52 protein-coding genes and 1 pseudogene (1 of these 53 running past the window's edge) are annotated in these 57521 nt (G+C 65.3%); 23 read left to right on the top strand and 30 right to left on the bottom strand.

Annotation, left to right across the window (positions count from 1 at the left end; translation table 11 throughout):
- Window positions 1–439, top strand: the 3' portion of a protein-coding gene (locus P8R42_23400; protein ID MDG2307544.1) for an MFS transporter. Its footprint begins 995 nt before the window's first position; the window shows 439 of its 1434 coding nt (coding positions 996–1434); the start codon falls outside the window, past its left edge; it ends in the stop codon at window positions 437–439.
- Here the strand turns inward: P8R42_23400 and P8R42_23395 are convergent.
- On the bottom strand, window positions 377–994 hold the full coding sequence (locus P8R42_23395) for a hypothetical protein (protein ID MDG2307543.1): 618 nt from the start codon (window positions 992–994) through the stop codon (window positions 377–379). The two genes, P8R42_23400 and P8R42_23395, sit on opposite strands and share 63 nt — an antisense overlap.
- 4 nt (window positions 995–998) lie before the next feature.
- Window positions 999–2522, bottom strand: coding sequence for an AMP-binding protein (locus tag P8R42_23390; protein MDG2307542.1), 1524 nt, complete (start codon window positions 2520–2522; stop codon window positions 999–1001).
- A gap of 69 nt (window positions 2523–2591) precedes the next feature.
- Between P8R42_23390 and P8R42_23385 the strand changes: the two genes are divergently transcribed.
- Window positions 2592–3710 (top strand): phosphotransferase family protein, encoded by a 1119-nt coding sequence (locus P8R42_23385; GenBank protein MDG2307541.1) that lies wholly within the window; start codon window positions 2592–2594, stop codon window positions 3708–3710.
- An 84-nt stretch (window positions 3711–3794) separates the two neighbouring features.
- Here the strand turns inward: P8R42_23385 and nrtS are convergent, their stop codons facing one another.
- Entirely contained in the window at window positions 3795–4028 is a 234-nt protein-coding gene (gene nrtS / locus P8R42_23380) for a nitrate/nitrite transporter NrtS (GenBank protein ID MDG2307540.1), read from the bottom strand.
- Window positions 4029–4181: 153 nt separating this feature from the next.
- On the opposite strand from nrtS, the gene P8R42_23375 reads away from it, so the two are divergent.
- Window positions 4182–5738: an amidohydrolase family protein gene (locus P8R42_23375; protein MDG2307539.1), complete on the top strand. Its 1557-nt coding sequence runs from the start codon at window positions 4182–4184 to the stop codon at window positions 5736–5738.
- Window positions 5739–5748: 10 nt separating this feature from the next.
- Here the strand turns inward: P8R42_23375 and P8R42_23370 are convergent, their stop codons facing one another.
- From P8R42_23370 to P8R42_23355, 4 genes are all read right to left on the bottom strand, one after another.
- A complete protein-coding gene (locus P8R42_23370) occupies window positions 5749–7923 on the bottom strand; it encodes a YfhO family protein (protein MDG2307538.1) in 2175 nt (724 codons plus the stop codon).
- Window positions 7924–8021: 98 nt separating this feature from the next.
- On the bottom strand, window positions 8022–10091 hold the full coding sequence (locus P8R42_23365; protein ID MDG2307537.1) for a hypothetical protein: 2070 nt from the start codon (window positions 10089–10091) through the stop codon (window positions 8022–8024).
- A complete protein-coding gene (locus P8R42_23360; protein MDG2307536.1) occupies window positions 10088–10801 on the bottom strand; it encodes a PaaI family thioesterase in 714 nt (237 codons plus the stop codon). Before P8R42_23360 ends, P8R42_23365 begins: the two co-directional genes overlap by 4 nt.
- Before the next feature lie 102 nt (window positions 10802–10903).
- A complete protein-coding gene (locus P8R42_23355; GenBank protein ID MDG2307535.1) occupies window positions 10904–14038 on the bottom strand; it encodes a hypothetical protein in 3135 nt (1044 codons plus the stop codon).
- Window positions 14039–14268: 230 nt separating this feature from the next.
- Here P8R42_23355 and P8R42_23350 point away from each other — a divergent pair, with 230 nt between their 5' ends.
- The 4 genes from P8R42_23350 (at window position 14269) to P8R42_23335 (ending at window position 17084) form a co-directional block, all read left to right on the top strand.
- Window positions 14269–15378 (top strand): cytochrome P450, encoded by a 1110-nt coding sequence (locus P8R42_23350; GenBank protein ID MDG2307534.1) that lies wholly within the window; start codon window positions 14269–14271, stop codon window positions 15376–15378.
- A gap of 12 nt (window positions 15379–15390) precedes the next feature.
- Window positions 15391–16230, top strand: a complete 840-nt coding sequence (locus P8R42_23345) for a glucose 1-dehydrogenase (GenBank protein MDG2307533.1) — start codon at window positions 15391–15393, stop codon at window positions 16228–16230.
- A gap of 264 nt (window positions 16231–16494) precedes the next feature.
- The gene (locus P8R42_23340) at window positions 16495–16857 is read left to right on the top strand and encodes a hypothetical protein (GenBank protein MDG2307532.1); all 363 of its coding nucleotides are present in this window, start codon (window positions 16495–16497) and stop codon (window positions 16855–16857) included.
- A gap of 20 nt (window positions 16858–16877) precedes the next feature.
- On the top strand, window positions 16878–17084 hold the full coding sequence (locus tag P8R42_23335) for an ATP-binding protein (protein MDG2307531.1): 207 nt from the start codon (window positions 16878–16880) through the stop codon (window positions 17082–17084).
- Between the two features lie 4 nt (window positions 17085–17088).
- On the opposite strand, the gene P8R42_23330 is transcribed toward P8R42_23335, so the two are convergent.
- Entirely contained in the window at window positions 17089–18789 is a 1701-nt protein-coding gene (locus tag P8R42_23330; protein ID MDG2307530.1) for a PQQ-dependent sugar dehydrogenase, read from the bottom strand.
- Between the two features lie 416 nt (window positions 18790–19205).
- Between P8R42_23330 and P8R42_23325 the strand changes: the two genes are divergently transcribed.
- Window positions 19206–20849 (top strand): thiamine pyrophosphate-binding protein, encoded by a 1644-nt coding sequence (locus tag P8R42_23325; protein ID MDG2307529.1) that lies wholly within the window; start codon window positions 19206–19208, stop codon window positions 20847–20849.
- Window positions 20850–20885: 36 nt separating this feature from the next.
- On the opposite strand, the gene P8R42_23320 is transcribed toward P8R42_23325, so the two are convergent.
- From P8R42_23320 to P8R42_23305, 4 genes are all read right to left on the bottom strand, one after another.
- Window positions 20886–21161, bottom strand: coding sequence for a hypothetical protein (locus P8R42_23320; GenBank protein MDG2307528.1), 276 nt, complete (start codon window positions 21159–21161; stop codon window positions 20886–20888).
- Window positions 21158–22069: a phytanoyl-CoA dioxygenase family protein gene (locus tag P8R42_23315; protein ID MDG2307527.1), complete on the bottom strand. Its 912-nt coding sequence runs from the start codon at window positions 22067–22069 to the stop codon at window positions 21158–21160. The genes P8R42_23320 and P8R42_23315 overlap by 4 nt, the downstream gene beginning before the upstream one ends.
- Window positions 22066–24099 (bottom strand): sulfatase, encoded by a 2034-nt coding sequence (locus tag P8R42_23310; protein MDG2307526.1) that lies wholly within the window; start codon window positions 24097–24099, stop codon window positions 22066–22068. The genes P8R42_23315 and P8R42_23310 overlap by 4 nt, the downstream gene beginning before the upstream one ends.
- A 181-nt stretch (window positions 24100–24280) precedes the next feature.
- Entirely contained in the window at window positions 24281–25390 is a 1110-nt protein-coding gene (locus P8R42_23305) for an acyl-CoA dehydrogenase family protein (GenBank protein MDG2307525.1), read from the bottom strand.
- 106 nt (window positions 25391–25496) lie between these two features.
- Here P8R42_23305 and P8R42_23300 point away from each other — a divergent pair, with 106 nt between their 5' ends.
- Window positions 25497–26672 carry an alpha/beta hydrolase family protein gene (locus P8R42_23300; GenBank protein ID MDG2307524.1) on the top strand — a complete coding sequence of 392 codons (1176 nt, stop codon included), beginning with the start codon at window positions 25497–25499 and terminating at the stop codon, window positions 26670–26672.
- Window positions 26673–26688: 16 nt separating this feature from the next.
- Here P8R42_23300 and P8R42_23295 read toward each other — a convergent pair whose 3' ends face one another.
- The 6 genes from P8R42_23295 to P8R42_23270 form a co-directional block, all read right to left on the bottom strand.
- Complete coding sequence (locus P8R42_23295) at window positions 26689–28134, bottom strand: wax ester/triacylglycerol synthase family O-acyltransferase (protein ID MDG2307523.1); 1446 nt, start codon at window positions 28132–28134, stop codon at window positions 26689–26691.
- Between the two features lie 108 nt (window positions 28135–28242).
- Window positions 28243–28434, bottom strand: coding sequence for a hypothetical protein (locus P8R42_23290; protein ID MDG2307522.1), 192 nt, complete (start codon window positions 28432–28434; stop codon window positions 28243–28245).
- Window positions 28435–28470: 36 nt separating this feature from the next.
- Window positions 28471–28803 (bottom strand): hypothetical protein, encoded by a 333-nt coding sequence (locus tag P8R42_23285; protein MDG2307521.1) that lies wholly within the window; start codon window positions 28801–28803, stop codon window positions 28471–28473.
- 56 nt (window positions 28804–28859) lie between these two features.
- On the bottom strand, window positions 28860–29699 hold the full coding sequence (locus tag P8R42_23280; GenBank protein MDG2307520.1) for an SDR family NAD(P)-dependent oxidoreductase: 840 nt from the start codon (window positions 29697–29699) through the stop codon (window positions 28860–28862).
- Between the two features lie 10 nt (window positions 29700–29709).
- Window positions 29710–30552 (bottom strand): enoyl-CoA hydratase/isomerase family protein, encoded by an 843-nt coding sequence (locus tag P8R42_23275; protein ID MDG2307519.1) that lies wholly within the window; start codon window positions 30550–30552, stop codon window positions 29710–29712.
- Window positions 30553–30604: 52 nt separating this feature from the next.
- Window positions 30605–31081: a hypothetical protein gene (locus P8R42_23270; protein MDG2307518.1), complete on the bottom strand. Its 477-nt coding sequence runs from the start codon at window positions 31079–31081 to the stop codon at window positions 30605–30607.
- A gap of 192 nt (window positions 31082–31273) precedes the next feature.
- Here P8R42_23270 and P8R42_23265 point away from each other — a divergent pair, with 192 nt between their 5' ends.
- The gene (locus tag P8R42_23265; GenBank protein MDG2307517.1) at window positions 31274–31594 is read left to right on the top strand and encodes a hypothetical protein; all 321 of its coding nucleotides are present in this window, start codon (window positions 31274–31276) and stop codon (window positions 31592–31594) included.
- Window positions 31595–31778: 184 nt separating this feature from the next.
- On the opposite strand, the gene P8R42_23260 is transcribed toward P8R42_23265, so the two are convergent.
- The 8 genes from P8R42_23260 to P8R42_23225 all read right to left on the bottom strand — a co-directional run bounded on the left by P8R42_23260 (window position 31779) and on the right by P8R42_23225 (window position 40080).
- Entirely contained in the window at window positions 31779–33098 is a 1320-nt protein-coding gene (locus tag P8R42_23260; protein ID MDG2307516.1) for an MFS transporter, read from the bottom strand.
- Window positions 33099–34211: a Gfo/Idh/MocA family oxidoreductase gene (locus tag P8R42_23255; protein MDG2307515.1), complete on the bottom strand. Its 1113-nt coding sequence runs from the start codon at window positions 34209–34211 to the stop codon at window positions 33099–33101.
- A 24-nt stretch (window positions 34212–34235) separates the two neighbouring features.
- Window positions 34236–35477, bottom strand: coding sequence for a TIM barrel protein (locus P8R42_23250; protein ID MDG2307514.1), 1242 nt, complete (start codon window positions 35475–35477; stop codon window positions 34236–34238).
- A 24-nt stretch (window positions 35478–35501) separates the two neighbouring features.
- Complete coding sequence (locus P8R42_23245) at window positions 35502–36173, bottom strand: DUF1080 domain-containing protein (protein ID MDG2307513.1); 672 nt, start codon at window positions 36171–36173, stop codon at window positions 35502–35504.
- 4 nt (window positions 36174–36177) lie between these two features.
- Window positions 36178–37014, bottom strand: coding sequence for a MaoC/PaaZ C-terminal domain-containing protein (locus P8R42_23240; protein ID MDG2307512.1), 837 nt, complete (start codon window positions 37012–37014; stop codon window positions 36178–36180).
- 85 nt (window positions 37015–37099) lie between these two features.
- The gene (locus P8R42_23235) at window positions 37100–39289 is read right to left on the bottom strand and encodes a hypothetical protein (protein ID MDG2307511.1); all 2190 of its coding nucleotides are present in this window, start codon (window positions 39287–39289) and stop codon (window positions 37100–37102) included.
- A 111-nt stretch (window positions 39290–39400) separates the two neighbouring features.
- Window positions 39401–39823: a DUF4331 family protein gene (locus tag P8R42_23230; protein ID MDG2307510.1), complete on the bottom strand. Its 423-nt coding sequence runs from the start codon at window positions 39821–39823 to the stop codon at window positions 39401–39403.
- Window positions 39775–40080 (bottom strand): DUF4331 family protein, encoded by a 306-nt coding sequence (locus tag P8R42_23225; protein MDG2307509.1) that lies wholly within the window; start codon window positions 40078–40080, stop codon window positions 39775–39777. Before P8R42_23225 ends, P8R42_23230 begins: the two co-directional genes overlap by 49 nt.
- 497 nt (window positions 40081–40577) lie before the next feature.
- Here P8R42_23225 and P8R42_23220 point away from each other — a divergent pair, with 497 nt between their 5' ends.
- The 8 genes from P8R42_23220 (at window position 40578) to P8R42_23185 (ending at window position 47830) form a co-directional block, all read left to right on the top strand.
- On the top strand, window positions 40578–41021 hold the full coding sequence (locus P8R42_23220; protein MDG2307508.1) for an OB-fold domain-containing protein: 444 nt from the start codon (window positions 40578–40580) through the stop codon (window positions 41019–41021).
- Window positions 41022–41042: 21 nt separating this feature from the next.
- Complete coding sequence (locus P8R42_23215) at window positions 41043–41549, top strand: Zn-ribbon domain-containing OB-fold protein (protein MDG2307507.1); 507 nt, start codon at window positions 41043–41045, stop codon at window positions 41547–41549.
- A complete protein-coding gene (locus P8R42_23210) occupies window positions 41549–42604 on the top strand; it encodes a thiolase domain-containing protein (protein MDG2307506.1) in 1056 nt (351 codons plus the stop codon). The genes P8R42_23215 and P8R42_23210 overlap by 1 nt, the downstream gene beginning before the upstream one ends.
- A 2-nt stretch (window positions 42605–42606) precedes the next feature.
- Window positions 42607–43761: a thiolase domain-containing protein gene (locus P8R42_23205; GenBank protein ID MDG2307505.1), complete on the top strand. Its 1155-nt coding sequence runs from the start codon at window positions 42607–42609 to the stop codon at window positions 43759–43761.
- A gap of 7 nt (window positions 43762–43768) precedes the next feature.
- The gene (locus P8R42_23200; protein MDG2307504.1) at window positions 43769–44950 is read left to right on the top strand and encodes a hypothetical protein; all 1182 of its coding nucleotides are present in this window, start codon (window positions 43769–43771) and stop codon (window positions 44948–44950) included.
- Window positions 44950–46011 carry a sulfotransferase gene (locus P8R42_23195; GenBank protein MDG2307503.1) on the top strand — a complete coding sequence of 354 codons (1062 nt, stop codon included), beginning with the start codon at window positions 44950–44952 and terminating at the stop codon, window positions 46009–46011. The genes P8R42_23200 and P8R42_23195 overlap by 1 nt, the downstream gene beginning before the upstream one ends.
- 124 nt (window positions 46012–46135) lie before the next feature.
- Window positions 46136–46405, top strand: coding sequence for a hypothetical protein (locus tag P8R42_23190; GenBank protein ID MDG2307502.1), 270 nt, complete (start codon window positions 46136–46138; stop codon window positions 46403–46405).
- A 363-nt stretch (window positions 46406–46768) separates the two neighbouring features.
- The gene (locus P8R42_23185; protein ID MDG2307501.1) at window positions 46769–47830 is read left to right on the top strand and encodes a 3-deoxy-7-phosphoheptulonate synthase; all 1062 of its coding nucleotides are present in this window, start codon (window positions 46769–46771) and stop codon (window positions 47828–47830) included.
- Window positions 47831–47834: 4 nt separating this feature from the next.
- Here the strand turns inward: P8R42_23185 and P8R42_23180 are convergent, their stop codons facing one another.
- Window positions 47835–48320: a WbuC family cupin fold metalloprotein gene (locus P8R42_23180; GenBank protein MDG2307500.1), complete on the bottom strand. Its 486-nt coding sequence runs from the start codon at window positions 48318–48320 to the stop codon at window positions 47835–47837.
- Window positions 48321–48410: 90 nt separating this feature from the next.
- Between P8R42_23180 and P8R42_23175 the strand changes: the two genes are divergently transcribed.
- A complete protein-coding gene (locus P8R42_23175; GenBank protein MDG2307499.1) occupies window positions 48411–49268 on the top strand; it encodes a ThuA domain-containing protein in 858 nt (285 codons plus the stop codon).
- Window positions 49269–49283: 15 nt separating this feature from the next.
- On the opposite strand, the gene P8R42_23170 is transcribed toward P8R42_23175, so the two are convergent.
- Entirely contained in the window at window positions 49284–49454 is a 171-nt protein-coding gene (locus tag P8R42_23170; protein MDG2307498.1) for a hypothetical protein, read from the bottom strand.
- Window positions 49455–49558: 104 nt separating this feature from the next.
- Between P8R42_23170 and P8R42_23165 the strand changes: the two genes are divergently transcribed.
- The gene (locus P8R42_23165) at window positions 49559–50479 is read left to right on the top strand and encodes a ribokinase (protein MDG2307497.1); all 921 of its coding nucleotides are present in this window, start codon (window positions 49559–49561) and stop codon (window positions 50477–50479) included.
- A gap of 98 nt (window positions 50480–50577) precedes the next feature.
- Here P8R42_23165 and P8R42_23160 read toward each other — a convergent pair whose 3' ends face one another.
- Window positions 50578–52902: a TonB-dependent receptor gene (locus P8R42_23160; GenBank protein MDG2307496.1), complete on the bottom strand. Its 2325-nt coding sequence runs from the start codon at window positions 52900–52902 to the stop codon at window positions 50578–50580.
- 76 nt (window positions 52903–52978) lie between these two features.
- On the bottom strand, window positions 52979–55027 hold the full coding sequence (locus P8R42_23155) for a hypothetical protein (protein ID MDG2307495.1): 2049 nt from the start codon (window positions 55025–55027) through the stop codon (window positions 52979–52981).
- 260 nt (window positions 55028–55287) lie between these two features.
- Between P8R42_23155 and P8R42_23150 the strand changes: the two are divergent.
- From P8R42_23150 to P8R42_23140, 3 genes and pseudogenes are all read left to right on the top strand, one after another.
- Window positions 55288–56157, top strand: a pseudogene (locus tag P8R42_23150) (TonB-dependent receptor plug domain-containing protein).
- Window positions 56158–56166: 9 nt separating this feature from the next.
- Entirely contained in the window at window positions 56167–56859 is a 693-nt protein-coding gene (locus P8R42_23145; protein ID MDG2307494.1) for a TonB-dependent receptor, read from the top strand.
- A gap of 34 nt (window positions 56860–56893) precedes the next feature.
- Window positions 56894–57424: a TonB-dependent receptor gene (locus tag P8R42_23140; protein MDG2307493.1), complete on the top strand. Its 531-nt coding sequence runs from the start codon at window positions 56894–56896 to the stop codon at window positions 57422–57424.
- Window positions 57425–57521: the final 97 nt, after the last annotated feature.

Below are 57521 nucleotides of genomic sequence, written 5' to 3'. Positions count from 1 at the left end.
GACCTTCAGTCTGACCGTGGGTTCGCCCATCGGAGGGCGCCTCGGTACGAACCTGGGAGAACGTCGAGCCGCGCTCATCGGTTGTGCGGTGATGGTGGCGGGGCTCCTGCTGATCTCGTTCGGTGCCGCGCAGGTTTGGCTGCCCGTGATGGCGGTGGGGCTCGTGCTTCAGGGGCTCGGGCATGGCTTCGCGCAGCCGCCGCTGACAGCCGCGGCGGTGGGCGCGGTTCCCGATCAGGATCTCGGCATCGCCGCCGCGACCAACCGTCTCACGTCACAAGTCGGTGTCGCGTTCGGCATCACGGCGCTCACGATGGTGTACGGCGGTATCAATGAACCCCAGTCGTTCGCGAATGCCTTTCTGCTTGGTGCGGGCCTAGCGGTCGTTTCGTTCATCCTCGCGCTCTGGATGCGCGAGCCCGCGGTCTCCGCGACGTAGGGCACCCTCGGGGGCGTGGCGGAGTCTCCAGGCTTGCAGCAGGCGAGCTGCGGTTCGCCGGAGCCAGCCGATCTCGGTCGAGTCGATGAGCGCTCCGTTCTGGAACACGTCGATGCGGGTGCCGTGGACGCGTTGCTCGATGCCGTCCGCGAGGAGGATCCGGAAGGGGCGATCGGGCTCCGCGGCCCGGTCGGCGTCGCTCACGCGAACATGGGCAGAAGGTCGGTACTCCTGGGCGATCTCGCGCAAGCGCTCGGAGCGTTCGAAGGCACCAGGGCTCTCTTCGTGAATCTCGAGCCAGAGGCGGTCGCCGCGCAAGGTGATGTCGAGCACGGCGCCGAGCCGATCTGGGCGATCGTCGTCCCCGAGCGAGCCGAGGAGCCAGGCGCACTTGTAGGTTCTGCAGATGCTCGGCCGAGTCGCGTAGATCGAGCAGCCGTCGCCGTCGGCTCGGAGCTTCTCGCACGAAACGCGCGCCGGTTTCTCGAGTTCGTCGACGCGCAACACCGTGCAGCACAGGTCGCACGATCCGCAGGATCGGCCAGTGTCGGGCATACTCTCAGCCTTCCTCTGACGCGAAGGCTGCGGCGTTCTCTGTTCGGAGCACCGCCTTCTGGACCTTCCCCATTGCGTTTCGGGGAAGGGAATCCACGAAGAAGATCCGCTTAGGGTGTTTGAATCGGGCGAGGCGGCCTTCCATTCCGGCCAGGAGCTGCGCCGCACCGGGTTTCGTCGCGCCGCAGACGACAAAGGCACTCACGGCTTCGCCGAAGTCGGGATGGGGAAGCCCGACGACGGCCGATTCGACGACGCCCGGAAGCTCGTCCAGGCAGAGCTCGATCTCTTTCGGATACACGTTGTACCCGCAGCTGATGATCATGTCGCTCGAGCGCCCGACGAGCGCGATGCGTCCGTCTGCGGCCTGTGTTCCGAGGTCGCCCGTGCGGAAGAAGCCGTCGTCGCGCATCTCGGCCTTGGTCTTTTCCGGGTTGTTCCAGTAACCGGCGAATACTCCGGGACCTCGGACCTCCACGCTCCCCGTCTCTCCCGGTGCGCTGGGGCGCCCATCATCGCGGACGACGCGCGTTTCCACGCCGGGGAGCGGGAAGCCCACGGTCCCCCCGATTCGCGCTCCGTCGAGCGGGTTCGATGTGAGGATCCCGGTTTCGGTCATTCCGTACCGTTCCAGGACGGTGTGACCGGTGCGCTCGACGAACGCTCGGAAGACGGTTTCGGGCAGGGGGGCCGAGCCGGAGATGAAGAGTCGGATGCCGGTGCATTCCTCGCGATCGAAGGCGGGCTCTGCCAGGAGTCGGCTGTAGAACGTCGGGACGCCCATCATGACGGACGATCGAGCGAGGGCCGCGCGCACGGCCGTTGGTTCGAATCGAGGAAGAAATTCGACCGCGGAGCCGCCGAGCATCGCGCAATGCAGAGCCACGAACAGGCCGTGAACATGGAAGACCGGCAACGCGTGAAGCAACACGTCCTCGGGTTGCCAGCCCCACGTCTCGTAGAGTGCGCGCGCGTTCGTGGCGAGATTCTCGTGGGTGATCATCGCGCCTTTCGGCTTGCCGGTCGTTCCCGACGTGTAGAGCATCGCCGCGAGGTCGGATGTCGTGCGTGGCACGACGTCGTCGAAGGGGCTGCCGTGTTCGGCCTCTCGGAGGAGAGTGCCGCCTCCATCGGAGTCCAGCGTGAGGACGGTGCGCACATCGTGTGCCGTCGCAACGGAGGCGAGCCGTGCCTCATTCGCGGGCCGACAGACGAAGGTGGTCGGTGCAGCGTCTCCCAGATAGTACCCGATCTCGTCCGCAGTATACGCGACGTTCAGGGGCATGTAGACGGCGCCGATTCGCAGGCAGGCCAGATAGGTGGCGATCGCATCGGGGGACTTGTCGACCTGGATGACGACCCGATCGCCGACGGTGGCCCCGGCCCGCCGGAGAGCGCCGGCCAACCGGCCGCTCCGTGCCACGACGTCGCGGTACGACCAGGCGGGGCCCGATTGCGGTCGCAGGAATGGCTCGTCGAGCCGTGGCTCGAAGCCTGCGTACAGCGTCTCGAAGAGGTTGTCGCTCATGGGATTTCCGGCGCCCGGCGCATCCTAGAGTGGGTCGCACGCCCGGAGGGGATTCGCTACTTTTGCGCCATGAGCGAGACCGTAGCCCCCAACCCGAAGCGATCGAGTCGAGACCCTGAAGAGCTGCGTGCACGGATGGAGCGATGGCTTGCGGGACAGCTGCCGGATGGGGCGGCCCCGCGTGTTCCGGGAGTGACGAGCCCGTCGTCCAACGGCATGTCGAGTGAGACTCTTCTGTTCGACGCGAATTGGACCGAAGGGGGTGCCGAGCGCAGTGGCAAGTTCGTGGCGCGGGTCGAGCCGGATCCGAGCGACGTTCCAGTCTTCCGGAAGTATGATCTCGACCTGCAGTTTCGCCTGATGCAGCTCGTGGGCCAGAATACCAAGGTCCCGGTCCCGAATGCGCGTTGGATCGAGCGCGGGTCGGAAGCGCTGGGTGCGCGGTTCTTCGTCATGGATCGGGTTTCGGGGCGCGTTCCACCGGACGTAATGCCCTACAACATGGACAGCTGGTTGCTCGCCGCGACGCCGGTAGAGCAGAAGCAGCTCGAAGATCACTCGGTGGGCATTCTCGCCGAGCTCCACTCGCTGGACGTCTCGTCGCTGGACGTTTCGTTCCTCGAACTCGACGTTCCCGGTGACACGCCTCTGCGGCGCCATGTCGAGGATTGGCGACAGTACTACGACTGGGCCCGCGGGGATCGTCGACACCCGATCCTCGATCGCGGCTTTGCTTGGTTGGAAGAGCACTGGCCCGCCGACGAGGGGGAGACGGTAGTGAACTGGGGTGACTCCCGAATCGGCAACATCATGTACGATGGCTTCGAGCCGAGTGCCGTTCTCGATTGGGAGATGGGCGGTGTCGCACCGCGCGAGCTCGACGTTTCCTGGATGATCTTTCTGCACGCGTTCTTCGAGGACATCGCGAAGGGTGCAGGACTAGCCGGTATGCCGGACTTTCTGCGTCGCGAGAACGTTGCCGCAGCGTACGAGGCGAAGACCGGCCACGAAGTGAGGAACCTCGAATTCTTCGAGATGTACGCGGCGATCCGGCACGGCATCATCATGGCCCGCATTTTCGCGCGCCAGGTGCATTTCGGTGAAGCGGTGTGGGGGGAGGATATCGACGCCCCGATCATGCACCGCGGTCTGATCGAGAAGATGCTCGACGGGAGTTACTGGGAATGAACTCCATCGCGCCACTGCTCCCCGCCGACGAGACGTTCACCCTGCGACCGGACCTGGGCCTGGCTGACGAATTCTGAATGTAGGTCACGAGTTGTCCGCGCGGATCGCGCCGACGCTCGAGTACGTCGAGACGCAATATGGCACGAGGATAGTCAGGCTCATTTTGAAGAGCCGGACCCCGTCGACGTCGCCGGCGACGAGGCGGTCGCCGTGGTTGATGGCGATCAGGATCGGTCCGACGACGAGAGCCAGCGCGAGCGCGCGGCGGACCACCGACCGCTCGCTCGCCAGCTGCAGGAACGACGGCTCGGTACGCATGGATCCGCTTCCTAGCAGGAAATGATGCAGTGCGCGTGCGGGCTTTCAAGTCGGGCTCGAGCCGGATGCGCGATTCTTCGAACCCTTCATCCAAACTCGGTTTCTCCTCTCCCGATCAGTTGATAGCTTAGGCTCGACTCTGGAGGTGTGTGAATGAAGAACCGTTTCCCGTGGCTCAAGATGGGCAAGAAGACGGATCCCGAGATCCCGCTCGAGCCTCCAATTCTTCTCGGCAACAAGTCGAACGGGGAGTTTTTCCTCGACCAGACAGCACGGGATCGGAAGATCCGTAATGAGATCCTGCGGATCGCCTCGGAGCAGGCATCCCGCCACGGGATGGATCGCCGCGAGTTCCTGGCGAGCTCGATGGGCATGGCCGCGTCGCTTTATGTGGTGAACCTGGCGTCCGGGTGTGGCGGCAGTGGCAGCGGTCCGACGAGCAACGGCGGCGGCGGATTCGAAGTGCCGGAGCCGCCGGCGATGGATTGCGATGAAGCTACGGAGCTTCTGTCGGGCAACGAGTTCATCCTCGACCTCCAGACGCACCACATCGAGGACGAGGAGACGTGGCGTGACCGCCACCCGGGAGGTCAGTACACCGGTGAAGGCTTCGCGAGCTTCATCACCTTCTGGAACTGCGATCTCTCGCCGCGGTCGGCGTGTATCGGGCCGCAGACGTACGTTGAGAAGATCTTCCTCGATAGCGACACGACTGTCGCGGTTCTCTCCGGCTTTCCGTCCCCGATGTGTGACGACGGCACGATGTGCACCAACCTGAACAGCAATGACGCGATGGCGTACTGGCGCGACCTGATCAATGGCGTCGCAGGAAGCCAGCGTATGGTGCAGCACTGTCAGGTCTCCCCGAACGACCGGTGGGAGGCGCAGTCGGCGATGATGGAGCGCATTCGCGCCGAGCACGGCAACCACGGGTGGAAGGTTTATCCGCCATGGGGAACCGAGGGCTCGGGCTGGTGGCTCGATGACCCGTTGATCGGCGATCCCTTCATCGAGAAGGCCAAGGCGCTCGGCGAGCCGCTGATCTGTGTCCACAAGGGTTTCCCGCTTCCGGGCTTCGACCGCGTCCATACCGACCCGAAGGACGTGGGCCCGGCTGCCCTGAAGCACCCCGACGTGAACTTCGTGATCTATCACTCGGCCTACGAGTCCTCGAACTTGGAACTCGGGTACGACCGGGACGGCGTCGGGGTCGATCGACTCGTGAAGACCGTTCTCGACAACGACCTGAAAGGAAAGAACGTCTACGCCGAGATGGGTAGCGCCTGGCTCCTCGCGAGTGGGAACTCGGTTGGCGCGCAGCATTACGTCGGCAAGCTCCTCAAGTATCTCGGCGAGGATAACCTCCTGTGGGGATCGGAGTGTGTGTGGTTCGGTTCGCCGCAGCGGCAGATCGAGGCGTTCCGCGCGCTCCAGATTTCAGAGGAGTTCCAGGAAGAGTTTGGGTACCCGGCTCTCACGCAGGAGATCAAAGAGAAGGTGCTCGGGCTGAACGCCGCCCGTATCTACGGCATCGATCCCGACGAGGTGCGCTGTACGCTCGATACGAACCAGCTTCAGCTCGCCAAGAACGAGCTCGATGCGACGTTCGGCGGCCGCCGGTGGGCCTTCGAGCAGCCCGGTGGTCCTCGCTCCCGTCGTGAGTTCTTGAGTCTCACGCGCTGGCGCGACTTCCTCGGCGTCCCTGCCTGAAGCGACGTTTCTACCGGCCCCGCGGCGTGCGAACGTGGATCCGTTCGCGCGCCGTGGCGATCGGTACGTTCACGCCCTTCTGCACGAGCCGAACCTCCAGCGTCCAGTCTCCCGGCGGTCCCTTCGGTGGCGTGAGCATCAGTGCACCGTCGACTTCACCGCCGGCGGGAACGTCGCTCAGAAGACGGAACATCGGGACCGGAACCTGCGCGACGGCGGGGGCGCCGGTTTTGGGGATCCACCGGTAGTCGAGGCCCACGAGTCCGTTCTCGAGTAGGCCGAGTGCCGGCCACACGCAGTCGCTGTCGTTCGCGATTCGGACCGGAATGTGGCGCGCGAGCGGGAAGGGTGGGATTCGTTCTGGGGTGTCGACCGTGAGGATTCTCCCGCTGCGACACTCTTCGGGCAGCGCTTCGAGGCTCGTGCCGCCCAGGGAGCTGCTGATCTCTCCGGCCATGCGGGCCCGTACCTCTTGTCTCCAATCGGTGACGCGCTCGCGAGTCACCGCGTAGAGTTCGTCGGAGTCGAAGCGAGCGACGAGCTGCAGTCCGTCGGGTGCCTCGGTCGGCCAGCGGGCGGCTTCGAGCGGGGTGAGTTCGTTTCGATGGAGGATGACCCAACGCAGGTCACTCGTCTCGACCAGCAGCGCGAGCGCCGCAGGAGCGGGGAGTTCCCGAATCGCTGCGGAGTAGAACCCGGCAGACGGAGGCGGGTACGCGGTATAGCCGTTCAACAGCGGGCGCCAATGGATGGAACTCGCGACCATGTATCTGCTGTTGCGCAAGTTGCCGACGACGTCTTGCTCGGTCGATTGGCCGGGGATCTCGAGGACCGCGCCCGGTTCTGGCTCCTCGGCGAGCCATCGGTACACGTCGCTCGTCGAATCGTCGAGATGCGCCGACATCGCTGAGTGCGGACTCGGCGCGGCTCCGACCACGGCGAGCACGGTGAGGGCAGCGGCGGCGCCCGCGGTCCGGCTCGTCGGTTGATTCCGGCTGAACATCGCGAAGGCGAGACCCGCGAGCGCGGAGAGTGCGGTTGCGATGACCAGAAGGAAGCGAACGGGGACGCGGATGGATGAGAAGCCGGGAAGAATCTCGTAGAGCGCGATGTAGGGGAGGGGCAGAAGGCCCCCGCCGGGCAACGGGAGGTACGGTCCGGCAGCGAGGACGGCGGTGACGGCGATCAGGATCCAGAGCGCCGTGCGGGGGTTTTGCGCGCGAGCGGGCCCGAGAGGCTCGTTGCGCGCACCGCGGTTCCACACCCGCCGCGCGAGGTCGAGACTCACCAGCAAGACCGCCACGATTCCGGTCCACCAAACGAACTCCGTCGAAATGTATCGCCAGGGGGCCCACGCGGCGTTCTGGATGAAGAGAAGGTCGTGCTCGGGGATCATGCCGTCGCTCCGACCACGCAGGTACGGCAGGGCCGCCGGGATCAGCGCGATCGCTGCTGCGATCATTGCTGCCGCGAGGCGGGCAGTCGGCGCGATCCACGCAGTGACGCTCACGCTTGCGGGGATCGTGCGCGCGAGGATGTACACGGGGCAAAGGATGAACGCGAAGAACCCGATGTAGACGCAGCAGAGGGCTTGGAGGACGAGCGCGGAGGCGAACGCGGCGAGCCAACGTCGGCGCCCATCTTCGAGGTTGAGATCGATTGCCAGCAATGCGAGCGGCAAGAACGCCATCCCGAGGTACTGCGGCTGCGGCACGGTCTCCACACGGAACTGAGTGAAGGTGAAAGCTGCACCCGCCACGAGCGCGGCCCAGTTGTCCTTCGTGTGGTGCCGGACGTACATGAACATCCCGAGCCCGGACAGCGCGACGCTCTCGAGCACGTATGCCTTCAGCATCGTGACGGCGTTCCCGGTGAAGGCGAGTACCGGCCCTGTGAACGGCACATGCGCGAGCATGTTCTCCGAGCCGGCGATCGTGTTCAGGGCTGGGTGGAAGATGTTCCCGTCGAGCAGCTGTGCGGGGTCAAAGAACACCGCATGAGCGACCCATGCGAGGATCCAGATGTTCAGGTTCAGGTCGGCATCGACGAGAGAGCCTATCGGACCCTCAGTGTGGGGGACGAGATCGGGGCCGAGGAACCAGGGGCGAAAGGCCCATGGGACGGCGATCGCGTAGACAAGCAGGGCGCCGGCGGCCGGAGCGATGCGGCGTGCGCGCGCGATCATTGGCACGAAAGTATCAGCTGAACCCGGTTGGGCCAATGTGGAGCCCGGCCGAGTGGGGGGCCTGCGTCGCGGCTTGCCCGGGCGTCCGGCCTGGTGGGCTATGGTACGACGACGTCGCGGGTCGCGACGACACGAGATGGGTCGGAGGCTGCTGTGAGTGTGACGTGATACGTCCCGGGCTCACGCGGCGTTCGGGATCGGGCATCGACGCGCATGATGCTGTTCGGGCCGAGGGCGATCGGCCACAGGACGCGCACCTGCTCGGCTTCCCCTACCGCGTGACCGTCGCGGTGCCACTGGGCGAGGGCGTCACTCGGGGTGAGAGGCGGCGGGTGGCGAAACGTCTCAGGGCCGGGGTTGTGGAAGACGAAGGGGATGATCAGCGCGCCGTCCTCGGCCGGCTCGAGCTTGGCCGGAGGTCCGAGCGCCCGCCCGCTGAGGCGGGAGAGATCGTCGTGGACCGCGGCCTGTGGTTTCAGGCGATACGCTGCAAGTCCGGTGCTCTCGGCTCGCAGAGGCATGACTTGGCGAATGCCGGGATCGTTCTTCATTCGGGCATTCCAGCGAACGAGGTGGGGCGGCCACCATGAGTCGCTGTGCGACAGGACGGTGCTGAATCCGAGCGCGGCGAGAGCTTCGGCGGCGCTCGCGTTGGGGAGTGCATCGCTCAGCTGAAACACTTGCGACGCCATCGGCGTATCGAACGAGTTGTAGCAACTCGACGACGGCCGGGGTGACCAGCTCTGCAGCAGAAGGTTCCGGCTGAGCGCCATGCGAGCAAATGCGTTCGATGGCGGCGCCATGGGCACGTCGAGCACGCGGCCCTCGGTCTCCGAGCGAATGAGCGCAATATCGTCCTCCGCGGGGCGCGCATCCCACGCCGCGAGGTCGAGCGGTGTCCCGAAGCTCCAGAGCGAGACCGGGTGGGCGAAGCGTTCCGTGAGGATGAGGAGGGACAACACGGCCACGGCGCCGACCATCATCGGTGCGCGCATTCGTTCGACGAGACTCAGAACGCCGTAGCCCGCGAGAAGCGAGACGCACGCCCAAAGGCCGATCGTCACCGCGAAGAGCCCTCGAACCGCGTCGAGGCCGGGCACCACGCGCGAGAGCAAGGCCATGAGTCCGGGGATCGCGGCGCCGGTGCCGGGAATCGGGATCTCACTGATCGACGCCCAGACGACCGCCACTCCGGCGATGAAGATGGGGACGCGCGGATCTTCTCCAGAGACATCACGCCGTCTCCGCACGCGGTCGGCCAGAGCAATCGCGACCAGCACGGCCGCTACGACGCCGATGAAGTACGGCGTGCCGGGGCCGTACGTCGCAAGCGGGATCAGCACCGTCGGGCGGCCGGAGAGCACGTCCCACGTCTCCCGCGTTTCGAAGTAGGGACCGAGTACGAGCCACGCGACGCTGAGCGCGAACGCGAGGCCCGTTCCGAGAGGCAGGAGGATGCGCGGCAGCCGGGCTCGGTACCGGATGGCGAGGTGGAGCCCGTAGATGCCTGCGACGATCGAGCACGCGAGCAGGACGTAGATGGTCTCGAGGGCCTCGAGGGCCAGCAGGAGCCCGATCCCCGCGGCGCTCAGCCACCTGCGATCCGTCGTGAAGAGGCGGTGAAGGAGGAGAAGGAGGAGTGGGAGCCAAAACTCGGCGTGGAGGAACGGGTGGCCGCCGTCGATGATCCGAACGGGGGACAGTTGGAACAGGAGGCCCGCCGCGAACGACGCGCCGGGGTGTCGCGTGAAGTGGTGCGCGAGCAGGTACATCGCGATGCCGGGCAACCACAGGGTGAGCACCAGCAGCAGATTGTACGCGAGGATCGGATCGCCCGTGAGCAACCAAGGCAGAACCATCTGGAAGCCCTCGCCGAACATGTGCTCGCCAAGGGTGAAGGACCGCGGGAACGGGTAACACTGGCCTTCCCCGAGGAGGTTCGATGGCTCGGTCAGAAGCACGTCCGCGTTGCGCGTGATGACGGAGACCACCATCGATTGATCGAAGTGGCCCATCTGCCGACTGCTCGCATCGATTCCGGAGTTGAAGGGCAGCCGGACGGTCGGGTCGGGAAGGACGTTTCGCAGGGTGAACAGGGCGGTGACTAGGTACAGCAGCGCCGCCAAAGCAAAGGAGACGCGAGCGCCGCGCGACCAGGGCTCGGTCATGCGTCGTCGGGCGCCTTACGACCTGCCCTTGCGCGTACGAGCTCTTCGTAGCGGCCCGGCCGGAGCGATACAAAGATCGCGTTGGCATCGGCGCACAAGCGATCGCCCGCGTGCAGAGTGCCGTTGCAGATCACCTTGCGTCCGTTGACGCTCTCGATCCACGCTTCAAAGCGAAGCGCCGTGTGGATGGGCGTCGGGGAGCGGTACACGGTGGTCAGCGTTCCGGTCATACCGGGCTGGCCGCTGAACGTCTGTGCGTAGCCGAGGATCTCGTCGAATGCGGCCGCGACGCATCCACCGTGGACGCATCCGGGGGCGCCCTCGTACGCCGAGCCGAACGTGACCGAGGCGAAGACGCGCTCGTCGCGCGACTCCATCGAGATCGGCGGGGCGAGGGGATTAGAGAGCCCGATGAGTGGGCTGAAGTCGAAATGCCCGCCGCCGTCCTGCTGATCGGGGGAGGCCACCGCGGTCTCGCCGAAGCCCTCGTAGCGGTTGCGGCGTGGGTGGGTTTGCAGGCGTTCGCCGTACTCCTCCAGGCGTTCCGCGGCGACCTGAAGCTCGGCTTCGGGGGCGTCGCTGATCGTGAGGCGCTCGATCACTGTCCGCATCGCGGCGGCGAGGCGTCGGCGGACCTGCCAGATGCCGGTGCCGGTGAAGTCTTTGGCTTCCCAGCGGGGGCGATACCGGTCGCGATCGTCGTCGGCCATTCCCAGTAGGCGTAACCTCTCGGGCGTTTTGGTGCGAGCGCACCGTAGAACGTCGATACCCGGGAGCGAGAGCGGCGGTCGGCCGCTCCCGATCCCGGGAGATCAGTCGTTCAGGCGCAGCACCTGGGCGATGTCGCCGGTGCCGAACGAACCGCCGATGTTCTCGTCGAGATTCGCAAACGTCGTGACCAGTCGGCCACCCGAGCCCGTGTTCCAATTCGAGCAGTTGAGGTTCGTGCCGCCGAGGCTGACCGTGTAGGGGTTCGCACTCGGGCACCCGGTACCGAAGAGGCTCCCGGAGCACTGTCGGCGATCACTGATGGTGGTTGTCGCCTGGCCCGTGACCAGCGCCACGCTTTCCTCGGGGGCTGAGTTCCACGCGGAGTCACTCACGCCCGGGCAGATTGAGGAGCCGTTCACGCGCAGGCGCTTCGCCTTCACGTAGAGGATCGCCGCGCCCGCACCGTCGTCGCCGGCTCCGGCCGGGACTGTCACCCAGGCACTACTGAAGTCCGGTGCGGGAGGTGCCGAGGTGTTGTTGCTGTCGACGTCGAGTGTGATGTCGGCGTTCGATCCGCCGTCACAGTCGACGAAGCTCGTTGTGGCCGCGTCATCTTCGAAGCGCCAGCAGGCGACGCAGTTGCCGCCGCAATTCGGAGTCTGGGTGTCGAGGTTGGCACCGAGCACGGCGGCCGAGGTGAGAGTCAGCGTCGCCTTGCCGTCGATGTCGGGAATGCCGGCGTTGATGGCCAGAAGCCCGGAGCTGAAGTTGCCCTGCGAACCGTTGCAGACCGTCCCGGGGATGCCACTGGTCGGGTTGCCGTGCGTCTTGAGGAACGATCCGTTCGACGAGTCGCTCGGGCAGTAGCCGCCTTGGCCGGTCGCTACGGTGAAGCTGAGGGTGCCGAGCGGTGCCGGAGGCGTCGGGGTCGGGGAGTTAGTCGGTTGCGGGGTCGGCGTCGGGGGGACACCGAGGAACGTGCACTCGGCGATCACATCGACGAAGTGTCCGTCGTTCGCCGCCGTGCGGCCTCCTACGCCCGGGTAGTCGTCCGCATCGGTGCAGCTGCTGATGCCGTTGGGAGCGAGGTTGGAGTCCAGTCCGAGGCGCACTGCGCACTCGGAGCCGGTGTCGGTCGTGTTTCCGTTGCTGGAGCAGCTCGCCGCCCAGGTGAACGTCAAGCTGTGTGAGATCGCGGCGCCGGTGCCGTTGCCGATGATGACGGCGCTCGAGGCGTCCGCCATCGTCGAGTTAGCGTCCGGTGCACTCGTGAGGCCGCCGAGGGAGGCGAGGCTCAGGTTGCCGGAGTCGAGCATGCCACCGGACTGCGAGCCGGCGATGATGCCGACGCTGGCGGTGGAGTTGCCCGTGTCTCCGAAGAACGGCAGATCGCAGCCGTCGAGGTTGTCGCGGTTGATCGTGAGGGCGCCCGCGGCTGACGTGTCCACCCGGATCTCATACGTCGAACCAGCCGGGCAGGTGAGGTCGAAGTCGATCGTGTAGTCGGTGGAGGCGTCGCTCTGAATGCCACCGCCGCCGGTCAGGACGGCTTCGCAATCGGTCGCGACGCTTTGCTGGAGTCGGGTGGAGAACGTGCCGGCGCCCTGCGCGAGGATCGCCGCAGACGTCTTCACCTGCTCGTAGCAGTTGCCGAAGGCCTGGTAGTTCGGGCCGTAGTTCGGCGTACTGTCCGTAATCGTGAGCCCATCGACGGTCGCCGGAATCGTGGTGGCCGTCGGCATGGGGGTCGGGGTTGGTTCTGGCGTCGGCGTCGGCGTCGGGTCGGGCGTCGGATCCGGGGTCGGCGTCGGGTCGGGCGTCGGGGTCGGCGTGGGGTCTGGGGTCGGGGTTGGGGTCGGGCCGCCGCCGGGGGTCGGGGTTGGGGTCGGGCCACCCGGCAGATCGGTCGGCTCGAGTTCGAGGCGGAAGACCTGCGAGACGTCCACGACCTGGCTCACGACCGGTGCGAGGAAGTCCATCGCGTAGAGCGGCGCAGAGAGGCTGGACGTCGGTCCACTGGTCGCTCCCCAGGTTCCGCAGGTCAGCGGAATGCCGCCGAGAGAGACGGCATTCGTCGCTACGCCGGGGGCGCCGTTGATCCAATCATCGGTGATCGTGCTGGTCGCCTGTCCGCTCGTGAACGCGGTCGCGATGGAAGGCGTACCGAGGTAGCTCAGCGACGAGCAGTCAGCGTCGTTCTGAGAGTCGATCGCGAACTGCATGAGAACGCGGACGAGTGCTTCGCCCGACGGGCTTGCCGCAGCTCCGCCTGGAACGGTGAGGGCCGCGGGGTCGGCCGCGCCGGCTCCGTTCGAATCGATGCTGAGATCGACCGTGGCGTCCGTTCCGCCGTCGCAATCGATCCAGCCGGTGTTGGCCGGATCCTGTTCGATCTTCACGCAGATCGTGCCGGTGGTGCCGAGGCCCTGCGCGATGTCGAGGAAGTTGGCGCCGAGGTACGCGGGGCCGACGAACTCGAGCGGCGCGACGCCGCTGCCGTTCTCGGTGCCCTTGGCGAGCTGAATTGGGCTTGGGCCGAAGGCTCCATTCGTTGCATTGCCGAAGAGACTGGCGCCGGTGAAGTCGAACACGCGCAGCCAGGTCGACGCGCCGTCGTCCACGGGAAGAAGATCGCCCGGACCCGGCACGACGTTGTAGGCGGCACACGTAAGGCCTGCGGGGCAGGTCGTTTCTTCGGGGATGCAAGCGACGGAGCCCTTGTTGGCCTGGACCTTCGTCGGTTGGTTCTTTTTGAAGCTCTCGAACCTGCCGCAGTACGCGTCGGTCCCCGTGTCGAGGGTCATCTCGACGTAGGTCGGAACGTCGAGCGGTCCGATGAGGGCGGGGTACTGAGCGCCCTTCAGCTTCACGACCATCTTCGTGTTGCCATAGAGGATGGTCTTCACCCCGCCCGAGGCCGCGAGGCTATCCTTGTACTTGTAGCCGGAGTTGGTCGCCGTCCAGTTGCCGCAGGGTAGGTCGATCGTGCCGGAGTCGTATCCGTTGCTCGCCGTGATCCGCAGGGTCGGCGTCGTGGTCGGGCATTCGATCGGCACCGTGACCGGCGAGATCGCATTGTCCTTAACGAACTTGATGGTCGCCTTGTTCTTCGCTGCGATCGGCGTCGAACGGAAAACGGCGGCACGTCCGCCCGTCATCGTGATCGTTGCCGCGGAGGCGGCGCTAGCGGTCAGGAGGAGGGCTGTCGTTAGCAGCGAAAGTCGTTGCAGAAGCATCGTAAGGCCTCGTAGCTTTGGGTTTTTTGGGATCCAAACGAGCGTTTGTTCGTCTCTGGCCAGGCTACGGGTCGGGTCGATAGTTGTCTAGAGACAAATCGCTGGCATCCGCTCTCACGGGGCGGGGGCCCCCGGTGGGGGGGGGGCGATGGCCACGCCCGCAGGGGGCGCCGGGGCCCGTGTCGACGCCCCTCGGCGGGTGGCCTAGACTCCTCACCTGAGAGGGACCAATGAAGCGTGTCGACGAGCTGCCCTTCCTGAACTTCCTGTCTCCGGAGTTCCAGGCGGATCCCGCCCCGATCTTGGGCGAGCTGCGGTCGCACGCCCCGACGCTGCAGACGGCCATCGGGGGCCTGGTCATCGACCACGGCACTGTGGAGGCTCTGCTCGCTCTCGACGGCGCCGACCATGTGCGGCGCCGCAAGCTCGGCAGTCGCGCCTTCACGCCGCGAGCGGTAGAGAGACTCCGTCGCGCGATGCGTTCCCTCACCGAAGAACTTATCGATGGCTTCGCAGGTCGCGGTTCGTGCGAGTTCATGGCGGAGTTCGCGAACCACCACCCCGTACAGGTCATCTGCGAGATGCTGGGTGTTCCTTCCGGAGACCACGACGATTTCGCGCGCTGGAACGATCAGATTACTTGGGTGTTGTCGTTCGAGCTCGCGAACCGACTGGACGAAGTCCGCCAGGGCTTCGAGGGCCTGTCGAGCTACATCGACGATCTGATTGTCGAGCGAAGTGTACAGCCTCGGGACGATCTGCTGAGCGCACTGATTCTCGCAGAGGATGGCGGTGACCGACTGGGTCCGATCGAGTTGCGAAGCATGATCGCCGGCTTGCTCTTCGCGGGGTACGACACGACGCGTAATCAACTGGGGATCAGTCTCGCGCTCTTCGCGGAGTACCCCGAGCAGTGGGCGCGGCTCGCCGCGGAACCCGAATTGGCGTCCCGCGTTGTGGAAGAGAGCCTACGGTTCCTCGGCGCGATAGCCGTGGCGCCACGTATGGCGGCAGAGGACATGGAGATCGCCGGGTACCACATCCCCAAACGAACCCTGGTGTCGCTCGGGACGGCCGCGGCCAACCACGATCCGGCCGTCTACGAGGAGCCGCAGATGTTCGACATTTCCGTGGAGCGCGAGCCACAGCTCACGTTCGGGGGCGGACCGCACTACTGCCTTGGTGCGAGCCTCGCCCGAGCCGAGATGCAGGAGGCTCTACCGATTTTCGCGCGGCGGATGCCGGATGCGAAGGTCGGGCCGGATGTCGCGTGGCGCCCGCGTACGGGGGTCTTCGGTCCAGTGACGCTGCCGCTCTCCTTTACGCCGAAGTGGGATTGAGGTGGTGCGGTCGTGAATCCAGGCAGCATCCTATTGACCGGAAAGGTGGCGATCGTCACCGGAGGCGGCGCGGGGATCGGTCGGGGAATCGCCCAGGGCTTCGCATCGTTCGGCGCGCAGGTGGTGCTGTTCGAGCGCGATCCCGCGCGGGCAGAAGAGACGGCCGCCGAGATCGGCGCGACCGGAGCGGAAGTCCTGGCGCTCACGGTCGACGTGCGCGAGGGAGAGGCTGTCGAGGAGGCTGTCGCTGCGGCGTGTGAGCGCTTCGGGCATGTCGACATCCTGGTGAATAACGCCGGAGGCGTGTTCGCGGCTCCGTTTCTCGAGACCACGGAGAAGGGCTGGGACGCCCTTCATCGCGCGAACTTGAAACACATCTACCACTGCACCCGGCATGTCGGCCGCGCAATGGTCGAGCGGGGCGCCGGTGGGAGCATCATCAACGTCGTCTCGATCGAGGGTGTCCGTGCCGCTCCCCTGTATGCGACCTACGCTGCGGCGAAGGCTGGCGCGATCAACTTCACCAAGACGCTGGCCCTGGAACTCGCTCCCCACGGCATTCGGGTGAACGCGCTCGCGCCGGACATCTGCCTCACCGAGGGGTTGAAGGCTCTGATGACGCAAGAGGCAATCCAGCGCGCGACCCGCACCGTACCGCTCGGTCGGCTGGGCGATCCGTCCGATCTCGCTGGAGCTGCTGTTTTCCTCGCCTCCGAGATGTCTAGATACTTGACCGGAGAAACCCTGCACGTCGACGGAGGCACCCACGCGGCGGCCGGCTGGTATCACCATCCGGATTCCGGGGAGTACGTCTACGGGCCGCCGAGCACAGAGAAGGACCCGTCGAAATGAACGAAGCGCTTGAGGAGGGTTTGACCCCCGGTCTGCAATCCTAGAGACGGCTCGGGGGAGGGGTGGCGGAAACTCTTCGTCGACGAGTGGAGGCGCCGCCCCAATTTTTGACAGACCGGCGCACCACTGTTCTCGCCCGGCTTCGACTCACGGCGGTGTGCGCGGCCGCAGCGAGCACCACCGCGATGGTCCTCAGTTCGGTGCTCGAGCCAGGCTTCAGTGGCAGCTGGTTCCTCAGTGTTTTCCTCCAGCTTGCAGCCTGCAGTGCCGCATATTGGTTGGCCGGAGGCGCTGTCGGCTGCGTTCCGTCTGCTCCTGGCTGCGTTCATGCCGTTCACAGTCGAGCTCGTCCCGGCGAAGTTCGAGATATTTGTCGGTTGGTTGATCATCGTCGTGATCGCCGGAGCGCTCTTCTTTCCGAGGGGCGTTCGACCGCAGATCGCGATTTCCATGGGGCTACTCGCATGGCTCCTGACGACGGGTGGTGTGAAGCCCCTGTTGATCGCACCGATGACGCAAGATGGAGAGTTGCTTGGCTCTCTCAGCTTCTCACGCTCCTCGGGCGCCCCGGCCTTTGAGATTGAGCAGCCCCCTTCACGTGACTCTGGGCGCTGTCACGCCCCGTAGGTGTCGACCTGGCCTGGCGGGTGGAGGCGAGCGAGTCGATATTTCTGACGGATCGCTGCAAGCTCAAGTTCCTCGTGAAGAACCTGGTCACGAATGCGCTGAAGTTCACGGCAGAGGGTGGTGTTCAAGTGACCGCGGGTCGAACCGCAGAGTGGTACGAGGTCTCCGCCCGGGACACCGGCGCCGGCACGCCGGTTCTTGGAGGCGCGGCACGGTTGTCGTCTTGAAGGGTCAGGGCGTCTTTGCCTTGAAGACCTTCGCATCGTTCCGGACGGTGGTGCTCGGAGCGAAGTTGGCGCCCCAGCAGTTGGCGTTCGCCGAGTTGTGCACACGAACGGAGACGTCGTCCGTTTGTGAAAGAGGCAGGCTTGGGAGTTGAAGGTTGTTGCCTTTGCCCTTCCACTGCACCCGCGTGCGAGGCAGCGCCGCGTCGCCGCGAAGGAGGATGCGGGTCGCGCCGTCCTGTGCACCCGACGAATCGCCGAACTTGTACCCGGTCGATCCGGTCGTCTGCCAGCCGGCCCCACCCGCGACGCCGGCTTCCGCGATGAGACTCGAGGACGGACCGGCGTAGAGGCACCAGAGGTAGTTGGTGTTGCCCGTCGGCGTGCCGAACCCGGCTTGCGCTTCCGCGGGTCCGCGCACGGATTTCCAGACGACCTTGTCTTTGATGCTGGTGCCGGACGGCGGTGTATCGCGAATCGAGAGCACCGACTTCCCAGGGAGGTTACACGTCGGGTCTGGCGACGTCGGGCACCCGGTGACCGGAGGTGTGGGGTCGTCGAGCCGGAAGATCGTGTTGCCGTTTGCGAGGTAGAGCTCGCCGTCCTGGTCTTCGCCGAATGTCCGCGGGTTTCCGGGGACGTTGGTCGTATAGGTCGTATGCGTGTAGCCGCCGCCGTTGTCGCGCAGGCTGTACATGTCGCCGGTGCACCAGTCGGCGAAGAAGTACTCTCCGACGAATCCGGGGTGGGCGCTTCCTCGGTAGATGTAGCCGCCCGTGACGGAGCAGCGGCCGCCGCTGCGATCGTAGTCGTGGACGGGGTCGGTGTCGTTCGTGGCGGGGCATGTGGCGGTGGTCGTGCAGCTGGAAATCGAGGAGTTCTGGAAGCCCTCCATGCAATCCCAGCCGTAGTTCTCGCCGCCGGAGCTCCCGCCAGGCTGAACGTCGATCTCTTCGCGCGCGTTCTGGCCGACATCACCGATCCACATGTCGTGGGGGGCCTGCCGGTCGAAGGCGAAGCGCCACGGGTTGCGGAGGCCCTGGGCCCAGATCTCGTCGAGCACGCCACCGACGCCGACGAAGGGGTTGCTCGGCGGGATGGCGTACGGGCTGCCACCGTCGACGTCGATGCGCAGCATCTTGCCGAGGAATGTGGTCGGGTCCTGTGCGTCGTCGTTCGGATCGCAGCCGGAGCCGCCGTCACCGAATCCGATGTAGAGGTAACCGTCAGTCGGCCCGAAGTTCAGATCGCCGCCATTGTGGTTCGAGAACGTCTGATTCTGCGTCAGGGTCGTGGAGGCGCTTCCCGCGTCCGCAATGTCGGGGTCGACGGAGACCGTGTAGCGCGCCACGACGGTGTTGCCTCCGAGGTTGGTGTAGTTGACGTAGAAGTAGCCGTTCACGGCGTAGTTCGGATGGAAGGCTAGGCCGAGCAGTCCTCGCTCGAAGCCGCTCGACACGAGGGCGCTCAGATCGAGGAACAAAATTCCGTTGACCGACCCGTTGCTCTGCACGATTCGAATCTGCCCGGACTGCTGCGTGACGAACAGTCGGCTGTCTCCGGCGTGGGCGATGTCGGTGATCTGCGAGAGGCCCGTGGCGAAGGTCGTGTAGGTGATGTCCTGCGCGCGGGTCACTGTGGGTGTGATGAGCAAGAACGAATAGGCGGCTGTCATGGCGCCGAGCCGGTAAATCAAGGTTGAACGCATCCTCGTAGTCCCCTCTCCAGGTGGATTCCGTAGTGAAGTTTAGAGCCAACAGCTTTCCCAAATCCAGAGCGATTTTGCAGCAGGGGCCGGGCGGGCCGATGCTTGCCCGGGTTCCGGGCCGGTGGCCGCAGGGCCTGCCATGCGGTTCGGCCGCCGGGGAGCGACCGGGTGGCTAGCGCCGCGGTTGGATGCGCGCGTTCGCTCGGCCCCGGCGGGTCATGTAGCCGTCGAACACGAGCAACACGGCGCAGGCCACGCAGTCGAGAATGAAGTTGGGACTCGGCATGATTCAGACTCGGCGCCATCACCGGACCTCGAACCGGTTGCCGTCAAGGGGCGAATCCCGCCCGCCGGGTGGGCGTCTTCCCCCGCCGAAGATCGCTTGCTACCCGCACCCGTAAAGGAGTGACGAATTCATGACGACTCACGGTGGAAAGCTCGCCGCGCGCGCGCTGAAAGAGGCAGGAGTAGAGGTCATCTTCACGCTGAGTGGAGGCCATGTCATGGCCATCTACGACGGCTGCCTCGACGAAGGAATCAAGGTTATCGACGTGCGCCATGAGCAGGCGGCCGTCCATGCCGCAGATGCGTGGAGTCGGGTGAATCCGGGCAAGATCGGGGTTGCGGTTCTCACGGCCGGGCCGGGCGTGACCGACGGTGTCACCGGGGTGGCCAACGCATGGCGGGCGAACAGCCCGATCCTCGTGATCGGTGGGCAGGGGCCCTTCGCGAACCTTCGCCGCGGCTCGCTGCAGGAGATGGATCACGTCTCCCTCATGAAGCCGATCACGAAATGGGCGGATGCTTGCTACGACACGAAGCGCATCCCCGAGTACATTTCGATCGCGATTCGCCATGCGACGTCCGGGATGCCCGGCCCCGCGTTCCTCGAGATCCCGATGGACGTCTTCAGCGGCATGGCCGAAGGCGAGGTCGAGATGCCGAAGATCAGCACGGAGCGTCCGAAGGTCGCTCCCCCGGCGACGGACGTCGAGAAGGCCGCAGGCATCATCGCCGCTGCAAAGCAGCCGGTTCTGCTCGCAGGTACGAGCATCAAGTGGTGCCAGGCCGCGAAGGATCTCAACGAGTTCATCAACCACGTCGACATGCCGTCCTTCGTTAACGGAATGGGGCGCGGGCAGATCCCGTACGATTCGCCCAACCTGTTCTCGCAGGTCCGCAAAGACGCGATGACCCGGTGCGACGTCTTCCTCCTGGCCGGCTCCGTTTTCGATTTCCGGCTTCGGTTCGGCCAGACCATTCCGGCCGACGCGAAGATCGTACAGTTCGAAGTTGACGGTACCTTGGTCGGGCACAACCGGTCGGCCGACGCGGCGTTGGTCGGTGATCTGGGTGTCTCACTCCAGATGCTTCGCGAGAAGGTCGCCGAGAAGTCGCCCGGCCTGAAGTTCACCGGTTGGAGAGACTCGCTTCGCGAGAACGAGACCGCTCTCTCCGCGGCGTTCGAGTCACAGCTCAACTCGAAAGAGGTTCCGATCGATCCCCTCCGCCTGTGCAAGGAGATCCGAGACTTCGTCGACAGCGACACGATCCTGATCGGCGACGGTGGCGACATCGTCGCGCAGGCATCGAAGGTTGTTCCCGTGATGCGTGAAGGCGCCTGGATGGATCCGGGTCCTCTCGGAACGCTGGGTGTCGGGATGCCGTTCGCTCTCTCGGCGCAGCTCGCGAACCCCGGCAAGAAGGTCCTGATCATCTACGGCGACGGCTCCTTCGGCTTCAACGGGATGGAGTACGACACCGCGGTGCGGCACAACCTGCCGATCGTCGGAATCGTCGGCAACGACGCGGCGTGGGGGCAGATGCTCCGCCCGCAGGTGGCCTTGTTCGGCAGCGAGCGGAAGGTCGCTACGCTGCTCAACTACACCCGCTACGACAAGATCGTCGAAGCGATGGGTGGTCACGGTGAGTACGTCGAGGAGCCGGATCAGATCCGCCCGGCCCTCGAGCGTGCCTTCGCCTCCGGGAAGCCGGCTCTGGTGAACGTGAAGATCCGCCAGGATGTCGACACCGGCATGAAGGGTAGCACCTACGTCTGACTCGACCTGGCGCCGAGGGGCTTCCCCTCGGCGCCGTCAGTCGATATCGATCCGTCGCTCGAACACGAACTCGTGCTGTAGAAACGAGGTCGTGTGCTCGACGCCCGGGTAGGGTGGAATGAGCTGCGAGGATTGCATTAGGCACCACCCGTCCTCCATCGCGGCGACGCCGCTCGCGTAGGGAGGCTCCTCGGAGGGGAGTGCAGGGCCCTGGCCTCGGGTGCCGTCGTGAAATGCCCAGCCGAGGGCGCGCCCGTCGAGCGACGACGTGTCCAGCCAGAGATACAGAACCTGCTGGCGAACCGCGCTCACGAGCCCTGTTCCAGGCGCCGGTGTCGGTCGATGCGCGTCAGGTAGTAGTCGACGTCGAAGGTTTCGTCGCCGGTCAGGTAGCGCCAGAGCTGTGTGCGTTGGACTTGCTCGAGTCGGTAGTCGGCGTTGTCGCACCAGGGCTCGACATGGCGAAGTTGTTTCGCAACCGAGTCGTCGGCGAAGCGGGCGAAGATGTGATCGTCCGGTCCGTTTTGAAGGGCTTTGAGATCGTCCGTGTTCCAGAGCCGTCGTTGCGGCTCGGTCGCGTTGAGGCGAATCTTGTACATCCACCGCCGTCGATCCGAGGCGTTCGGCTGCCCCGCGTGCCACAGGCCTTGATGAAACACGACGATCGTCCCGGCGGGACAGCTGACGTGCTTCTCTCCCAGCAGATGTTGGTAGCGCCCGACCTGCAGCTCGTTCACCCGCCGGAGGTGGGTTCCGGGCACGAAGCGGGTCCCGCCTTCGCCCGGGCCGAGTTCCTGCGGAAAATAGAAGAGCTGAACGTCGAAGGCGAAGCTCGTGGGGTCCAGGATGGCGTCGGCGTGCAGATGTTGCTCCCACAGGTCGCGGGGCTCTCGGAGGTGGACGAAGTCGTGGTCGAACACCGGCTCCCGGCCTACGAGGGACTGGATGATCCCGCGGATGCGGGGGAGGCGTAGGATCTCTCCGATGACCGAAGGGGGCGGGTAGCACTGCGAGAGCGGGGTGCCGGTCGCGGGTGGCTTCGTCGGCGCGCCGGGTACCCATCGGTCGCGCGTGAGGGCGTCGAGTTCGTCGATCACGCGCTCGTTCAGCACCGCAGGGATGAGCGCGTCGAAGCGCAGAAAACCGCGCGCGACGAATCGAGCCATGTCCCTCGTCGTGAGGAGATCGGTTTCCTTGGGGGCGGTCGTCAGGGCGGTCACTCCACGTACCCGAGCGCTTCGAGTTTCTGGCGAGTCGGCTCGTCGAGGACCCGCGCCGGTGCGGGCTCTTCGTCGTCTTGCGGTAGGTCGTCTAGGGCGAGGTATGCATCGATGAGGACCTGACCCTCCGCGCTGAGGTTTTCGTTCTGCAGGGGCGTCTTCTCGCCGGGATCGGCGGTGAGGTCGAATACGAGAAGCCCCTCCTCGTTGCTTCGCCAGATCCACTTGTGGTTCTTCGTGCGCGCCGTGACATGGCGCGTGTTTCTGACTGGTGCTTCGGCGAAGCGCACCTCGCTTCCCGGGAGTGGGTCGCCGTTCATCGCCGGGATCAAGCTGCGCCCCGGAATTCGAGGGGGCGGCGAAATTGCCGCGAACTCCAGGATGGTTGGCGTCACGTCGATGAGGGACACTTGCTCGTCGACGACTTGGCCGGCGGTCGTCCCAGCGGCATTCCAGAAGAGGAGAGGGATTCGCAAGACTTCGTCGTAGACGGACTTCGCGTGGCCGAGCCCGCCGTGTTCCCCGAACTCTTCACCGTGGTCGGACGTGATGACGACCATTGTGTCGTCGAGGACGTCCAGTCGACGGAGCTCCGAGAAGAGGTGTTCCAGAGCGCCGTCGATGTAGTGGATCTCGGCCTCGTAGCGACGTCGGGTTTGTTCCCAGGGCAGCTCGTTCTCGCGGAGGCCGTCCACGTCGATCTCGGGAACGTCGGCGAGCGCTTCCGGCTTGGGTGCGTAGGGTGTGTGGGCTTCGTAGGTGTGGAGGAACAGGAAGAAGCGCTCGCCCCGGTGGGCTTCGAGCCACGCGACCCCGTCTGCGAAGGTTCGATCGATCGAGCCCGTGTGTCTCAGGCTGTCCTTGTTCTCTCGGTAGGAGTCGAAACCGCGGGCGAATCCGGAGCCGGCGAGGATCATTGCGTTTTCGGTCACGGCACCGGTCGAGTATCCGGCCTTCGCGAGGGCTTCGGGCAAAGTTCGAATCGAAGCGTCCAGGTGGTGGGTGGCGTACCGCACCTTGTGGGTCGCGGGGTACGTGCCCGTGAAGAGACTCATGTGCGCCGCCGAGGTCGAGCTGAAGGTGGAGACGGCGTTGCGGAAGACGACGCCCTCACCAGACAGTCGATCGAACCAGGGGGTCAGCCGCGCGCCGCGGGTGACTGCGCCGATCGAGTCGGCACGCACCGTGTCGAGGGAAATCAGAAGCACGTTGCGTCTCTCATTCCGGGGACGCGCCGCGAGGACCTCGGGGGCCCCCCAGAGGGGGAATGCAGCGGACAACCCGGGAGTGTCGGGGTGTGCGTTTGCGCGGGTGATGAAATGGAAGCGCACCTCGCGCCCTCCAAGCTCGCTCAGGTCCACGCGTCGGTTGTGCCACTTCCCGCCTTCGTCCGCTGGGAGGTTTTCACGGAAGACTTCTTTCACCGTGTCTTCGAAGTGGGCTTCGATCACGAACTCGGTACTCCCGACGTCGAGTTTGGCGGCGAGGGGGGAAACGGCTAGGCCGACGGTTAGTTCGGCTGCAATGGGAATGGTCACCGGGCTCCTCTGGAACTCGCGCACCGTCGGTTCCAGGACCTGCACGCGAAGCCGCCAGGGAGAAGCCTTCGCGAGGCGCTTTGAATCGAACGGCCAGCTCAGCGTGATCTGCGGGCGCGTCTTGGCGATGACTCGTGGGTCGAGGTCGATCTGCGCCTGGCCCCGGCCGAGCCGGGTGATGGGCATGGCGACGATGGCCTTGTCGCGGAGGTGCGCCGGCGTCTTGCTCACGAGCTTTAAGCGCTGCCCGCTCTTCTTTCCCTTTCCGACCGTAGGCTGGAGGAGGAAGAACGGTGGGCAGCCGAGGCTCGGTCGGAACTCATTCCCGGCCGCGCAGCGTGGCGGGCTCAGGCTTGCCTCGGTTGCGAGGCGGAAGATGGGCTCGAGCAGGGTCTTCTGCGGTGGCTCGGAGCACGCGCTGACGAGCGCGGCGAGGACGCCGAAGCAGCACGCGGCGCGGAACGCGAAGGGGTGATTCCGGGTTACCCTCACCGGCTTGGACCTAGCACGGAGGCCGGACACGGTCGACGATGGGAGAGCGGTGGTCGTGCGCGGACTCACCCGGCGGGCGATGCCGAAATGAGGCTTGAACCCGGCAAGGCGTTCGGGCTGGCGGCTGCGATGTCTCGCAGGCAAGAGCGCGGAGTTGCGAGGAGTCCGTTGCGTGGCGCGACTAGGCGAGGAGGTCTCGCGCCATGTCGGCCGTGGCGGCCGGGCTGGCGAAGAAATGCTGCGTGCCGGCGTGAATGTCGCGGAAGCACCGCTGGAGCGGCCCGGCGCGCAGCCCGCTCGTGCCGGCGAGGAGGTACGCCTGTCGGATGACGTCGGCCGCTTCGTGGGTCACGAAGACGGTAGCCTGGCGGGCCAGGTTCATCTCGACCGGGTTGGGTATGCCGGTCTCCCGGACCGTGTGCTCCATCTTCCCGAAGACATCGTACGACCACGAGCTGCACGCCCGATAGCGTGACTCGAGGGTGCCGAGCGAGTCGAGGAACAGGTCGCTGTCCCGCAGCGCGGCAGTGGCTCCCATCCGCTGTTTCGTGCGAGCGATGTCGATCAGCTCGTCGAGCGCGCGGCGCGCGACGCCGAGCGCGAACCCTACGTGTCCGACGGCCGTGAGCGGGAGCACGCCGAGCTCGTAGGTCTTGCCCCCGCGGCGGCGCGTCGGGCCGAAGAACGGGAAGGTGGCGCCCCGTGGAACCCGCACGTCCTTTACCTCGTAGTCGAAGCTCGAGGTGCTCTGCAGGCCGAGGACGTCCCAATTGCCCTGCACGTCTGCGCATTCGCGGGGGAACACCATGAAGCGGAGCTCGGGATCGCCCTCGGCCGGCGTCACGAAGACGCCGGCGCCGACCCAGTTCGCGTGCGAGATCCCGCTGCCGAATTGATACTTGCCCGAGATGACGAAGTCGTCGCCGTCGGGCACTCCGGTTCCGTTGGGTGCGAATTGGCCGGCGCCGATGGGCATGCCGGCGCCGAACATCTGGTCGACGAAGTCCTGGTCGCAGTAGGCGCCGAAGTACGAGACGAGAACCGCGCCCGCCATCACGGACCAGCCCACCGATCCATCCGCGCGCGCGAGTTCTGCGAAGACCTCGATCGCCTCGGGGATAGAGAGCTCCTCGCCCCCGACCTCGCGAGGGGCGGATACCCCGTAGAGGCCGGCGGCTTTCACCGCCTCTACGGTTTCCTGGGCAATCGCGGCCGCATCTGGGGCAGCCTCCACGTTGCGATTGATGAGAGAGAACAGGTCCCGGGCAGCTTGGAGCTTCGGATTCGGCACCAATGCGAGCTAACAAAGCAGCGACGGATCTCTTGCATGCACTGCGTCATATGGCGTAGCAACGACGCGGTGCTCCAAATCGGGGCGCCAAAAGGGAGAGCCGAGTTTGGATCTACTGCGTTTCGTCAGTGCATCGGGTCAGCCGGTCGCCTCTTTCGTCTCCGAAACCTGGGCGGCCTACACGGGTGCTTCCCAGTGGACCGACGTTCCTCCGGTCGAAGCGTCGATGAGGCTGATCGGCGAGTCGGTCATGGATCAGACGTTCGGGGTCCTCGTGAACCTCCTCATCGGAGTCCCGGCGCCCGAGCAGATCCGAAAGGCGAACGAAGACGTCGTCCGGATGCAGGCCTTCCTGTCGGAGGGAGGCTGGCTCCAGAGCCCTCTGGGGTACCATCAGCGCCCGGCCGCGCCGCGGGAGTGGACGCTGCGCGACGAGACCGCTTGGTACGGCGCCACCCGTCAGCCCTACCAGCACCTCGAATTCGACAGTGGCTTCCAGACCCGCCCCGGCGAGCCCGGCGGTGAGGAGTGGGTCGCCAAGGAGCACAACCAACGACAGCACGCGTACGTTCTCGAGCACGAGGGCGAACCGCGGCCCTGGCTCGTCTGCGTGCACGGGTTCACGATGGGCACGCCGATGGTCAACTTCATCGGATTCGACGTGCGGCGTTTGCACCACGAGCTCGGGCTGAATCTGATCTTCCCGTGTCTTCCGTTGCACGGGCCGCGCAGCAGCACGACGATGAGTGGCGGTGAGCTGCTTCAGCCCGACTACCTGAACGTCGTCCACACGTTTTCGCAGGCGATCTGGGACGTGCGGCGCACGATCAGCTGGGTCCGCGAGCGTGGTGCACCGAAGATCGGCATTTACGGAATCTCGCTCGGTGGCCACAACGCGTCGATGGTGTCGGCGATGGAGCCTGACCTGGATTGCGTCATCGCCGGGATCCCCGCCGTGGACTTCTCGAGTCTTGCCCGCGACAACGAGCCTTACATCATCCGGCGATACACCGACGAGTTCTCCGTTCCCTGGGACCTCGTTCGATCGATTTCCCACGTCGTCTCGCCGCTGTCGTTCACGCCGCTGGCGCCGCGCAACCGACGGTTCATCTATGCGGGTACGGCGGACCGTGTCGCGCGCCCTGTCCACGCGCGCGCTCTCTGGCGCCACTGGGACCGGCCGAAGATCCATTGGTTCGCCGGTGGGCACGTTCTCGCGATCGCAAACCCCGCCGCGCGCGCTTTCGTCGAGCAGTCCCTGCGCGACACTCAGATGGTCTGAGCGCTAGTGCGGTGCACTAGGACGTCGCTTCGAAGAGCGGCGTGACCGATGCGAGTCTCGTGATCGAATCGCGAAGCTCGATGAACGCCTCCTGGACGCATCGGGCTAGGTGCTGCAGGTCGGGCAGCAGATCGACGTCGCCGTTCACGCCCCAGAAGATCTTGCCGTCGTAGCTCATCACGGCGATCCCGAGACCGTGTCCGTTGCGCAACGGGACCATGCCGTAGGTTTCCAGGAGGCGGGCGCCCTGGAAGTACAGTGGACCCTGTGGGCCGGGCACGTTCGTCACCGTGAGATTGACCGGTGTGTGGCTCGCGAGAGCTCGAGCCCCGAGGCAGAGGATTCGCGCGGACAGCCAGGTCTTTTCGTCGGCGATCGATCGCGCGGGGAGGGCGCCGTCGGTTTCGCGGAGCGTACGGGTGCGGTCGCGGATCATTTCAAAACGGGTTTTCTCGTTCTTCTCCCAAATAGGTAGATCGACGACCCACTCCACCACGTTGGATTTCTCCGGCGCGGCGTCTTCACCGGTATCGAGGCTCACCGGGGTCGAAACGCGAAGGTCGAGCGCGGCGGGGCTCACGAGCCTCGAGCCGAGGAACTTTCGCACGCCCGCGGCAACGGTTGCGAGGATTACGTCGTGGACGGTCCCGTCGAGTGCTCCGGCGATCGCTCGCGCGTCCGCGAGCGGGGTGTCGAACAGGGCGGATTGGCGATGAGGGCCGATTCGCCCGTTGAATGGCGTCTCGACCGGCGGGCGAAGGGAGTAGCCGAGCAGGGCCGCGAGCGAGCGGGTTCCGCTTCGGACCTCGTACATCAGGCGATCGAGATCGCTCACCATGTGGACCAGGCGATCGAGAGCTTGTCGTGGGAGGCGGACCTGCTGGATGATCTCGTCCATGACGAGTTCTCGCGCCGACGGGCGCGGCCGCGGCACATACGGGACCGGCTCGGGGAGCGGCTCTTCGACGTTCGGCGACAGAATTGCCTGCAGCAGGTCGGAGCCCGCGGCGTCGTCGAGCATCGAGAGGTGGGTCTTCAGGAGCAGTGCGAAGCGATCATCGGCCAATCCCTCCAGTACCCAGCATTCCCACAGCGGGCGCGATCGATTCAGCGGCTGAACCTTGATGCGTGCAATCGTGTTCTCGAGCTGCTCGAGGCTGCCGGGGCGGGGAAGGCTGGAGTGCCGCAGGTGATAGTTCAGCCGGAAGTCGCGGTCGTCCACCCACACCGGGTGATTCTCGAAGGGGACCCAGGCGAGCTTCTGCCGGAAACGGGGGGCCTGGTGGAGACGGGCCTCGATGGCGCTGCGGATGGCGACGTAGTCGACACCGCCGCCCGGCTTCGTGAGAGGGCCGGGCTCGAACACCAGAATCGACGTGGTGTGGCCGTGGATTCGCGGCGTTTCGCGTTCAAGAAAGGACGCGCTCTCGGGGCTCATGCGTTCGTAGCTGTAGGACGGCATCTGCTTCCTCTGGCCGACAGCGTACCGAATGCGGGATCGAACGCACGTCCGAAGACCGCCGCGGGGCTCTCGCGCGGCTAGGAGCGTGACCCCTCTTGGGGCCGGCTCCTAGTTCGTCTCGGGAGCGAGCGCGGCGAGCATCTCGCGAGAGAGAACCCGGCGCGTTCGCGGGACCGAAAATCCCTCGTGCCGATGGAGCTCTTCCCACTGGTTCCAAGTCGTGAGGACTGAGATCTCTTGCCCGCGTTCGCGGCGCGCCGAGGATGTCAGAGCCGCGAGCTCTCTGTCGAACAACGCCATGATCTTCTTGTGTCCGTGCCGGCGCTGTTGGTCCCGTTAACGCTCCAGCTTCTCAGACGCCGCACCGTACCGCTGCAGAGCTCGCCGGACGGCGGCGGTGCCTTCGTAGATCCGTGCGCAGCCTCTCAGGAACGAGTCGGCTCGCTTCGGGGTCTGCTTGGCCGTGGGCAGCAGGATACCGATCTCCAGGCACTGGCCCAGGCCGTCGAGGATGGCTTGATGCGTGCGTTGCGCGCGCGCGTGCCGACCATCGCGGGCCGGAGCCGGATTGGTCGCTTGGGTTGGCCATCCGGGGTGGGTGCGTTCGGCGCTGGTTTGGGCGCCGGCAGGGGTAAACGAAATGGCAGTCCCATCTCCGGGTCCCCTCATCTGCTATATTAATTCGTCGGTCTCGGGCCCATACTTTAGCCCTAATTAACTACTTGTCATGGTTGTCCCTTGGCATCGTCGACGACCGCGTCCCCGACCACCATTCGTGCGGTGTACTCGAAGTTTTCGCCGTCGTGAACGCCGAAACCCCCGTCGACGTTGAGCATTTCTCCGGTGATCCACCCGGCATGCTCAGAGGCCAGAAATCCGACCGCCTGGGCGATGTCGAGGGGTTGCCCGGCGCGCCCGAGCCACGTGCTGTCGAGGCAGTTCCGGACCATCTCGTCGCTGAAGGCCGCCCGCGCCGACTCGGTGTCGACGTACCCGGGCCGAACTCCGTTCACGCGGATTCCGAACGACGCCAGCTCACGCGCCGCGCAGCGAACCAACGCATCGACGCCGGCCTTCGATACCGGGTACGGCGCCATGAACATCGGGGCTCGACACGCCTCAATCGTCGAGATGGCGATGATCGTGCCGCCGCCGTGGCCGCGCATCACCTGCGCCGCGTGTTTGATGCAGAAGGCCGTGCCCATCACGTTTACGCGAAACGGAAGCAGCCAGCCTTCGGCGTCGAGCGAGAGGATGGGGGCCGGGTAGCCGGTGCCCGCGTTTGAAACGACGATGTCGAGGTTCCCGTCCGCGGCGGCGGCGTCGACGGCGCCCCGGACCTGCTCTTCGTCGGTCACGTCGCACAGCACGGCCTCGAGGCGAGCCCCTTGGGCTCTTGCCTCCTCGAGTTCCGCGATCGCGGCATCGAGTGCGGCGGAATCGGGACCGGCGATTGTGACGTGGGCGCCGGTCCCGAGCAGGAACTTGGCGCAGCCCTTGCCGATACCGGTGGCTCCGCCGGTGACCAGCGCGCTCTTGTTCGTGAAGTCGTGTGTAGTGCTCATGAATTCTCTCCTACTTTCCTTCGAAGCGCGCTTTGCGCTTTTCGCCGCCCGCGGCGTAGCCTTCGAGCAGGTCCTCGGAGACAAAGCACGTCGAGGTGCTCATCGCCTCGAACTTGAGCGCGTCATTGAGTCCTCGTTTGCTCCACATGTTGATCGTGCGCTTCGTCCCCTGCACGGCTAGGGGGGCGTTCTCGGCGATCTCGTGCGCCAACTCGAGCGCGCGGTCGCGGAGCTCGTCCGCGGGATGAACCTCTTGCACGAGCCCGATCTCGAGCGCCTTTCGCGCGTCGAACCGCCGGCCCGTCAGGGTAATCCACTTCGCCCACCCGGGGCCGACCTCTTCGCAAAGGCGCATGTCGAGACCGCCGTCGATTGCGACGCCGATTTTGACTTCGGGCGCACAGAAGACCGCGTTTTCGGAGGCGACGCGGATGTCGCCGAGGAGGGAGATTTCCATCCCGGCGCCGAAGCAGTAGCCGTGTAGCGCGAAGATCGTCGGCTGGGGAACGTCTTCGATCGCCTGCGTGCGGCGGTGCGACATGCGAAACCGCTCGTAGTAGTTCCGGACCTGCTCCGCGGGCGAGCGGCCCACGATGCGATCCTGCACGTTGCTCTTCAGGTCGAGGCCCGCGCAGAAGGCCCGGCCGTTCCCGCGTACGACGATGGCTCGGACCTCAGGGTCGCTCGATGCCTCGTTGATTCGCTCTGCGAATACGCCGCCGAGCTCCCATCCATAGGCGTTCAGACGATCCGGACGGTTCAAAGACACGATCGCGACGGGTCCGTCGCGCTCCAGCGTCACCCAGTTGGCGGACATGGGCTCGTCGTAGCGGCCGCGGGGCGGCTTCTCCATCCCGAGCCTCGTGTAGCAGCGTTCGGGGATATCGGCCGCATCTTTGTAGAGATTAGGTGCGGCACGGCTCTTCGCCGAGCCGCTCGGATGGATCGACGATGAACAGCGGGGCGCCCGTATCCCGGATCGAGGCTTTCTCCATCACCGGTTCGTGGCAGCAGTACGCCGGCAGTTCCGGGGGGTCGTAGGTGAGAGGACGCGGTCCTTGCACTGGAAGGTCGGCGCTGTCGCCCTCGTAGCGCCCGGCCTGCAGAAGGCGGCCTGCGCTCGGGCAGACAGAGCAGAGGAATGTGAGTTTTTCGTCATCCTCCTGCAGTTCGAACGGCTGTAGGTGGACGCGTGTGAAATGCATCAACATCTCGGCGCGCTCGCGGAACCCGGCATCGCCGAGCATGCCGCTCTGCATCACCTTGCCGAGCGCCCCGGCTCGATCGCCGGTGGCTAATGCATCGGCGAGTGCATCGACCGAGCGTGTGGCTGCGATGGCGAGTTCGTCCTCGGTAAAGACCCGGTTGGATGACTTTGGCATGAGCCTCGGCATATCCGGATGGCGACCGCTGTTACGAGAGAAGAAGGTCCATGTTCGAGTTGACGGGAAGAGTCGCGCTGGTGACCGGTGCGGGACGGGGTATCGGGACGCGGCCGTCGAAGGCTGTCGGGGCGGTCTGCGAGCGTTGAATGTCCGAGTGCAGGTCGAGGATTCCTCGTTCACGGTGGTCGGTTGGTCGGCAACAACATGATGGGCTTGATGCGCGGGTGTGCCGTGCTGCTGACGGGGTGGCACGTACAATCCAATCATTGCACCTGGCTCGGTGCGGGGGCAGCGGGGTTCTGGATCGGGAGCCCGGGTGTTGTGGACGGTTGCACGGGGCACACCCTGCTGTCCGGCAACACCATTCACACCTCGAAGCCGACGGCCTCCCTCGTTCGTTTCGGCGGGGCGGGGTCTGCCATGGCCTGCGCGGCGGTCGGGATCGAGGGGAATCTTCTGATGGGATGGGGGGGCTCCCGTCGACATCTTCAGTACGGCTTCCCCGGGTGAGGACCTTCCTCGCCTGCGGAACATCCGCGTTACGAACAACTCTGTGGGGCTCGCCGGCGCGTCGCGCCCGCTGGTGGCCTTCTCGCCGGACTTGTCCGCAGAGGAGCGGTCCGAGGTGGAGATCCGCGATAACGGAACCTCGGACAAGTACGGCCCCCAGTAGTCGCGCGTCGAGGGGCGTCGGCTAGCGGCCTTCGTCTTCGAGCTTCTCGGGGTGGTAGCCGCCGTGTGCGCGGTCGTAGATCCAGATGGCGCCGAACACGAAAATCAGGATCGCCGGTAGGATTGCGTTCGTCTCGAACGAGACCAGTGCGGCCTGACTCAGAACCTCTTGCAGCTCATCACCCTGGAGTGCGGCGAAGGTATCGTCGGAACCTGCGAGGTCCACCTTGGCTCGGTCGAAGATCGCGCCGAGTGCCGGCAGTACGAACTGAATTGCCATCGCGCCCGCGACGCCCATCAATCCGATGAAGAGTTCGCCGCCGCGCGGGTAACGCTCGGACACGTTTGCCAGCATCGTCGGCCAGAGAAAGCACACGCCGAGGCCCCAGACCGTGGCGGCTAGGAGTCCCATCACGGGAGAGGTCGCGCGTGGCAGGAGCATCAGTCCGAGCGCCGAGAGCGCCACCGACCAGGTGAGCAGGGCGATCGGTGAACCGAGGCGATGGACGACCGTTCCGGCGAAGTGTCGGAACACGAACATCATCAGGCTCACGTAGACGAGCAGCCAGATGCCGCGCATGCCCACCGTCCGCGTGAGCGTGAAGTCGATCCACTGACCGGGGGCGAGTTCGGATGCGGCGGTCAGGAACATGCACGCCAACCACACGAGGAACATCGGACGCCGGGGAATCTCTCGCCACATGTCGGCCCAAGCGACGCCGCGAGCGGCCCGTTCGGTCCGAGGGAACGGCGTGCCGATGCAGAGGACGCCGACGACGATTGCCGGGATTACGACGAGAGCGAACTGCATTCGCCAGCCGATGGCGCCGAAGGCGCCTCCCGTGACTCCCCCGACGAGGACACCGGCCGGCCACCAGGCGTGCAAGACGTTGAGTCGGTGTGTTTTGTCCTCGGGGTACAGCGCCGTGATGAGCGGGTTCGTGGCCGCTTCGACGAAACCCCAGCCCAGTCCCGAGAGCAGGTAGCCGAGCCACAGGAACGTGTAGCTGCCGCTCTCCCCGCCGAGGCGGTCGGAGAATACGGCGACAAGGGTGCCGGTCGTGAAGGAGAGGCTCGCGAGAATCAGGGAGCGGCCCATCCCGAGCCGATCGAGGAAGACGCTGCCGAGGAACAGGGTGATCGCGAAGCCCGTGAACGCGATGCCGAGGACCTGCCCGGTGAGCATGCCCGAGTTGGCGGGGTCGATCTTGGAAAGGACTTCGGTTTCGATGCCGCCGGCGATCGCCCCGCGGAGCGAGAAGCTGAGGCCGGCGGTGAAGAGGGCGGCCGAGCTAAGGAAGAAGATCTTCGACGCGGGAAAACTGGTTTCGGACGACGTCATCTAGACGGACTCCCACCGGCGAGATGCCGCCGACCGTTCGATGGCATCGAGCGCGCGTTGATTGGCGACGCCGTCTTCGAAGTTAGGCGTGACCGGGGACTTGCCGCAGGCCGCGCCGAGGAAGTCGAGCACCGTGTGCGTGAAGGTGTGCTCGTATCCCAGGACGTGTCCGGGTGGCCACCACGCTTCGACGTAGGGGTGGGACGCGTCGGTCGCGAGTATCGTGCGGAACCCGCTGTCGGGGCCGTTCTCCTCGTAGACCTCGAGCTCGTTCATGCGCTCGAGGTCGAAGGCGAGGCTGCCCTTGCTGCCGTTGATCTCGAAGCGGTTGTAGTTCTTGCGGCCCGGCGCGAAGCGCGTGCCCTCGATGCTGCCGATGGCACCGTTTTGGAAGCGAACTAGGGCGAGCGCCGCATCGTCCACGTCGACCTTGCCCGTGCCACCGCCTTCGGGAAGCGGTCGTTCGTCGATGAAGGTCTCGAGGAGTCCGCTCACCTCAGTGATCTCGCCGACGAGATGGCGTGCGAGATCCAACGAGTGAGAGCCGATGTCGCCGAGTGCGCCGCTGCCCGCTTTTGCCTTCTCGAGTCGCCACACGCGTGGGAACTTGGGATCGACGATCCAGTCTTGGAGGTACGTGCCGCGGTAGTGGTGGATTTTGCCGACCCGACCGTCGTCGATGAGACGCTTGGCGAGCGCGACGGCAGGCGCGCGTCGGTAGTTGTGACAGAGCATGTGCGGCACGCCTGCCTTCTTCACGGCGGCGAGCATCCTCTCCGCCTCCTCGAGGGTGTTGGCGAGCGGCTTCTCGCATAGGATTGCCTTGCCGGCCTCGGCGGCGGCGATGGCGATCGGCATGTGCGAGTCGCCTGGGGTGCAGATGTCGATCGCGTCGATGTCCGGGCGAGAGACGACTTCCTCCCACGAAGTGGCGGACTCTTCCCAGCCGAGCTTGGCTGCGGCTGCGTTCACGCCGCCCTTGTCCCGGCCGCACACCACCTTCATGACGGGCTGTGCGGGCACGTCGAAGAATCGGCCGACCTGACGCCAGGCATTCGAATGCGTGCGGCCCATGAACTGGTAGCCGATCATCGCGATGTTGAGGGACTTCATCGAGTTGCGCTCCTGCTCAGGGGTTCAGGTGTAGTAGGCGCGTCGGCCCACGCCTTGTACGGGGATGTCTTGCGCGGCGAGAACCTCGTTCTGCAGCGAGAACATGCACGCGGCGGCCTCGTCGATGTGGCGGGTGAAGGCGATCGAGCCTTGCAGGATCGGTTTCAGGCTCTCGCGGTCCTGCACGCGTGCGGCGCCGTACTCGTGCTCGACGATCAGGGGCGTATCGAGAACGTCGATCTCGAGGAGTTCGCGCGCGGCGAGTTGGTGGTCGAGCCAATCGACCGTGCGGTTCTGGAGATAGGCAAGGGGGTCGTGGCGGGCGGTGCCCGGGAGTTCGTGCTCGCAGATACTGAGTTGTTTCTTCCACGCGTTGCCGTGATCGGCGGGGTTCTCCGACGGCTTGCCGTTCACGTAGTCGCCGCGGTCGATCGTTTGGCCGCCGTAGCCCCAGGCCGCGAGCCCTTTGGGGTCGATTACCTGGCCCTTCACGTGGAAGCCCGCGACGAGGAAGGCGTATCCCTCGTCCTTCAGGTACTGGAAGATCGACCGGGTATCCTGGCCCATCAAGATCGCATGCGACGGGTCGTAGTGGATCCGGAGTTGATCGCCGACGCCGTGTTTCTCGCATATTTTGTGCAGGGCGATCCACGTGCCCGGCGTGTAGCCGATGTTGTTGTGGAACGAATCGTCGAGCGTCCAGCCGGGCATCGGGCACTGTTCGATCCGGTATTCGAGTTCGCGGCTCTTCGCTTCCTTGAGGAGCGGGATGAACCCCTGCTCGAATTCGTCGAGGTTCTCCTGGACCGTTTTGTTTTGATTCCTACCGACGAATCCGCAGACCGCGCGTGAGCCGAGGAGCGCCGCCGCGTCAAAGACCCGCACCATGAAGTCATGCTTCTTCTTCCGAACCGCTGCGTCAGCGTGCAGCATGTTGTCGAAATAGCCGAGGTCTGCGACCCCGACACCCGTCGACTTTACCGAGGCGAGCACACGATCCGCCCGCTTCGGATCGAAGGGCGCCCGGAGGTCGAGCGTGTTCGCGACCGGGTCCATCATCGCTTCCGCCGGCACGTCGGACTCATCCGGGTGCAGTGCCGCCGCCAGCTGAATCTCGTCCGCCCCGAGCTCCGCCGCAAACTCGAGCCACTCTTCGATGGCCCGATCCGGATCAGGGTCGCGCACTTCGCGCGGCGTCAACTCCTGCAACGCCGCCGTAAGCACACCAATCGGCATGAACTCCGGCTCGAACGCACGAACAGACATGAATCACCTCCAGGGGGACGTTGGTTAGTCTCGCTGATTTTGTTTAGTCGCGGCCGAAGCCGTGGTGAACCGGTGGGCGCCCCGCGTATACCGCGTGCGGCGACTAAACAAAATCAGCGAGACTAACCAACGTCCCCACTCTGGGGGAACGTCCCCACTCTGGGGGAGGAGTTCGAGGCGGCGGAAGAAGACTTCGGCGCCTTCGGATTGGAGTTGGATGGAGCCTCGGGTGAGGGGGGTTTCGTGGCCGTCGACTTGGTGGCGGAGGCCCCACTTGGTCGGAATCGTGGCCTCGATGCCGTCCACGGAGGTGAAGTCGCCGGTGCGGCCCTCCATGACCTCGAACTCGGCCGAGCGCATCCAGTAGCTCCAGAACGCGCCGTCGGGACCGACGGAATGATAGAGGACGCCGGTATTGCGCGGGGCGTCGGCGCGCAGGCCATGGCGGTCCTCGCCCCACTTGTACTCGAGGCGTAGGTGGTAGTCCTCGAACTCGTTCCGGGTGACGAGGGCTCCCCAGATTTCGCCGGAGATCCGGATTGCCGGCTCACCGTCCTCTTCGACGACGGTGTACACGCCGTTGGGGTCTTCGCCGCGTCCGTTGAACAGGGACTGCGCCGGGTCGGTGACGGCCGTACCGGCGACCCCGACGAGTGTCAGGGTCGCCGCTGCGAGGAGCAGGCCGGAAGACGACATCGCCCTACTTGAACGTCATCTTGCCTTGATCGAGGACGACCTCGCCGGCCGGGTTCTTCGTCTGAAACGTGCACTCGTTGCCGTCGACCCACATGGAAATCGTGAGGGCTTCGCCGGGATAGACCGGCTTCGAGAAGCGGCCGTCCATCGCGGTGAAGCGGCTCGGGTCACCATCGCACAACGATTGGAGGAGGGCGCGCCCGGTGAAGCCGTACGTGCACAACCCGTGCAGGATCGGTCGATCGAAACCGCCCATCGCCGCGAACGAGGGATCCGAGTGAAGCGGATTGCGATCGCCCGAGAGGCGGTAGAGCAGCGCTTGGTCGCCTGTCGTCTGATAGGTGGTCTGATGGTCGGGAGTGCGCGTCGGCATATCGGTGTTCGCCGAGGGGCCGCGCTCGCCGCCGAAGCCGCCTTCACCACGAATGAACGCCGACATTCGCGTCTTCATCAGCGGTTTCTTGGTCGCGACGTCGACCGCTTCGCACGTCATCTCGACGACGGCGCCCTTCCCCTTGTCCCAGATCGCGGTGATCTTGCCGGTGTTCTCGACCTCACCTTGCGCCGGGATCTCGTCGTACAGCTCGATCCCCTGCTCGCCGTGGACGAGCATTGCCATGTTAAACGTCCCGATCTTGTCGAACGGGAGACCGCCGGTGCCGGCGATGACTGCGAAGGTAGGCAGGACGCGCTGAGGAGTGTCCGCGGTGTTCTCGGTCGTGAACGGAAGTTCCTGCGTGCCGGCACCGACGCCGACGGAGTAGAGCAGGGTGTCCTTCGAACTCCACTTGTGGCGGGTGGGGGCTCCTTCGGCTCCTACGGCACTGGGATCGATTGGCATGGTGTGTCCTTTCTTTCGCCGCCGGAACGGCGGCAGCGATGAACGAGGTACAATCGCGACCCAGGGCACGCAAGATCGTGCGGGGCTACCGGTTGAGCTGGGCGGTCGAGACGTCTGCGCCCGTGAGGACGATGCGGGGGGCCTCGAAACCGAGGTGGTCGAGCGGGAGACCCGTCGGACGCTCGGTCCGGGCGGTCAAGACGAGGGTTCCGGGCTCGTCTCCGCCGACCGCGAGATCGAGGTCGATCCAGGACCGATCGGCTTCCCGTCGCTGCGGGTCCAGAATGCGGTGCCACAGCACGTGCTCACCCGAGGAATCCACTCGGCGGACCGAGACTTCGACCGCACCGAAATCGAATGCGCTCCATCGATCGGGATTGACGCCGACCCGCGTGCGCAGATGTCCTTCGCCGGCTGCGAGTGGAAACGCGAGACGCGTCATTCCGCCGTTCTCCGGAGCGCGCAGGGCGAGGACGGGGTCGATGTACGGCCACGCCATGGTCGCGACGTGGCGCGCGCGCGCGGCTCCATCGACCGTTCGCTCTCCGTCGCTGGGCAGAGCAATGCTGACGCGCGCCTCGGGCAGCTCGGCCAGGAGGTCGTTCCGCACGTCCTCCGGCGCCGCTTCGCGCCGCTCGAGCGCGCCGAAGATGCACCGGTGATGGTGGCAGCTGAAGACCTCACCCACCGCGTAGTGGCTCACGAGGTACGCATGCAGCTCCGGCGCGTAGTCGGCGAAGCGCGGCTGCGAGTTCAGCTCGACGAACGAGACGACGATGTACTTCGGCTCTTCTGATTCGAGCGCGCGGATTACTTCTTGGTCACGCCCCTCGAACGCACTCACCGGCTCGATCGTTCGGTAACGTCCGATGCCGGGGCGTCCGAGGACGAAGTTGACGGACGGGTGGTACGGGTAGACGGGCACGGCGGCCCCCGCAGGGAGATTCGCGTCGAGGTGCGAGGCGAGGTCCGCGAACGTCTGGGCTTCGCTCGCTTCGACGCGGAGAGGGGCACGCGCGAACGGCAGAGGCGTGTCGTACTTCTGCGCGAGTCCGTACCAAAGGTAGGCGCCCGAAAGCCCGATGGTTCCGATGAGCGCCGCCGCGCCGAACGTGGCGACGGTGCGTCGAACGCCGTCGGTCTCCGCGATACGGGCGACGCGGAACAGGAGCAGCAACAGGGTCGGGAACGCCGCGACGACGAAGTGTGCCCAGTCGCGTGGCTTGTTGAACGAGGCCAGCAGTGCCGCAGCGAAGACCGTGAGAGCGAGCTCTTCGTGCCACGGGCCGCCGGCGTCGCGCCGTCGCCACAGCGACCACGCGGATGCGGCGATGATCCCGTAGGGCGCGACGTAGAGCGACTTCAGCAGGAGGTCGAGCAGGATCGTGTTCTGGAAGACGGCGCTCCCGAGCAGCTGGAAGTGAAGGTCGACGAGCAAGGTGGGGAAGTAGCTGAAGGCCTGGGGCCCGTGGAGTTGCGGGCTTTGGGAAAAGAGCGGCCAGAGATCGAGGAAGGGAACGTAGTCGCTCGCCCCTGGACGCCAGATCGGTTGGAGCACGAGTGGCGCCAGCACGGTCTGCTGCACGAAGTCCGTGATACCGCCGGCGCTGGCGAGGAGAAGGATCGGGGGGAGGACCGCGCACACGATGCCGGTGTTCAGAGCGAGCATAGACTTGAGCCGCTCGCTCCACGCGCCGCCGGCGCTCGAGGAGAGCAGCAGCAACAGGTTTATGCCGATTGTGACCGCGCCGCCGTAGTCCTGCTTGAAGAGGATGGCTACGCCGAGGACGAGGCCGGCTCCGAAGAGTCGTCCGCGCGAGATCCGCAGCAGCCCCGGCACCAAGACGATCATCGCGACGAGCAGTGAGGTCAACGCGAGCGTCGAGTAGTGGAGCATCTGCCACTGCGGAAACGCCCACGGGCGTTGCGCGAGGCAGAGGGCGACGGCAGCGAGCGCCCACCCGGGGCGGACGACGGTGCGAGCGAGCACGTAGACGGACGTGGTCGCGACGGCGAACACTCCGACGGCGGCGTACCGGGCGACGAGAGCGCTCGGTTCTCCGAGTGCGAACAGAAACGACGTGAAGTAGAACGAGCCCGGAAACGCGACGTGCGCGACGTCGCGGTACAGCACGCTTCCCTGCCGGAGTTCGTCGGCGATCTGGTAGAGGAATCCCTCGTCGAACAACGGCAGCCACCGGTCGTAGATGGGCCACTGCACTACGACCGCGGCTACGAACACGAAGAGCAGCCGCGCGATCTCCTCGCGCTTCACCCCCCGAGTTTCCGCTGCGAGGCCTGTATGTGCAACGCAATTCGGCCGCCCCTCGCGCAACGAGGGGCGGCCGTCGGTTCTCCGCCTATGGGCTCTGCGCCGTGGAGCGCCCTAGGGGCACGTTCTCGTGCAGCCGATCTCGCTGGGGTCCACGTGGCGACTATCGACGCCGCAGTGGGCGTAGCCGACATACGGGAAGGTCTCGAGGTGGGGCGCGTCGTTGGCATTCACGCCGTCGTCGATCTGGTTGTGGGCAAAGCCGTCGAAGGGTGGGCCGGCGAGCACGCCCGCGATGGCCCGGCTCGCGATGTCGGTCACGTCGTCGGAGACTCGGAGCCCGTTGGGGTTGCCCGGGCGGTCACCGGCCAAGAGGCCCAGCCGGCTGCGATCCGCTTCTGCGGTTGGCGGAGCGCCGGTGTTGAGGGGCAGGAGGTCGGCCACTGGACCCGGCGGGGTCCCCTCTGCGGCGATCGGCGGGGCGTAGTTCACCAGCGGGAGCAGGTCGAGCCGCGGCGGCTCGGCGACTGGCAGCACGCCCCGCGCGAGGGGTCGTTCGCCGCGTGTGTCATTCGGTCCTGCGTGAGCATCCGGATCGGAACTTCAATGACGATCGCGTTTACGTCGAAGCCGGAACCGTCGTCCGCCGCGAAGTTCGTTTGGTCATCGGCGTCTTGTGCGTCGTCCGGTACTCCGGGGACACTGGTGTCGAACGCCCCCGGTGGGAAGTTCAGCGAATCGAACGCGGCACCAAGATCGATCCAAAACGGATCTTCGACGGTGCCGGCGAACACACGAACACCGTTGTCGAGATGGTAGATCCCCTGGTCCGCCAGGTCGGGTTAATTCGGCATAGTACGCGGGCCGACGTTGCTCGGAACGGCGAAGAGAGTCTCGCCGTTGCCGAGTTCCAGGGGTCTCGGGGGGCGCCGTTCCGCTGCAGGTTCACCGGGAAGGACTGCCGCAAGCTGAAGCCTTCCGAGCCGGGCCCATCGAGCGCCGTGATTGGCGCTTCCCGATGGTTGGCGCCGAAGGCGGTCGCAGCGAAAGCCAAGACGCAGAGCGACGTGATGATGGAAATGCGCTTGATGGGATCCTCCCGGGTTTTTGGGTGGGCCGCCCTTCTCCAGGGCGGATCTACCAGGGGGTTCGGCCCTGCCGCCCGGGTGGACTTCTCCTCCGTCCCAAAAAATTGGGGCCCCGTGACGTGGACACCGCTCGGGGCGCATGTTTGATTTCCCGCACCATCGGAAATCGCCCCGATTTTCGAGTGAAAAAGCGAGGTCGCGCGATGAACTCCACTGAGGAATCCCTCAGCGCTCCGCACATTCTGGATTACACGTACAAGCGCTCTCTTGGCGCGGTCCTGTCGAAGTTCTTCACGGGCCTACGAGACAAGAAGCTCTTCGGCGTGAAACGGAAGGACGGTTCCGTCCTCTTTCCGCCCAAGGAGTACGATCCCGATACGAGCGAATCGATCGATGAACTCGTTCCGGTGAAGGACACCGGGGTCGTCACGAGCTGGGCCTGGGTGGCGGTGCCGCGAAAGCAGCAGCCGCTCGACAAGCCCTTCGCGTACGCACTCATCCAGCTGGATGGCGCCGATACGTCCTTCCTGCACGCTGTCGACGGTGGCAGCGAAGGGGCGATGAAGACCGGCATGCGGGTGAAAGCCCGTTGGGCCGACGAGACCATCGGTTCCATCAAGGACATTGCCTGCTTCGAGCCGGCCTGAGCCGCGCGGAGATATCGACTCATGAGTGACGAAGCCAAAGACGAAGTTGTCAAGGTCATCCGCACGCCCGTTCAGCTCGAGTACAGCTATTCGGCCGGCCGGTCCGCCTCGCGGTTTTTGCGTTCGATCAAGCAAGGGAAGTTGATCGGTCAGAAGTGCCCGGTCGATGGGCGCGTGTACTTCCCGAGCCGCGGCTCGTGTCCGCAGCACGGTGTGCCGATTGAGGGCGACCCCGTCGAGTTGGCGGACATCGGAACCCTCGTGACGTTCTCGATCGTCCGCATCCCGGCTGACACGGTGCCCCTCGACATCCCGTTCGTGACGATCCAGGTCCTGCTCGACGGTGCCGACACGATCCTCATGCATCTGCTGAGCAACTGCGATCTCGAGAAGGTGCACATGGGAATGCGGTTGAAGGCGGTCTGGAAGCCCAAGGAAGAGTGGGAGGAGTCGGTGGCGAACATCATCTACTTCGAGCCGCTCGACGAGCCGGACGCCGACTACGATTCCTACAAGGAGCACATCTGATGCGTGACGTTGCCGTCGTCGCGTTCACCCAGTCGCAGTCGAAGCGACGCGAGGTGAACCTGAACGACACCGAGATCGTGATCCCGGTGATCGATGAGCTCAAGAAGAGCAAGAACCTCAAGAACGAGGACATGGACTTCGTCTGCTCCGGCTCGAGTGACTATCTCGCCGGCGCGCCCTTCGCTTTCGTGATGGGTCTCGATGCGGTCGGCGCGTGGCCTCCGGTCTGCGAGAGCCACGTGGAGATGGACGGTGCCTGGGCGTTGTACGAGGCCTGGGTCAAGATTCAGATGGGCTACGCCGAAGTGGCGTTGGTCTACGGCTTCGGCAAGCCGTCGATGGGCGATCTTCCGCTCACCATGGCGCTGCAGCTCGATCCCTATACCCAGACGCCGCTGTGGCCGGATGCCGTCAGCATGGCCGCGCTTCAGGCTCGCATCTGTCTCGAGGGCGGCGTTCTCACGGATCGCGAGATGGCCGAGTGCGCAAGCCGCGACCGGCGTAACGCGAAGGACAATCCCTACGCGCAGGTCAAAGGCGATTTTACACCGGAGCAGATCCTCGCGGATCCGTACCTGGTGAACCCGTTGCGGAAACACGATTGCTCGCCGATTTCCGACGGCGCGTCTGCGGTCCTGCTCGTCGCGGGCGACCGAGCGAAAGACTACTGCGATCGGCCTGCCTGGATCAAAGGCATCGAGCACATCTGCGAGCCCCTCGATCTGAACGTGCGCGATCTGACCCGGTCGCGTTCGACTGAGATCGCTGCGGAGAAGGCATGTGTTGGCAAGGCCAAGGTGGACGTGGCGGAGCTTTCCGCGCCCTTCTCACACCAGGAAGTCCTCGTGGAGCGTGCGCTCGGCCTCCGCGCCGACACGAACATCAACCCGTCAGGCGGCGCCATGGCAGGGAACCCGATGATGGCCGTCGGGCTTTCGCGCATCGGCGAAGCGGCCAAGCGCATCTGGGACGGCAGCGCCGGCCGCGCGGTGGCACACGCTACCTCGGGGCCCTGCTTGCAGCAAAATCTCGTGTGCGTTTTGGAGGGGAACTAATCATGGCCGAGCTCACCGCTGTCGTCGGAATCGGACAGACCAACCACGCGGCGAAGCGCATCGACGTTTCGCAGGCCGGCCTCATTCGGGAGGCCGCGGAGCGCGCCCTCGAAGACGCCCAGTGCACCTGGAAGGACATCGACGCCGTCGTGATCGGGAAGGCTCCCGACATGTTCGAAGGCATTATGATGCCCGAGCTCTTCCTCAACGATGCGATCGGCGGAGCGTACAAGCCGATGCTTCGTGTTCACACCGCCGGAAGCGTCGGTGGCTCGACCGGCGTCGTCGCCGCGAGCCTCGTGCAGGCCGGGATTCACGACCGGGTTCTCTGCGTCGCGTATGAGAAGCAGTCGGAGTCGAATGCGACCTGGGCGCTCACGATCTCGATGCCGTTCGCGGTCGCGACCGTAGTCGGCGCGGGCGGCTACTTCGCCCCGCTTATTCGTGGGTACATCGCCCGCTCCGATTGCCCCGAAGACGTGGGTATCAAGGTTGCGGTGAAGGACCGCCTGAACGCGCTGAAAAATCCCTACGCGCACCTGCACATGGAAGACATTACCGAGGACATGGTGCGCGAGTCGCCCATGCTCTGGGACCCGATCCGCTACCTCGAGACGTGCCCCTCGTCGGACGGCGCCTGCGCGATGGTCTTGACGAACGAGAAGCTCGCTGGAAGCTGCAAGAAGCCGGCGTGGATCCACGCGACCGAGATGCGCAGTGAGCCCACCATGTTCTCCGGACGCGATCAGGTCATGCCGCAGGCCTCGCTGGACAACGCGGCCTCCCTCTACAAGAAGGCGGGCATCACCAATCCCCGCAAAGAGATCGATTGCGCCGAGATCTACGTCCCGTTCGCCTGGTACGAGCCGATGTGGATGGAAGGCATGCTCATCTCCGAGCGGAACAAGGGTTGGGAGATGACTCTCAGCGGAGCCACCGCGCTCGACGGCGACTTCCCGGTGAACATGTCGGGCGGCGTGCTGTCCTCGAATCCGATCGGCGCATCGGGTCTCCTGCGGTTCGCCGAGGCGGCGCTGCAGGTGCGCAGCATGGCGGGCGAGCACCAGGTCGACGGTGCGAAGAAGGCACTGGGCCACGCCTACGGTGGCGGCTCGCAGTACTTCTCGACCTGGATCGTCGGCAGCGAGAAGCCGTAGAGGTCCGATGGCCGATCGCGTCTTTTCCGGTGAGATCTGGCGCGAGTTCATAGCCGCGCTGGAAGGGTTGGGATCGCTTGTCCTGGCCGACGACGTTCCCGCTCGTCCGCAAGACCGGGCCGAAGGGTGGCGCTATCTTTTACGCTTCCTCGGCTCGGGGATCCGGGTGGTCGTGCCGGCGGGGGACCCCGACTACCCCGAGTTCTGCCGGATGATCGAGAACGGCATGAGCTGGGGGCTCGACAATCCGGACTGCAACTACTCGTGGGCGCGCGTACGCGGCGATGCGAGCTATCGGATCGGTGGCAACCGTGGGAGCGCGCGCCATCTCGAGTTCCAGGTGAACACCGGCCATTTTGGCGACGGCAACGTCGGCGGATGGCGGACCGTCTCCTCCATCCACGGTCGCGAACTCGTGAGCGAGCCCGATGGGAGCTTCGAGATCGTGCTCTCGCCGGAACCGCAGCCGGGCAACTGGATGGCGCTCGACCCGGACGCGTCGTTCCTCCTGCTGCGCCAGTACATGAGCGACTGGGAGAACGAACGCCCGGCGGATCTATTTATCGAGCGGATCGACGCGGAGTACCCGCAGCCGGCCCTGACCCCGGAACGGATCGCGGCTCGGATGGACGAGCTCGTCACGTGGCTCTCCGCCGGTGCTCGAAGCTGGGAGAACATGAGTAGGCTCATCCTCGCGACGCCCCCGAACCAGATTGAGATGACGAAGCCCCTCGAGGGGAATGCCGGCTTGCGCGGCCAGTCGTATGGACTCGGCCACTATGAATGCGGGCCCGACGAGGCGGTGATCGTAGAGTTCGAGCCGCCCGAGTGTCTGATGTGGGGCGTTCAGCTCTCCGGTTGGTTTTGGGAGAGCATGGAGTTCGGCGCTCGGCAGAGCAGTCTCAACGGAAGCCAGGCCGTGCTCGATTCAGATGGCATGTTCCGCGGCGTGATTGCGCACGTCGACCCTTGTGTGCCGAATTGGATCGATCCGGAGGGGCACGAGAGCGGCACCATCGGAATCCGCTATCTCTTCCCGGACCGCGTTACCCAGCCGACGTTCCGGACCGTCCCGGTCGCAGCGGTACGAGAGGCATTGCCGGAAGCGACACCGGCCGTCTCGCCGGATGAACGTCGCCGCACGCTCGAGCGCCGCCGCCGCTCGGTGCAGCTTCGGTACCGCTACTAGTGGAACGCTTCATCATTGGGACCGGTCGGTGCGGTTCGACGCTTCTGTCGACCATGCTCGGCCTCGCGCCCGAGATGGTCTCGATCAACGAGTTCTTCAATGGCCTGCACGGGGTCGGTCGGTTTTCGCCCGGCATGATCGACGGTCCGGGCTTCTGGGAGATGGTCACGGCGCCGCACGCCTTCGTCACGATGGTGACGAGTCGAGGGCATTTGGTGGACGAGGTCGCGTACCCGTTCGACAAACCCGGGATGCGCTACGGTCGCAACGATGATCTTCCGTGGCTGCTCGTCGCCGTCCTGCCGAGACTCACCGAGGACCCAGACGCGCTGTTCGACGAGGCGCGTGCCTTCGTGAATGCACGGCCCGAGCAGCCGCGCGCGGAGCATTACCGAGATCTCTTCGGTTGGCTCGCCGAGAAGAGTGGCGGCACGTTGTGGAACGAGCGCTCTGGCTCCGGGATCGATTATACGGAGGGGCTCGCGGGCCTGTATCCTGACGCGCGCTTCGTCCACATCCATCGTTCCGGCGAGGAGACCGCGCTCTCGATGCGCGAGCATGCGGCGTTTCGACTCGCCGTGTCGATTGTCTACGACCTCGATCCAGAGGTCGACGTGGCGACGGCTCTGGCGCACGTTCGCCCCGAAGAGGGGAAGGATGATCCGCTCGCGAGACTTCTGGAGCGTCGCCCGGCGGCGGAGCACTTCGGCAGGTTCTGGGCCGATCAGCTCGCCTCGGGCTACCGCGCCGTGAAGAGTCTACGACCCGAGCAGTACCGGGAGGTCCGGTTAGAGGATCTCGTCGTGTCACCGGTTGAGACGCTTCGTGAAATAGCCGGATTCTTCGAGATGGACCTCGGCGCGGGGGATTGGGTCGCGAGGGCGGCTGGGCTGGTGCGCCAGGTGCCCCCGCCTCGCCTGGCGCGTCTGCCTCCCGCAGAGCGCGCGGCCCTCGTGGCGGCGTGCCGGACCGGGAACCAGCTCCTGGGGCGCGAGGCGGCGGGGCGAGCGGAGACGGACGCCGTCGGCGCGTACGGCGAATCGGCCACTGGCAGGGGCTGACGGCCTGGCGCCTGTAGACTCATCCCCTTTGTCAGTCGGCCTGCGCCTTTCGGTTGGGGAGGGCACATTCCGCATGCTCACTCATAGTCTGTGGTTTCCGGGCCTGCCCGGAGGAGAGAAGCCGATGCGGCGCACTTTTAGGGACCTCTCGCTGGTTGCTGCCGGCCTTCTGGTCCTGTCGGCCGCGACCCCTGCAAGTGCGGGCGCGGTGGCGAACGACTGTGCGACTGCGTGTGCGAGTTCGGGCGCGGTCATCGGGTCCGAGGGCCGGGATCGGCTCACAGGGACGCCCGGCGAAGACATCCTATGCGCAATGGGCGGCAACGATCGCCTCAAGGGTCGCGGCGGGAACGACATCCTTTGGGGGTGCGAGGGCACCGACAACATCACCTAGGGCTCGTGGGGCGACTTCGGCGATGGCGGCCCAGGTAGCGACAAGATCCGCGGGCGCGGTGGCAATGACATCTGCATCAATGGCGAGAAGGTGAAGGGCTGCGAGAGCACGGTCGGACCGACCCCGGGGCCGACGCCCGCACCGACTCTGGATCCGACCCCGGCGCCTAGGCCGGAGCCGACTCCTGCGCCTCCGTACGGCTCGGCGGTTCGCGCCTTCATGGAGATGCCAGCCGACCTGTTCTAGGTCGGGCCTGCACCACAAGCACCAGCGCGATCGGCGCCGCCTTCCAGCAGGGCGGAGCCGATCTGCGTTTGGGTCCCAGGTGGCGGGCCGGGTCGCGGTCCCGTAGACGGATCGGAAATGGCTTCACTCGACAATCTGAACACCGAGGTCCTCGAGCCGCTTGAGACGCCGCGAACGATTCGCAGGGCTCATCCGGTCACAGCGGAGATCGGAGAGCTCGTCGTGCGCACGCGCGAGAAGATTCGCGACATTCTCCACGGCCGCGATCGCGATCGCCTCTTCGTCGTCGTCGGCCCTTGCTCCGTGCACGATCCCGACGCCGCGCTCGAGTACGCACGCCGCCTTAAGACCGTGGCCGACCGCGTGGAGGAGTCCCTCGTTGTGGTCATGCGCACCTACTTCGAGAAGCCGCGCACGACCGTCGGCTGGAAGGGGCTCATCAACGATCCCCACCTGGACGGGACGTGCGACATCAGCACCGGGCTCGATCGTGCGCGTGCTCTCCTCGTGGAGGTGAACGGCCTCGGTCTGCCGTGCGCGAGCGAAGTCCTCGACCCGGTCACGCCGCAGTACGTGGCGGACCTGCTCTCGTGGGCCGCCGTCGGCGCCCGCACGACCGAGAGTCAGACGCACCGGGAGATGGCGAGCGGACTCTCGATGCCCATCGGCTTCAAAAATGGAACCGACGGCCGCTTGGACTCGGCTAAGAACGCCCTCATCTCGGCGCGATCTTCCCATTCGTTCCTCGGGATCAATGCGGACGGCCTGACGTCCGTCGTGAAGACCACGGGAAACGCTGATGGGCACGTCGTGCTCCGCGGCGGCCGCGACGGAACGAACTACGGTGCGGAGGCGATCTCCGAGGCCGTGCAACTCGTCGCCGACTTCGAGGCGGCCCGGCCGGTGATGATCGACACCTCGCACGACAATTCCGGCAAGGACCACACGCGCCAGGCCGAAGTGTGTCGCCAGGTTTTGAAGACGTTCGAAGACGGGCAGTCGGCCGTGTGCGGCCTCTTGATCGAAAGCAATCTCGCGCCCGGGAAGCAGAGCTGGAAACCGGACGTGCCTCTCGAGTACGGCGTCTCAATCACGGACGCCTGCATTGGTTGGGACGAGACCGAGAAGTTGCTCGACGAGATCGCCGACGCCGTGCGCCGTGCGAAGGCCTCTGCGTAGAGACCTACTCGAAGTGCGCGGCGAGCTGCGCGTGGTAGCTCGTCGCTTCGTTGTCGCCTTCGGCCGGAGCCCAGGACGCGATATCGTCTTCTCCGAGGGGTTCGTAGGGGCCGGCCTTTGCCTCGAAGAAGACGGTGCCGGGCTCCAGGGCGACCAGCGAGTGGAACGTTCGGTGCGGGATGTCGACACCAATCGTCGGACCTCCCGCGTCGAGAACCTTGGTCGCCGTGAGCGTGCCGTCCGCGTTGAAAAAGAGGGCACCGAGCCGGCCGCGGATACACAGGATAGACTCGTCCTTGTCCGGATGGGAGTGCCGGTGGGGGCGGATGTAGGAATCGGGCTCGATCCCGTTCAGCAGGCGATGGCACGCGGAGGTGTCCTCGCCGTGGAAGTTCCGATTGCGCCGACGGCGCGGCGACTCGGCGGCGGCGGTGCTCACTTCGTCGAGGAGGCTGTGGTCGATCCAGGTGGGAGTGGTCGTTTGCGGCATGCTGCCTAGTGCCACGATTCGCAGGGGGCCGCTACTTGCGAGTCCGGCCGCGGGGTTCTGTTTGATCGTCGAAAGGCGGGGGACTACTAAATGAGGATGACCGGATGCTGCCAACCCGCCGCCGCGCTTCTGTCCGCACTCCTCCTCCTGGGTGGGTGCAGCGGGCTGCGCGTGATCTTTCCCAGCCACGATCACGATACCGACCCTCCGGACATCCCCGAGTTGAGCCGTCCCGCCGTCCTCGTCCTCTCCAAGACGAACGGCTTCCGGCATGAGGAAGCGATTCCCGCGGCCCACACGGCACTGGAGGCCATTGCGAAGAAGCGAGGCTGGTCGCTCTTTGCCACCGAGAACGGCGCCGTCATCAACGACGACGATCTCACCAAGTTCGACGTCGTCGTCTTCCAGAATACGAGCGGCCCGATTCTGAGTGAGACGCAGGAGACTGCCTTGCGTTCGTGGGTCGAGAAGGGTGGTGGCTTCGTCGGGATCCACGGTGCCGGCGGCGACCCGAGCTACGAGTGGGGCTGGTACGGAACTGATCTGATCGGCGCGCAGTTCACCGGACACCCCATGGGGCCTCAGTTTCAAGAGGCGACCGTCATCGTGGAAGATTCGGAGCACCCCGCCTCCAAGCACCTGCCGGCGAACTGGGTGCGCACCGACGAGTGGTACTCCTTCGAAGAGAGCCCGCGAAACAAAGGGGTGCGTGTCTTGGCGAAGCTCGACGAGACCACCTACTCGCCGGAGATGCATCTCTTTTACTTCATCAATACGGACCTTCGGATGGGCGAAGATCACCCGGTTCTCTGGAGCCAGTGCATCGGCGAGGGGAGATCGCTCTACTCTGCGATGGGGCACGCAGCGAGCGCGTACGAGGAAGAGCTGTACGTCGGCGTCCTCGAGGGCGGAATCGCGTGGGCGGCCGGCCTCGAAGGCGACTGCTAGACGGCGTTCGCCGCGCTAGCCGATCGTTCCGGCCGCCGGTTCTTCCGGGCCTAGAACTCCGAGGCGTTTGCAGAGAAGGACGGTCCCGGTCGCAACGTCGTAGGGTTGGTTCACGAAGAACTCGCAGGCGAACGAGTCGGCGACGGGAGCTTCTAGGCCCCAATCGCACAGCTCGTTCGAGATCACGCCGGTCCACCCTCCGGCCACGACTTGGATATCGGCGTCCCGGCGAGATCCGATAAGTGGATTGCCATGGCGTTACGGCGGCAGATCGTGGCATGGAGTGAGAAATGTCGAGGGTATTCGTCGTCGGATCAATCAACGTGGACCTCGTCGCTCGAGCGGATAGGCAGCCTCGGCCGGGTGAGACGTTGGTGGGGATGGAGTTCGCGACGCATCCCGGTGGGAAGGGGGCGAATCAGGCGGTGGCCGCGGCGCGGCTTGGTGCCGAGACCTGGATGGTCGGTCGGGTCGGCGACGACGGCTTCGGTGGGGAGCAGATGGCGTTCCTCGGAGCGCAGGGACTGCGGGTCGAGCACGTCGTTCGGACCGAAGGCGTCGCCACGGGTGTGGCGCTGATTGTCGTGGCCTCGGACGGTGAGAATTCGATCGTCGTCGTTCCCGGCGCCAACGGTCGCGTCGAGCCCGACGACGTCGTCGCCGACTTCTCCGAGGGCGACGTCGTCGTCTGTCAGTTCGAGATCCCCTTGCCCACGGTCGCCGCGGTTCTCGGCCGGGCCCGTGCCGCGGGCGCGACCACGATCCTGAACGCGGCGCCGTCTCTTCCAGGGGGCGCGTCGAGTCTCGGCTGCGCCGACGTCCTCGTCGTGAACGAGAGCGAGCTCGCCTACTTGGCCGAGCGGCCCGAGCCGAACCCGTCGGACACCGCCGCAGTGTTCGCGGGCCTGCGCGCCGCCCGGACCGATTCGTCTCAGACCGTCGTAGCGACCCTGGGTGGGCACGGCGTGGTAGCGCTTGCCGGACACCGCGAAATCATCCTCGCCGGACATCCCGCGAGAGTCGTCGACACGACAGCCGCCGGCGACACGTTCGTCGGCGCTCTCGCTGCGCGCACGGCCGCCGGCGACGATCTCGAAGGCGCGCTCTCCTACGCGAACCTCGCCGCCTCGATTTGCGTCGAGCGAGCCGGCGCCGGCCCCTCGATACCCACCGCCGCCGAGGTCGCCTGTCGGGTCGGGGACGTTGGTTAGTCTCGCGATTTTTGTTTAGTCGCGATGGAACTTCAGCTCGGGCCCGAACGCTCGGCGTTCACGACTAAAAAAAAATCGCGAGACTAACCAACGTCCCCTCAGAAGCGGTGGCTCAACTCTACTCCTAACGAGCGCGGGGATTCGTAGTACCTCGTTGCGGTTCCGAGGGTGCTGGCTGTTGGGAGGACCTGCTGGAAGTAGGCTTCGTCGGTCAGGTTTCGGGCCCAGAACGCGACCTGGCTGCGGTCGTTGTTGAAATCGTAGGAAAGGCGGCCGTGGAGCAAGTTGTATCCGCCTTGTACGGCCTGGGTGAGTTCCGGGAACTGGTAGTTCACGGCGCTTCGATAGAACCAGTCGAGTCGCGGTGTGATCCAGCCGTCGAGCCAGTCGGGCCCGAACGCAGGGAGCTCGTAGGAATACTGCAATGTCAGGCGTGATTGGAACGCCGGAATGTCGTTGAACGGCTCGCCCGCCCGGTCGATCACGGAATTGTCGAGAGCGCTCACGCTCGAGAAGTCGTCGTAGGTGGCATCGACGAAGCCGATCGAGCCGATGATCTGCGCGCCGTCGAAGGGGAGGGCGGTAAGCTCGAACTCACCGCCTTTCGTGGTCGCCTTTGCCGCGTTCCGCACCACGATCTCCGCGAGGAAGCCACTGCCCGGAACGACGGTGGAGACCTGGATGTCGGAGTAGTCGCCATAGAAGAGCGAGACGTTGAAGATGAGTTTCTGTTCCCATGAGATCGTCTTGAAGCCGATCTCGTACGAGTCGAGCGTCTCCGGGTCGAACGGTTGGAGTTGATCGGGGACACCGCTGCGCGTGTTGCCGTTGAAGCCACCGCCTTTGAAGCCTTGGCTGTAGGTGAGGTAGCCGAGCAAGTGATCGAAGGGTGTTGAGTCGATCCAATCGTCGGGTGCGCGGATGGACAAGTTCGCCATCGGAGTCCACGCGGTGAAGACCTCGCTCTCGTCTGCGTCGACCATGATGTCGCCGTTCAAGACGTTCATCTGATTCTTCGCGAAGCCCTTCTTCTCCTCGGTGTACCGGAGCCCGGCGGTAAGGCTCAGCCACTCGAGCGGATCGTACGTAGCTTGGGCGAACAGGGCCCACGACCAGTTGTCGACGGCGACGTGGGCTCGCGAGCTTCCGCCGAGACTCGCCGGCGCTTTCGTGAGCGACTCGATCGTCTGGGTCGCGTCCGCCGTCTCCCAATAGGTGAAGTAGCCTCCGATGTAGGAGAGGTTGCCTTCGAGGGCATCGCCCTGGAGTTGGATTTCCTGACTGATCTGTTGTTGATGGCCCGCCTCTCCATTGAACGGTGGATCGCCGGGAATGTCGTTCAATTGCAGAACGCGAAACTGCGTCATGTCGCCGTCTTCGCGGATCTGAGGAACCTGCTCGCGCCACGAAGTGATCGACTTCAGTGAGAGGTTCTCGGCGGGGCCGGCATCGCCGAGGTCCCAGGTGCCGACGCCCCACAGGCCGTAGCTCTCGAGGTCCGCGATGGACGCGGTGTCGGCTTGGAAGCGGTATGGTTGGCTATCGCGGCACGCGGGCAGGAAGCCCGGTTCCTGGATCAGCCCGGAGAGCGGCGACGGATCCGTCACCACGACGCATTCTCCGCCCTTGCTCGTCGTATGGTCGCGAAACCAACTCCCCTTCAAGAGGAACTCGATGTCTTCGGTGGGCAGAAAGCGAGCGGCTCCCAGGAACGCGAGGGAGTTCCTCGTATTCCCGTTCCGATTCTGGAAAGTGTTCTTCGTGTAGCCCGTGCTGTTCTCGGAGGAGAACGAGAAGCGGGTGAAGAGCTTGTCCTCGAGCCAGCCGAAGTCGACCGGAATGTTGACCATTGCGCGCGTTTGGACCGAGTCGAAGCTACCGGCTCGGACAAACGCCCAGCCTTCGAGCTCCTCCTTGGGCTGCACGGTGGTGATGTTCATCGCACCGCCGACCGTGTTCTTGCCGAATAGCGTCCCCTGGGGGCCGCGCAGGACCTCGACCTGTGCGATGTCCGATACGTTCAGCACCGAGCCGGCCGCGCGTGCGAGGAAGACCCCGTCGACGTAGATCCCGACGCCGGGGTCGAACGTGATGATGGAATTCACCTGCCCGACGCCGCGTATGAAGACGGCGGAGGTCGTTCCGGAGCGGCCTGAGTAGAAGGTCAGGTTAGGGACGAGTTCCTGGATCTGATTCAGGCGCGTGACGCCGGTCTCGCGGAGTGCGTCCGCCGTGACCGCCGTGATCGAGATCGGCGTGTCCTCGAGGAGTTCTTCCCTACGGCGGGCCGTAACGATGATTTCCTCGATCCGACCCCTGTCTTTCTCGGCTTCCGGGGGGGCGTCTTGGGCCCATGTCCGGGGTGTCGGGACGACGAGAAGATCGAGCAAGAGTAGAACGACCCAGAGCGACCGCGCCATCATGTGGGGTCATAGACCGGACTCGACCTCGGTCGCAAGCAACCGCGCGGTCAGGTCGCTGAGGGTAGCCGGCGGTACACTAGCGCGGAACCATGCAGGGCGCGTCACCGCAAACGTTCACCACTGTGCCCCCCGTGCGCAGGAACTCTGACTTCTGCACGCGCGCCTGTTCGTCCGCGCGCGGGTGTTCGTGGGGGTCCTCGCCCTCTCGCGGGGGAACGTTCTCGAGCGGAGGTGCCGGTGAGCCGCTGTCCCAGATGACCAGGGCGGAGCCCGAGTACGGGTCGGCCGGAATCGGGTCGATGCCCCAGAACGGGGTGAGGTCTTGGAGTCGCCCCTTGGTGACGGCCGGCCGGTGGATTTTCGCGCCGATCGTGCGCGCCTCGATGGCGGCCGTTGTTTGCGCGACTTGGTGATCTCCGAGCGCGACGTGCATCAGGACCTCGTGCGCGGGCGTACCCGGAAGCGGGTCTTCGGTGATGTGGTGGGCGTACCCATTCGCTTCGCCGCGGTCCCAGAGCATCTGCGCGATGACGAGGAGAAGGCTTCGCTCCATCTCGTTCTCGTAGGCGGGCTCGAAGATGGCGTTATAGGTGTCGAAGTCGACGCTGCGTTGCAGGAGGATCGAGTAGTTCATTCCGGTCACGCCGAGCACGGCGCGGGTCCAGTCGATCGCCACGGCGGTCGCTGCACCTCCCATGATGCCGCCCTGGCTGTTGCCGTCGTAGAAGAGCTCGCTTGGATCGATGACGGAGGCGCCGCCACTCCCCTGGAACGCTTCGTGCGAGCCGAGTCCGTCCGCGTGGATCATCAGCCGGCCGAGGAACAACGCGTTCAGGATTCCCTGTTGGCAACGGTCGGCAAGCGTCGGGAAGTTGGCGAAGTTGCTGAGGATCCCGACGGCGTTGCTGATGTCCTCTTCGGACATGCCGAGCCATTTCGTCGCACAGAACACGAACCGGTGCTCGTTCGACATCGCCCGTACGTTCCCGGCGCTCACCTCGCGTTCGCTCCCGAGGAGCCCATGTCCGTAGACGCTCGGGCGCGCGGGCACGGCAGTGCCGTCTGGGCCCGCGAGAGCCACGCCCGGGACGATGCAGCGGAAGGCAGCTGTATACGTGCCCGTGTGGGCCGGAAGGCCGTCGTCGCCGTAGGCGAGGCGCGCCCCGGGGATTCCGCCCTCGGTCATGTAGAGCGGGACCTCGAACGTTCCTGTGATACGTCGCGCGACGTTGTCGTCGAGATCGACCTCGACTTCCGTCACGGCGAACGCGGGAGCCGCATCGGCGAGGCGCGCGAACGCGTCGTCCCGCATGTGGAGCAGGCGCTCGGAGAGGTTGCGTTCGCTTGCGACGGTGAAGTCCCACGCGAGAATCAGGTCGGCGCGATCCACGCCGGCACCGTCGAGCGAGGCGAAGAGGCCCTCCATGTGCTCTCTGCGGTCTTCGATTGCCGGGACGGTGGACTCGAGGCGATCGCGGTAAGCGCGGAACTCATCCGATGCTGAAATCGCCTCCCCCGAAGTATCGACGAGTCCGCGCAACGCGACGATGTGTCGATGCCCTTCCAGGAGGTTCTTCACGGGTCGCACGAACAGAACGCGATTGGCATCGCTCTCGACGTTGGCGTCGAACTCGGCCCAGTGCGGAATGCGCTCGCCGGTCTCCACGTCTAGGAGCACGATCGGTGCGTTGGGCTCGAGAGACCGGGCCATGTCCGTGATCGGCGCTGCGCCGGAGGCGGGTAGGTCGACCTTGCCGACATACGTCAGGATCTGGGCGCCCGGCGAAAATCCATCGTTTCGATTCCACTCGGTCGTGTCGACCGGAACGCCATGAACGTTGACCGGCATCGCATCCGTGGGAAGGAGAACGTGGATCCCCGTGTCGGTGGCGTCGTCGGTCTCGGTGAAGAAGTCGCTGGGGAACGGGAGCAGGCAGTGTCGGCGATCTAGTGCCTCGCAGAATTCGGCGTCTGGGACGTTGAGCTCTATGGTGCCGTCGAAAGGGCTCCCGCCATCGCCGCGGCCGTCCGACGTTTCGCCGGAACTGCTGCTGTCGCCGCAGCCCGCGATGAGGATCAGGACCAGAAGACCTGCGGTCGGTGCACGGCGAGTTTGGGCGCGCATTGCGGCGAGCCTAGCACCGGTAGGGCATCGCGAACGAGCGGGTTTCTCCGTCTCGTCGACGCTTTCGTTGTGCTGTGCCAGAAGCTCGTTCGGGGAGGACTCATGCCGAACTCACGAGCTGGAAAGCACTCCGCCATCGCCGGTTTAGCCTTACTGGCCCTGGGGCCGCAGTCGTGGCCCGGGCCGGCCGGCGCCGAACGGATCGAATCCCCGTCTGAGTACCAACGCGACGTCGGGACGAGCTTCTCGAGGACACCCCGGTCTCGGTCACCGCGCTGGGGGAGACGACCCTCCGCGAGGCGGGCATCACACGGCTGGACGAGATTCAGGATCTCGTTCCGAACATGGAGTTCACCGCCGGTCGAAATCTCGAGAGCACGGTCAAGATCCGCGGCGTCGGGACGTCGACCGGAGAGATCGCCTTCGATCCGGGCGTCGGGATCTACGTCGATGGGGTCTTCCTCCCCAGGTCGTTCGGCAGCATCATCGACGTGCTCGACGTGCAGCAGGTCGAAGTTCTGCGTGGGCCCCAGGGGACACTGTTCGGAAAGAACACCGTCGGCGGCGCGATCAACATCACGACCATCAAACCGAGCGAAGAATTCGAGGGCTTCGCCTTCGTGCGTCCCGGCAGCCTGGGAACGATCGATACCCGAGCCATGGTGAACCTCCCCGTGATCGAGGACCGCCTCTTCGCGAGGTTCGCGTTCGGAAGTCAGAACGATGCGGGCTATTTCGAGAACTCGTTCCGCGATCATGGGTACAGCAACCGCAACTCGCTGTCGTTTCTCGGCTCGGTCCGGGTTCTTCCCGTCGACGACGTGACGATCGACGTGAGTGGTTCGTGGTCGCGGCAACACACGTTTGGGAAAGGCGGAGAGTGCGAGGTCATTCTTCGAGAAGGCCTGGGTACGCTCGTGCCCGGTTTCTACGACGCGTGCGAGAAGAGCGAGCTGTTCGAAGGCTCGCCGAACGTCGCGCAGATCCTGGACGTCGAGAGCTACGGAACCTGGGGGACGATTCAGTGGGACACCGGTGATCTGGGCCCACTGGAGAGCCTGGAGTTGAAGTCTCTCACCTCGTGGCGCCAGCAAAAGCCGCGCCGCCGTGACGACCTCGACATGACCTAGTTTCAGCTGTTGCAGCTCTCGAATTCCGGCGGCGACCCGCTGAACGGTGACGGCCGCTTGCAGGAGCAGGTCAGTCAGGAGTTCCAGGTGAACGGCGAAGCGCTCGAGGGTGGGCTCTCTTACGTGACCGGTGCGTTCCTCTTCTGGGAGAACGGCAACGACGTCAGCGTGACCCAGGCCGTCCCCGAGGTCCTGAACTCCGTCACCGAGGGCACGACCAAGATAGACAACTTCACCTGGGCGCTCTTCGGCCAGGCCACGAGGGACATGACGGAGTGGGCGAGCCTCACCGGCGGTGTCCGCTACACGTCGGACAAGAAGGAGCTCGGGATCATCAGTCGCGACCCTCGTGCCGACGCCCCGCCGACCGTCGACGAGGCGAACTCGAAGACGTTCGACGCATGGACGCCGATGGGTAGTCTCGCGTTCACCCTGCCCGAAGATCTGATGGGCGACACGCCCCTCGATCACCTGATGGGCTACTTCACCTACTCGCGAGGCTTCAAAGGTGGTGGTTTCAACGGAGTCATCAACCCGCAGGTGGAGGAGCTGCTGCCATTCGATCCGGAGACGCTCGACATGGACGAGCTCGGCTTCAAGACGATCGGCTTCGACCAGCGAGTGACGTTCAATCTGGCGCTCTTCTACGGCGGTTATAGCGATCTGCAGGTCACGGGTCCTCGAGGTCGCCGAAGACCCTGACGCGCCCGGCGGGATTCAGACGAATCGCCAGACGCTGAACGCCGGGAAGGCGGCCACACAGGGGGTCGAGGTCGAGATCCTCGCGGTCCCGTTCGAGGGTGCGCAGATTCGCGGTTCGATCGGCTATCTCGACGCGACGTACGACACCTTTGAATCCATCAGCGATCTCGATGGGGAGCCGATCGACCGCGCCGGTCAGCGATTCATCGGCGTTCCCGACCTCCAGTCGTACCTCTCGTTTCAGTATTCCTTCGGGATCGAGGCGGGCGGTCCCGGGTGGCTCGATGGCTGGATCACGCCGCGCGTCGATTGGGCCTACAACGCTGCGATCAATTGGGCGGGCACCGAAGTGCCCCAGGCGACGCAGCGTGGCTACAACTTGCTCCACGCTCGGCTCAGCTACGATTTTCTCGATGACCGAGCACAGGTCGCGCTGTGGGGCCGGAACCTGACCGACGAAGCCAACTTCAACTTCGTCTCACCGTTCGTTTCAACATTCGGGAACTTGGTCTGGTACTACGCGCCGCCGCGGACTTACGGCGCGGAGCTCAGCTACCGCTTCTGAGGGGACGTTGGTTAGTCTCGCGATTTTTGTTTAGTCGCGGACGCCGAACGTTCCGATCCAAGCTGAAGTTCCACCGCGACTAAACAAAAATCGCGAG

This window comes from Candidatus Binatia bacterium (assembly GCA_029243485.1).
Lineage (GTDB): Bacteria > Desulfobacterota > Binatia > UBA12015 > UBA12015 > VGTG01.
This window is presented reverse-complemented; position numbering and strand designations above follow the sequence as displayed.

Coding starts and splice junctions, on each gene's coding strand:
- P8R42_23395 (MDG2307543.1), bottom strand. CDS start 994: ATGCCCGACACTGGCCGATCCTGCGGATCGTGCGACCTGTGCTGCACG.
- P8R42_23390 (MDG2307542.1), bottom strand. CDS start 2,522: ATGAGCGACAACCTCTTCGAGACGCTGTACGCAGGCTTCGAGCCACGG.
- P8R42_23385 (MDG2307541.1), top strand. CDS start 2,592: ATGAGCGAGACCGTAGCCCCCAACCCGAAGCGATCGAGTCGAGACCCT.
- nrtS (MDG2307540.1), bottom strand. CDS start 4,028: ATGCGTACCGAGCCGTCGTTCCTGCAGCTGGCGAGCGAGCGGTCGGTG.
- P8R42_23375 (MDG2307539.1), top strand. CDS start 4,182: ATGAAGAACCGTTTCCCGTGGCTCAAGATGGGCAAGAAGACGGATCCC.
- P8R42_23370 (MDG2307538.1), bottom strand. CDS start 7,923: ATGATCGCGCGCGCACGCCGCATCGCTCCGGCCGCCGGCGCCCTGCTT.
- P8R42_23365 (MDG2307537.1), bottom strand. CDS start 10,091: ATGACCGAGCCCTGGTCGCGCGGCGCTCGCGTCTCCTTTGCTTTGGCG.
- P8R42_23360 (MDG2307536.1), bottom strand. CDS start 10,801: ATGGCCGACGACGATCGCGACCGGTATCGCCCCCGCTGGGAAGCCAAA.
- P8R42_23355 (MDG2307535.1), bottom strand. CDS start 14,038: ATGCTTCTGCAACGACTTTCGCTGCTAACGACAGCCCTCCTCCTGACC.
- P8R42_23350 (MDG2307534.1), top strand. CDS start 14,269: ATGAAGCGTGTCGACGAGCTGCCCTTCCTGAACTTCCTGTCTCCGGAG.
- P8R42_23330 (MDG2307530.1), bottom strand. CDS start 18,789: ATGCGTTCAACCTTGATTTACCGGCTCGGCGCCATGACAGCCGCCTAT.
- P8R42_23325 (MDG2307529.1), top strand. CDS start 19,206: ATGACGACTCACGGTGGAAAGCTCGCCGCGCGCGCGCTGAAAGAGGCA.
- P8R42_23295 (MDG2307523.1), bottom strand. CDS start 28,134: ATGCCGTCCTACAGCTACGAACGCATGAGCCCCGAGAGCGCGTCCTTT.
- P8R42_23290 (MDG2307522.1), bottom strand. CDS start 28,434: ATGGCGTTGTTCGACAGAGAGCTCGCGGCTCTGACATCCTCGGCGCGC.
- P8R42_23285 (MDG2307521.1), bottom strand. CDS start 28,803: ATGAGGGGACCCGGAGATGGGACTGCCATTTCGTTTACCCCTGCCGGC.
- P8R42_23280 (MDG2307520.1), bottom strand. CDS start 29,699: ATGAGCACTACACACGACTTCACGAACAAGAGCGCGCTGGTCACCGGC.
- P8R42_23275 (MDG2307519.1), bottom strand. CDS start 30,552: ATGGAGAAGCCGCCCCGCGGCCGCTACGACGAGCCCATGTCCGCCAAC.
- P8R42_23270 (MDG2307518.1), bottom strand. CDS start 31,081: ATGCCAAAGTCATCCAACCGGGTCTTTACCGAGGACGAACTCGCCATC.
- P8R42_23260 (MDG2307516.1), bottom strand. CDS start 33,098: ATGACGTCGTCCGAAACCAGTTTTCCCGCGTCGAAGATCTTCTTCCTT.
- P8R42_23255 (MDG2307515.1), bottom strand. CDS start 34,211: ATGAAGTCCCTCAACATCGCGATGATCGGCTACCAGTTCATGGGCCGC.
- P8R42_23250 (MDG2307514.1), bottom strand. CDS start 35,477: ATGTCTGTTCGTGCGTTCGAGCCGGAGTTCATGCCGATTGGTGTGCTT.
- P8R42_23245 (MDG2307513.1), bottom strand. CDS start 36,173: ATGTCGTCTTCCGGCCTGCTCCTCGCAGCGGCGACCCTGACACTCGTC.
- P8R42_23240 (MDG2307512.1), bottom strand. CDS start 37,014: ATGCCAATCGATCCCAGTGCCGTAGGAGCCGAAGGAGCCCCCACCCGC.
- P8R42_23220 (MDG2307508.1), top strand. CDS start 40,578: ATGAACTCCACTGAGGAATCCCTCAGCGCTCCGCACATTCTGGATTAC.
- P8R42_23215 (MDG2307507.1), top strand. CDS start 41,043: ATGAGTGACGAAGCCAAAGACGAAGTTGTCAAGGTCATCCGCACGCCC.
- P8R42_23210 (MDG2307506.1), top strand. CDS start 41,549: ATGCGTGACGTTGCCGTCGTCGCGTTCACCCAGTCGCAGTCGAAGCGA.
- P8R42_23205 (MDG2307505.1), top strand. CDS start 42,607: ATGGCCGAGCTCACCGCTGTCGTCGGAATCGGACAGACCAACCACGCG.
- P8R42_23200 (MDG2307504.1), top strand. CDS start 43,769: ATGGCCGATCGCGTCTTTTCCGGTGAGATCTGGCGCGAGTTCATAGCC.
- P8R42_23190 (MDG2307502.1), top strand. CDS start 46,136: ATGCGGCGCACTTTTAGGGACCTCTCGCTGGTTGCTGCCGGCCTTCTG.
- P8R42_23185 (MDG2307501.1), top strand. CDS start 46,769: ATGGCTTCACTCGACAATCTGAACACCGAGGTCCTCGAGCCGCTTGAG.
- P8R42_23180 (MDG2307500.1), bottom strand. CDS start 48,320: ATGCCGCAAACGACCACTCCCACCTGGATCGACCACAGCCTCCTCGAC.
- P8R42_23175 (MDG2307499.1), top strand. CDS start 48,411: ATGAGGATGACCGGATGCTGCCAACCCGCCGCCGCGCTTCTGTCCGCA.
- P8R42_23165 (MDG2307497.1), top strand. CDS start 49,559: ATGTCGAGGGTATTCGTCGTCGGATCAATCAACGTGGACCTCGTCGCT.
- P8R42_23160 (MDG2307496.1), bottom strand. CDS start 52,902: ATGATGGCGCGGTCGCTCTGGGTCGTTCTACTCTTGCTCGATCTTCTC.
- P8R42_23155 (MDG2307495.1), bottom strand. CDS start 55,027: ATGCGCGCCCAAACTCGCCGTGCACCGACCGCAGGTCTTCTGGTCCTG.